Origin of the sequence: Acinetobacter sp. Q85-2 (assembly GCF_013420555.1) — a bacterium.
GTDB classification, from domain to species: Bacteria; Pseudomonadota; Gammaproteobacteria; order Pseudomonadales; family Moraxellaceae; genus Acinetobacter; species Acinetobacter indicus.
In genome coordinates this window covers 1-46,873 of sequence record NZ_VOXW01000023.1, presented here as the reverse complement: position 1 = coordinate 46,873, position 46,873 = coordinate 1, and the positions used below count along the sequence as shown (strand labels likewise).

Annotated in this window: 40 protein-coding genes; 15 read left to right on the top strand and 25 right to left on the bottom strand. The window is 46.8% G+C overall.

Annotation, left to right across the window (positions count from 1 at the left end; all coding sequences use genetic code 11):
- Window positions 1-158: 158 nt before the first annotated feature.
- Window positions 159-833: a monofunctional biosynthetic peptidoglycan transglycosylase gene (gene mtgA, locus FTT68_RS11955; protein ID WP_045796058.1), complete on the bottom strand. Its 675-nt coding sequence runs from the start codon at window positions 831-833 to the stop codon at window positions 159-161.
- A 78-nt stretch (window positions 834-911) separates the two neighbouring features.
- On the opposite strand from mtgA, the gene FTT68_RS11950 reads away from it, so the two are divergent.
- Entirely contained in the window at window positions 912-1,730 is an 819-nt protein-coding gene (locus FTT68_RS11950) for a rhomboid family intramembrane serine protease (protein ID WP_104513533.1), read from the top strand.
- Between the two features lie 34 nt (window positions 1,731-1,764).
- On the opposite strand, the gene FTT68_RS11945 is transcribed toward FTT68_RS11950, so the two are convergent.
- Both FTT68_RS11945 and FTT68_RS11940 read right to left on the bottom strand, forming a co-directional pair.
- The gene (locus tag FTT68_RS11945; RefSeq protein ID WP_180056468.1) at window positions 1,765-4,248 is read right to left on the bottom strand and encodes an ABC transporter permease; all 2,484 of its coding nucleotides are present in this window, start codon (window positions 4,246-4,248) and stop codon (window positions 1,765-1,767) included.
- Window position 4,249: 1 nt separating this feature from the next.
- A complete protein-coding gene (locus FTT68_RS11940) occupies window positions 4,250-4,975 on the bottom strand; it encodes an ABC transporter ATP-binding protein (RefSeq protein WP_180175386.1) in 726 nt (241 codons plus the stop codon).
- 32 nt (window positions 4,976-5,007) lie between these two features.
- On the opposite strand from FTT68_RS11940, the gene FTT68_RS11935 reads away from it, so the two are divergent.
- Complete coding sequence (locus FTT68_RS11935; RefSeq protein WP_016659292.1) at window positions 5,008-5,619, top strand: arylesterase; 612 nt, start codon at window positions 5,008-5,010, stop codon at window positions 5,617-5,619.
- A 96-nt stretch (window positions 5,620-5,715) separates the two neighbouring features.
- Here the strand turns inward: FTT68_RS11935 and FTT68_RS11930 are convergent, their stop codons facing one another.
- Window positions 5,716-6,330: a carbonic anhydrase gene (locus tag FTT68_RS11930; RefSeq protein WP_034598190.1), complete on the bottom strand. Its 615-nt coding sequence runs from the start codon at window positions 6,328-6,330 to the stop codon at window positions 5,716-5,718.
- Between the two features lie 309 nt (window positions 6,331-6,639).
- Between FTT68_RS11930 and FTT68_RS11925 the strand changes: the two genes are divergently transcribed.
- A complete protein-coding gene (locus FTT68_RS11925; protein ID WP_180056467.1) occupies window positions 6,640-7,662 on the top strand; it encodes an alpha/beta fold hydrolase in 1,023 nt (340 codons plus the stop codon).
- A gap of 14 nt (window positions 7,663-7,676) precedes the next feature.
- Complete coding sequence (locus FTT68_RS11920; protein ID WP_180056465.1) at window positions 7,677-8,681, top strand: hypothetical protein; 1,005 nt, start codon at window positions 7,677-7,679, stop codon at window positions 8,679-8,681.
- Between the two features lie 30 nt (window positions 8,682-8,711).
- Here the strand turns inward: FTT68_RS11920 and FTT68_RS11915 are convergent, their stop codons facing one another.
- The 3 genes from FTT68_RS11915 to nfuA all read right to left on the bottom strand — a co-directional run bounded on the left by FTT68_RS11915 (window position 8,712) and on the right by nfuA (window position 12,968).
- The gene (locus FTT68_RS11915; protein ID WP_180036483.1) at window positions 8,712-10,004 is read right to left on the bottom strand and encodes a class I SAM-dependent methyltransferase; all 1,293 of its coding nucleotides are present in this window, start codon (window positions 10,002-10,004) and stop codon (window positions 8,712-8,714) included.
- A 75-nt stretch (window positions 10,005-10,079) separates the two neighbouring features.
- Window positions 10,080-12,149 carry a TonB-dependent receptor domain-containing protein gene (locus FTT68_RS11910; RefSeq protein ID WP_180036484.1) on the bottom strand — a complete coding sequence of 690 codons (2,070 nt, stop codon included), beginning with the start codon at window positions 12,147-12,149 and terminating at the stop codon, window positions 10,080-10,082.
- Between the two features lie 180 nt (window positions 12,150-12,329).
- The gene (gene nfuA / locus FTT68_RS11905) at window positions 12,330-12,968 is read right to left on the bottom strand and encodes a Fe-S biogenesis protein NfuA (RefSeq protein ID WP_180056463.1); all 639 of its coding nucleotides are present in this window, start codon (window positions 12,966-12,968) and stop codon (window positions 12,330-12,332) included.
- Between the two features lie 159 nt (window positions 12,969-13,127).
- Here nfuA and FTT68_RS11900 point away from each other — a divergent pair, with 159 nt between their 5' ends.
- The 3 genes from FTT68_RS11900 to FTT68_RS11890 all read left to right on the top strand — a co-directional run bounded on the left by FTT68_RS11900 (window position 13,128) and on the right by FTT68_RS11890 (window position 15,739).
- A complete protein-coding gene (locus FTT68_RS11900; protein ID WP_005179422.1) occupies window positions 13,128-13,745 on the top strand; it encodes a rhomboid family intramembrane serine protease in 618 nt (205 codons plus the stop codon).
- A gap of 122 nt (window positions 13,746-13,867) precedes the next feature.
- Window positions 13,868-14,026, top strand: coding sequence for a hypothetical protein (locus tag FTT68_RS11895; protein WP_005179424.1), 159 nt, complete (start codon window positions 13,868-13,870; stop codon window positions 14,024-14,026).
- Between the two features lie 174 nt (window positions 14,027-14,200).
- Window positions 14,201-15,739, top strand: coding sequence for a hypothetical protein (locus tag FTT68_RS11890; RefSeq protein WP_180056461.1), 1,539 nt, complete (start codon window positions 14,201-14,203; stop codon window positions 15,737-15,739).
- A gap of 324 nt (window positions 15,740-16,063) precedes the next feature.
- Here FTT68_RS11890 and FTT68_RS11885 read toward each other — a convergent pair whose 3' ends face one another.
- On the bottom strand, window positions 16,064-17,683 hold the full coding sequence (locus FTT68_RS11885) for an inorganic phosphate transporter (protein WP_005179429.1): 1,620 nt from the start codon (window positions 17,681-17,683) through the stop codon (window positions 16,064-16,066).
- A gap of 481 nt (window positions 17,684-18,164) precedes the next feature.
- On the opposite strand from FTT68_RS11885, the gene metH reads away from it, so the two are divergent.
- A complete protein-coding gene (metH, locus tag FTT68_RS11880) occupies window positions 18,165-21,854 on the top strand; it encodes a methionine synthase (RefSeq protein ID WP_104487315.1) in 3,690 nt (1,229 codons plus the stop codon).
- A gap of 211 nt (window positions 21,855-22,065) precedes the next feature.
- Here metH and FTT68_RS11875 read toward each other — a convergent pair whose 3' ends face one another.
- Window positions 22,066-23,340, bottom strand: a complete 1,275-nt coding sequence (locus FTT68_RS11875; protein WP_180175385.1) for a glutaminase — start codon at window positions 23,338-23,340, stop codon at window positions 22,066-22,068.
- Between the two features lie 222 nt (window positions 23,341-23,562).
- Here FTT68_RS11875 and FTT68_RS11870 point away from each other — a divergent pair, with 222 nt between their 5' ends.
- Both FTT68_RS11870 and FTT68_RS11865 read left to right on the top strand, forming a co-directional pair.
- Window positions 23,563-24,708 (top strand): GGDEF domain-containing protein, encoded by a 1,146-nt coding sequence (locus tag FTT68_RS11870; RefSeq protein ID WP_180175384.1) that lies wholly within the window; start codon window positions 23,563-23,565, stop codon window positions 24,706-24,708.
- A gap of 127 nt (window positions 24,709-24,835) precedes the next feature.
- Window positions 24,836-26,122, top strand: coding sequence for an MFS transporter (locus tag FTT68_RS11865; RefSeq protein ID WP_104471176.1), 1,287 nt, complete (start codon window positions 24,836-24,838; stop codon window positions 26,120-26,122).
- A gap of 60 nt (window positions 26,123-26,182) precedes the next feature.
- Here the strand turns inward: FTT68_RS11865 and FTT68_RS11860 are convergent, their stop codons facing one another.
- Both FTT68_RS11860 and FTT68_RS11855 read right to left on the bottom strand, forming a co-directional pair.
- Window positions 26,183-26,680: a DUF2505 family protein gene (locus FTT68_RS11860; protein ID WP_180175383.1), complete on the bottom strand. Its 498-nt coding sequence runs from the start codon at window positions 26,678-26,680 to the stop codon at window positions 26,183-26,185.
- Window positions 26,681-26,786: 106 nt separating this feature from the next.
- Complete coding sequence (locus FTT68_RS11855) at window positions 26,787-27,083, bottom strand: hypothetical protein (protein ID WP_104473065.1); 297 nt, start codon at window positions 27,081-27,083, stop codon at window positions 26,787-26,789.
- 141 nt (window positions 27,084-27,224) lie between these two features.
- On the opposite strand from FTT68_RS11855, the gene FTT68_RS11850 reads away from it, so the two are divergent.
- Window positions 27,225-28,145, top strand: a complete 921-nt coding sequence (locus FTT68_RS11850; RefSeq protein ID WP_180175382.1) for an alpha/beta fold hydrolase — start codon at window positions 27,225-27,227, stop codon at window positions 28,143-28,145.
- Here the strand turns inward: FTT68_RS11850 and FTT68_RS11845 are convergent, their stop codons facing one another.
- Window positions 28,146-28,496 (bottom strand): hypothetical protein, encoded by a 351-nt coding sequence (locus tag FTT68_RS11845; protein WP_253586868.1) that lies wholly within the window; start codon window positions 28,494-28,496, stop codon window positions 28,146-28,148.
- Between the two features lie 417 nt (window positions 28,497-28,913).
- On the opposite strand from FTT68_RS11845, the gene FTT68_RS11840 reads away from it, so the two are divergent.
- A complete protein-coding gene (locus FTT68_RS11840) occupies window positions 28,914-29,360 on the top strand; it encodes a GNAT family N-acetyltransferase (protein WP_045796254.1) in 447 nt (148 codons plus the stop codon).
- 15 nt (window positions 29,361-29,375) lie between these two features.
- Here FTT68_RS11840 and FTT68_RS11835 read toward each other — a convergent pair whose 3' ends face one another.
- The 4 genes from FTT68_RS11835 to FTT68_RS11820 all read right to left on the bottom strand — a co-directional run bounded on the left by FTT68_RS11835 (window position 29,376) and on the right by FTT68_RS11820 (window position 33,442).
- Window positions 29,376-31,256 (bottom strand): diguanylate cyclase, encoded by a 1,881-nt coding sequence (locus FTT68_RS11835; RefSeq protein WP_180175381.1) that lies wholly within the window; start codon window positions 31,254-31,256, stop codon window positions 29,376-29,378.
- A 117-nt stretch (window positions 31,257-31,373) separates the two neighbouring features.
- Window positions 31,374-31,715, bottom strand: coding sequence for an FKBP-type peptidyl-prolyl cis-trans isomerase (locus FTT68_RS11830; protein ID WP_005179461.1), 342 nt, complete (start codon window positions 31,713-31,715; stop codon window positions 31,374-31,376).
- Between the two features lie 125 nt (window positions 31,716-31,840).
- Window positions 31,841-32,371: a YaeQ family protein gene (locus tag FTT68_RS11825; protein WP_016659315.1), complete on the bottom strand. Its 531-nt coding sequence runs from the start codon at window positions 32,369-32,371 to the stop codon at window positions 31,841-31,843.
- Between the two features lie 63 nt (window positions 32,372-32,434).
- The gene (locus FTT68_RS11820; protein ID WP_180175380.1) at window positions 32,435-33,442 is read right to left on the bottom strand and encodes a GTP-binding protein; all 1,008 of its coding nucleotides are present in this window, start codon (window positions 33,440-33,442) and stop codon (window positions 32,435-32,437) included.
- A 456-nt stretch (window positions 33,443-33,898) separates the two neighbouring features.
- On the opposite strand from FTT68_RS11820, the gene FTT68_RS11815 reads away from it, so the two are divergent.
- Together FTT68_RS11815 and FTT68_RS11810 are read left to right on the top strand one after the other, a co-directional pair.
- Entirely contained in the window at window positions 33,899-34,111 is a 213-nt protein-coding gene (locus tag FTT68_RS11815; RefSeq protein WP_005179468.1) for a hypothetical protein, read from the top strand.
- A 313-nt stretch (window positions 34,112-34,424) separates the two neighbouring features.
- Window positions 34,425-36,029, top strand: coding sequence for a bifunctional 3-(3-hydroxy-phenyl)propionate/3-hydroxycinnamic acid hydroxylase (locus FTT68_RS11810; RefSeq protein WP_168381871.1), 1,605 nt, complete (start codon window positions 34,425-34,427; stop codon window positions 36,027-36,029).
- Window positions 36,030-36,099: 70 nt separating this feature from the next.
- On the opposite strand, the gene FTT68_RS11805 is transcribed toward FTT68_RS11810, so the two are convergent.
- The 7 genes from FTT68_RS11805 to FTT68_RS11775 form a co-directional block, all read right to left on the bottom strand.
- A complete protein-coding gene (locus FTT68_RS11805; RefSeq protein ID WP_180175379.1) occupies window positions 36,100-36,717 on the bottom strand; it encodes a glutathione S-transferase family protein in 618 nt (205 codons plus the stop codon).
- Window positions 36,718-36,860: 143 nt separating this feature from the next.
- Entirely contained in the window at window positions 36,861-37,754 is an 894-nt protein-coding gene (locus FTT68_RS11800; RefSeq protein ID WP_075174579.1) for a LysR substrate-binding domain-containing protein, read from the bottom strand.
- An 11-nt stretch (window positions 37,755-37,765) separates the two neighbouring features.
- A complete protein-coding gene (locus tag FTT68_RS11795) occupies window positions 37,766-38,965 on the bottom strand; it encodes an MFS transporter (protein WP_168370091.1) in 1,200 nt (399 codons plus the stop codon).
- A gap of 4 nt (window positions 38,966-38,969) precedes the next feature.
- Window positions 38,970-39,551, bottom strand: a complete 582-nt coding sequence (locus FTT68_RS11790) for a TetR/AcrR family transcriptional regulator (RefSeq protein WP_160241108.1) — start codon at window positions 39,549-39,551, stop codon at window positions 38,970-38,972.
- A 153-nt stretch (window positions 39,552-39,704) separates the two neighbouring features.
- On the bottom strand, window positions 39,705-40,220 hold the full coding sequence (locus FTT68_RS11785; RefSeq protein WP_005179490.1) for an acyl-CoA thioesterase: 516 nt from the start codon (window positions 40,218-40,220) through the stop codon (window positions 39,705-39,707).
- Between the two features lie 286 nt (window positions 40,221-40,506).
- Window positions 40,507-40,686: a hypothetical protein gene (locus FTT68_RS11780; RefSeq protein WP_225876368.1), complete on the bottom strand. Its 180-nt coding sequence runs from the start codon at window positions 40,684-40,686 to the stop codon at window positions 40,507-40,509.
- Window positions 40,687-40,955: 269 nt separating this feature from the next.
- The gene (locus FTT68_RS11775) at window positions 40,956-41,987 is read right to left on the bottom strand and encodes a patatin-like phospholipase family protein (RefSeq protein ID WP_180046748.1); all 1,032 of its coding nucleotides are present in this window, start codon (window positions 41,985-41,987) and stop codon (window positions 40,956-40,958) included.
- A 129-nt stretch (window positions 41,988-42,116) separates the two neighbouring features.
- Here FTT68_RS11775 and chrA point away from each other — a divergent pair, with 129 nt between their 5' ends.
- Window positions 42,117-43,316, top strand: coding sequence for a chromate efflux transporter (chrA, locus tag FTT68_RS11770; RefSeq protein ID WP_180175378.1), 1,200 nt, complete (start codon window positions 42,117-42,119; stop codon window positions 43,314-43,316).
- 64 nt (window positions 43,317-43,380) lie between these two features.
- On the opposite strand, the gene FTT68_RS11765 is transcribed toward chrA, so the two are convergent.
- Window positions 43,381-44,856 (bottom strand): sodium:alanine symporter family protein, encoded by a 1,476-nt coding sequence (locus FTT68_RS11765; RefSeq protein WP_180175377.1) that lies wholly within the window; start codon window positions 44,854-44,856, stop codon window positions 43,381-43,383.
- Window positions 44,857-44,930: 74 nt separating this feature from the next.
- Window positions 44,931-46,169 (bottom strand): sodium/glutamate symporter, encoded by a 1,239-nt coding sequence (gltS, locus tag FTT68_RS11760; RefSeq protein ID WP_005179501.1) that lies wholly within the window; start codon window positions 46,167-46,169, stop codon window positions 44,931-44,933.
- Between the last annotated feature and the right edge of the window lie 704 nt (window positions 46,170-46,873).

The window sequence follows — 46,873 nt, the reverse complement described above, 5'->3', positions numbered from 1 at the left end:
AGTGATGGGAGAGCATGTTCAAGAGTGGATTCTAAATGTTCAGATAAAGACATAAAAAAATGAGCGTATTTACATACACTCATTTTTACTACATTTTTCTAATATTTGCTTAACTGACTGGCATTACACTGCTGTGGGCTTTTTTTCAATTTTACAACTCAAGGAATCTCGCTGTAACGCATGTATTTACGGATCATGCGTTTACGTGGTTCCAGACCACGGCCGGAACGGTTGTCCTGATAATATTTCGGATTCGGCAAAATCGCAGCCAGAAAAATCGCTTCTTCACGACTAAGGCTGCGTGAGGACTTGCCAAAATAATGCTGGGTCGCGGCTTCAATGCCGTAAATGTTGTCGCCAAACTCTACCGAGTTTAAATACACTTCCAGAATCCGCTGCTTGCTCCACATGCGTTCCATCATCCAAGTGGCAATCGCTTCCTGGCCTTTGCGTAAAAATGAACGCTGGTTAAATAAAAACAGGTTTTTCGCCAGTTGCTGTGAAATGGTTGAGCCACCAGCCACCACCTGTCCCTGATCTTTATTGCGTTCCAGCGCATGCTGAATACCTTCCCAGTCAAAGCCATGGTGCTGCATAAACTTGCCATCTTCGGCAGCCACCACGGCTTTTTTCAGATATTCACTGATCTGGTCATAGTCACGCCATTCATGCCGGATGGGCTGGGAAGTATCTGACCAGTAGTCCAGGCGCATCATCATGGTACTTTGTACCGGCTGGGTTCGCCACCAGGCCAGACTCGAGAAAATCCACAACTGGATCAATAAAAACAGACTGACAAGAATTAATAAGGTACGGACAATAAAAGCTTTCATGTCAGCTTGGGGCTCCTGAGGCGTGAATTTTTCGTGTTAAGCTTATAACGAAATAAATCATCATTGTATAAAAATAGCATGTCTGAATATTCACCGCCGCTGATTCACCGTAAACCCGAAACGCATTTATGGTGGCTGACGGCCCTGTTGATTGCCCTCAATATTGGTGTATTTGCCTGGCAAATCCTGACCGGTGTCGATGCCAGCCAGCCCAGCACCCGAGATGCGATTCTCTGGGGCGCCGACTATGCTCCCCTGACCTTTCTCGAACAGCCGCAGCGTCTGTTCAGCAGCATGTTTTTCCATTTTGGCATGATTCACCTGATGCTGAATATGTGGGCCCTGTATATTTTTGGCAGCGTGGCCGAACAGCTTTTTGGCCGGCCGTATTTTTTAGGCCTGTATGTACTGGCCGGACTGATGGGCAGCCTGCTCAGTGGCTATTTACAGATTCAGGATTCCTTACAGATTCTCGCGCATGGCCTGACCAGCCCGGATTTACTGCCAAGTGTGAGCGCTGGTGCATCCGGTGCGGTGATGGGTTTGGGTGCGTCCCTGACGGTTTTATCATTATTGCCACGCCTGCCGAAACAGCGTTTTCTGCTGGATAAGAAAACCCTGTTACTGGTGATGGGCCTGAACCTGTTTATGGGCTTTATGATTAGCGGAATTAACAATGCCGCACATATTGGCGGCATGGTGATGGGTGCAGCCTTGGCAGCACTTTGGTACATCGGCCAGAAGCTGCACAAGTCAGCGCTGTTTTCACTGCTGGCGCTGACCGGCGCCGCCATCATCAGCTGGCTGTTTTATCAGTACTGTCTGCAACAGGTACAGATGCTTGCCCCGCTGTGGCAGGAAATTCTACAGATGATGCGCCAGCAATTGCAGCTGTAACGCATACCCCACCATTTTAATGCAGAGATGAAACTTATTGATTCATCTCTCGCAGACTTTGCAAAGGCGGAATATCAGATAAATAACTAAGCCGATAACGGCCAATTAAAGCACACAATAAAGTCATTACAACCGGCAAGATTAGCCAGATTTCCCAGTGTGGCTGAATTGCCAGTTCCATCCGGTAACTGGCAATCGCACTAATCACCTCGGCAAACAGACAGGCCACCACTCCGGCAATTCCGCCAATCAGACCAATTTCCAGACTCATCATCCGTTTTAGTTTCTGCTTGGAACTACCAAAAGAACGCAGCAAGGCCACTTCACGTTTCCGCTCATCCATCAGCAGGTTTAAACAGGCAATCAGCACCAGAATCCCGGACACGGCCACCAACACTGCCAGAATGGTAATAATCTGTACCAACACATTCACAATCCGTTTAATCTCTTCCAGAATCAGACTGACATCAATAAATACGGTATTGGAAAACTGCTGGATCAGCTGCACCAGTGCCGGCCGGTCCTGCTCTGGCACATAGAAACTGCCCAGATAGCTGCCGGCATTTTCATCCATGGTCTGCGGTGAAAAAATAAAGAAGAAATTCGGGCTAAAGCTTTCCCATTCCACGCTGCGCAGATTGATGACTTTGGCCTGCAACAAGCCTTCCGGCAAACTAAAGGTCAGCGTATCGCCAATCTCAATGCCCAGCTCTTGCGCAGTATTGGCTTCAACCGAGACCTGCCCGACCTGACTAAACTGTTCCTGTCCGGCCACAATCAGGTTGTCGGCCGGAAAGCGTTCGGCCTGGGTCAGGTTTAATTCACGTCGGAGCGAATTATTGTGCTGGATTAGCGCTTCAGCAAAGGGCTGATCATTTTTGGCCACCAGCCGCCCGCGCACATTTGGGTACAGCGGCGTACTGTGCCAGCCCAGCTGTTCAAGTTGCGCCTGAAACTCCGGCATATCAAACGGTGGTAAACCATAAACAAACTGGTTCGGCGTGCCTTCCGGCAATTGCTGCTGCCAGCGATCCAGCAGATCGGTACGTAATACTGCCAGCACGGTAATCAGGCTAAGGCCCAGCGCCAGTGCGGTGATCTGAAACGCAGTCTGATACGGCGTGCGTACATAGGCCGAGATGCCGCTTTTTAAATTACGGATCAGTTTCAGGAAACTCCAGACTACGGCATAGAGTACGCTACACAGCAGGATGATGGCGCCCATGACCCATAGCGTTAGTACGATATTTTCAGTCAGCACCACACTAAACAGCATCAGGCTGAGTGTGCCGGTCAGCAGCATCCACAACATCGACTGAACCGATTTTTCCTGCTGGCGAATCACCCGGATTGGTGGGGTATTGAGCAGCTGCCACAGACTTGGCAAAATAAAGCCCAGCAGTACCACGGCACTGGTCAGCATGGCAATCGGGAGTGGCCCCAGCAGCATCTCGACAGCGGAAAACTGCAATTGCAAATGCGGAATCAGCTGTAACATCAATTGCAACAGCCCATAGCCTAGCGTAATGCCGACCGCACTACCGAGCAGCATCGCCAGTAACAGCACCACCGCCAACAAGGTCAGATAAGCGCCCAGAATCTGCTTCTTGGTCGCGCCAATGCAACGCATTAAAGCAATATGATCCTGATTCTGCTGTACATAGCGCTGGCTGGTTAGGGCAATGGCAATGCCGCACAGTAAAATGGTGAGAATATTGGCCAGCTGTAAAAAGGTATCCAGATTGGCAATTGGACGCATCAAGCGGGTATTGCCTTCACTGGCATTGCGCAGGCGCAGCCCATCCGGCTCACTGATATTCTGCCCGTCAATTTCCTGGGTCTTGGGCAAGCTTTCCTGATACTGTTTAAAATCCTGCTCGAACTGGCGAGTATGCTGGGGTGTACCGGCCATCAGCAAGCGGTAATTAATCCGACTGCCAACCTGAATGGCATTGGTACGCGCCACATCTTGCTGGGCAATGATCACCGTCGGTGAAAAACCGCTAAAACCCAGTTCCTGATTGGAATCATGCTCGATGCTGGCCGTGACCTGAAAGGCGCCATCGGCAATATTTAAGGTATCGCCCACCTGAATTTTTAGCAGCTCCATCGCGCGCTGGCTAACCCAGACCTCGCCCGGTTGAATGGCAGCAGCAGGCTGCGGCGCAACCCGCAGCTCTCCGCGTAACGGAAAGGCCTGATCAATGGCTTTGACATTCACCATCACAAATTCATCGCCGGTATGTGCCATCGAGCTAAATACCGTAACATGCGACTGCTTTAGCGCCAATTCATCGGCTGCCGCTTCCCAGCGCGGTGCAATCGGTTTATTGTCGGACAGCACCAGATCACCGGCCAGCATTTCTGCCGCCTGCAAAGCCACCGCATTTTGAATCTGCTCATTGCTGAATTTCAGCGCGGTTGTGGCACTAATTGCCAGAATTAGCGCAATCAGTAACAGATAAACACCGGTACTTTTAAAACTCTGGGTCAGTAAAGGACGAAATAACGGGTTCATCTCATCCTCCTGCCGGGTGTTCCAGCAATTGTCCCTGACTGAGTTCAAAATGGCGCTGACATTGCTGCGCCAGTTTCGGATCATGCGTCACCAGCACCAAGGTGGTCCCCAGTTCACGGTTCAGTTGAAATAACAGCTGTTCAATTTCTTTGGCGGTTTCGCCGTCTAAATTCCCGGTCGGTTCATCGGCACAAATGATTTTAGGCTCACTGATTAAAGCCCGGGCAATCGCCACCCGCTGCTGCTCACCACCCGACAGGACTTTTGGGGTCTGCTCTGCCTGCCGTTCCAGTCCGACTTTTTTCAGTAAATTACGCGCCTTGTGTTCGGCCTCGGCAAATTTAAAATTCGGTTGCAAGCGTAGCGGCAGCATGACATTTTCTAGTGCGGTTAAATGCGGCAATAACTGAAACGACTGGAATACAAAACCAATATATTTCAGCCGCACCAGCGCACGCTGTTCTTCATTCAGCTCCTGAATTGATTCACCACAGACCGTTAACTGCCCGGCACTGGCCTGATCCAAGGTCGCCAGAATCCCCAATAAGGTCGATTTGCCTGAACCGGAACGACCAGTAATCGCCACCTGTTCCCCCGCCCGGATCTCCAGATTTAAATTTTCAAAAATCGTCAGTGTTTTTTGTGCAAGTTGTATCTTTTGTGTCAATTGTTGGGCAGAAATAATGCTTTGTGGCATGATGGCGGTATCTGTAGTGAATTGAGTCATAGTATCCTTAAATGCACATTCGCAATTTCAAAATGAGTTGTTTTGCTTATTTCGCTGTGGCGGGGCTGGCCTTCATGCCCATGCTGGTGTCTGCCAAAACCATCATGATTCTGGGTGACAGCTTAAGTGCCGGTTACGGTTTGCAACCACAACAAGGCTGGGTCCATCTGTTACAAAAACGTTTAGAACAACAGTATCCGAAACAGCATAAAGTGGTCAATGCAAGTGTGAGTGGCGAAACCACCAGCGGCGCGCTGGCACGTTTGCCCAAATTACTGCAAACGCATAAGCCGCATGTGGTGGTAATTGAACTGGGCGGTAATGATGGCTTGCGTGGTCAGCCACCGCAGCTGATTCAAAATAATCTGGCGCGGCTGATTCAGCACAGTCAACAGGCCAAAGCCAAGGTGATTGTATTTGGCATGAAAATGCCACCCAATTATGGCAGCGCCTACAGCAAGGCGTTTGAAAATAACTACAAAGTGGTGAGCCAGCGTTATCAGGTCAAATTACTGCCCTTCTTCCTAGACGGTGTCGCCGGTAAAAATACCCTGATGCAAAAAGATCTGATCCATCCGACGGCTGCAGCCCAGCCCATTTTGCTGAAAAATGCCTATCCCTTGATTCAGGCAGCATTAAAATAAAGCCGATTCAACGCTGAGATGGTTTTCAAGATCCGGATTTCAGCCATAAAAAAAGCGAGACATCAATGCCCGCTTTTTGATTATTTTTAGAATCAATTAAAAATCAAAGAAAGTTACTTCACCGGTTTCTAATGAATATTCTGCACCTACGACTTTCAGCTGCCCCTGTTCAATCAGGTTTTCTAACACTGCTGAACCATGACGTAGCTGATTGACTGAGGCAAACACATTGGAACGAACCGCATGTTTCGACAGCTTGGCCAAATCATTTTTCAGTTCAGTCTGCATCAGCGTTTCTACGGACGGGCGAACACGGTTCACAATTGACATCAGATTGGCAGATGGTGGACAGTCCGGGCACATCAAGGTATCAATGGTGGCCTGAATCGCGCCACAGTGACTATGGCCCAAGACCACAACCACGGCGCAGTCATAACGCTCTGCCGCAAATTCAACACTGCCGACCTGAGATGGCGCAACAATATTCCCTGCCACACGAATCACAAACAGATCGCCGAGTCCCTGATCAAAAACCATTTCTGCAGGTACACGTGAATCAGAACAACCGAGCACAATCGCAAAAGGATTCTGGTCTTCGGCCATCTCTGCACGTTGATGGTGGGTTAGTTGTTTCGGATGATTGGTATTGCCCGAAACAAAACGTTGGTTTCCTTGTTTAAGACGTTCTAAAGCCTCTTGAGCTGTGAGCATTCTTGTTACCACCAGTTTTTGAATTTTCAGCATTTTAATCCTCTGCCGGGACAAAGTCACTTGCAAAAAAAATAGCTGATCAATTTTTATAAGATAAATTTTTTCAAATTTTCCTAAAGTAATTGCGATTTACATCACACTTCAAAAGCAGCACACCAACCCGATCAAAAAACAGCTAGGTGACATTTTCTGCAAAGCCCTTACAATAACCAGAAACAGCATTTTCAATTCGACTTAAGGCGAAAATTTACACAATTCAAACAAGCCAAGCCGACGCCTATTTAAAAAATATTCTTGGGGATATCGTCAATGAAGCAGGATTCTTCGCGATTTTTGTCTTGGCCACGACTGGCAGTCCTGGCACTGGCACTGTCTGCACCTCTGCTCAGCTCTGCCGCCAAACTCTCGCCTGAACAGCAAGTGGTGCAGCATTATTATCAGACTGAACGCCAGGCGGCGGGTCTGGTCTCGAAAAGCTTGAAAATTGGCAATATTACCTGGCGCTATAATGAAGGCGGCGATGTTAATCGGCCAACCATTTTGCTGTTACATGGCTTTGCCGGACACCGCGACAACTGGAACCGGGTGGCCAAATTTCTCACCCCGTCCTATCATGTGATTATCCCCGATTTACCCAATACCGGTGAAACCCAGAGTTCGGGCAATTTCGACCTGTCTGTACCAAGCATGAGCGCACAATTGCGTCAGCTGGTAGAAACCTTGAATATTGCCGACAAGCTGAATATTGCCGGACACTCATTGGGTGGCTCTGTGGCAACGGTCTATGCAGCCCAATATCCGTTTGATACCCAAAGCCTGTTCCTGCTGAACAGTGCCGGTATTTATAAACACTCCAATACGCCTTATACCAAAGATCCGCTGTTACTGAAAAATCTGGTGGTCACCGCGCCGGGCGATTTAGACCATATTGCGCATCAGCTGATGCAAAACCCGCCGAAAGTACCAGAGCAGTTTAAATCTGCTCAAGAAAAACTGTTAATTTCACGGGCCAGTCAATCCTTAAAATTTATTGATCAGATGGTGACCCTAAACCGGATTTACACCCCAGACAGCTTTGCCCGCCTCACCCGCAATATTGAAGCACCGACCCTGATTCTCTGGGGCAAGCACGATAAAATTATTAATGTTGAAGTCGCCAAAGAATTACAGGGTATGTTTAAACGCGCGGAAACCCCGGTCATTTTAAATAATGTCGGTCATGTGCCAATGCTGGAAGCCGAACAGCAGGTGGTACAACATTATTTACCCTTCCTGGCCAAAACACAGAACCTAAAAAACCCGCTAGCTGATAAACTGATTCCTTTAAACTAAGTTCCAGAGATTGTATGCAGCAAAACCCGATGCTTGAGCAGTTGATTGAAGCTCATCTTGACTTTTTAGCACATGAGTTTTCTCAGCCTGAAACCGTACAGCAGGAATTTCTGCATTTTTATCACTGGTTCCGCAAGCAGCATCTGAAAGATCTCTGGAGCTGCGAACAGCTGAATGCCCTGCTGCAAAAACAGATTCTAGACACGCCGGCCAGCGCCTTTCTGATTGAACAGATTGCAGAACACATCCGCTTTGCCCTAGTGCATCCGGTGAATGACAGCGCCAAAATTGCCGATGTCATTCCGGTACTGACCATTGATAAAATTGCCCAGTATGTGGCCAGCAAAAGTGGTCATCGTCAGCGTCTGATTAAAACCGTAGTAAGCAATCCGGCCTTTTCTGCAATGATCAGCCAGTTAATCCAGCACTCGATTCAGGATTATCTGGACAATTCACTGATTGCCAAAAGCGTGCCTGGCGTGTCGCGTTTTATGAAAATGGGCAAATCGGTACTGGAAACAGTGACCGATTCCAGTTTAGACAGTGCAGTCAGCGCCTATTTGCAAAAGAATATCTTAAAGCTTAGCCAGATGAGTGAATCGGTCCTGAACCAGCATTTTGATGATGACAAGCTCTATCATCTGCAGGCCAATATCTGGCACAAGATTAAAGACCTGCCTTTGTCGGTCTTAAAAAACTATATTGAAGTACAGGATCTGCCACAGACTGTGGCGCTGGGTCATGAAATCTGGGACTTTATGCGCCAGAGTGATTATTTAAAACAGCAGCTACATGATGGGGTACACGCCTGGTATGTCCGTAATCAGGAACGCACTTTTGACCTGTTATTGCGTGATCTGAATATCAATGAGTCGCTGATTCAGCATGAACTGAATGCCTTGCTGACACCGATTATTCAGCAGATGATTTCACAAGGTCATTTACGTGAACGTGCGCGTGTTTATTTAGAGAAATTTTATTACTCTGATACAGCACAGAAAATTTTAAATCCTGAATGATCTGTACTGTTGCGGCTTGCTCAAAATCTTTCAACTTGACAGTGAAATTGCCGTGGCACATTCAGGAATCACACGCCACGGCAAAGCTTGTTCGTGCATCCACATATTCATTTTTACTGCCATTTGTGGATGTTGCTGCGCCGCACATGGATGTACATAACCAGCCCAAACCATCACCATCAAAATCTCACTAAATTGTTGTGCAGAAATTTTTAACTTGCTGCGCTTCAAAAGCTGCTGTGTGCTCATGGCATGTTGCGATAAACTGGACAGCACTTGTTCAAATAACGGCACCAGGTCATGAAGCTGCCCCAACTTTTCATCCTGAGCTAATGACTGCCCTACAGGTGCTTGCGGTGTCAGGCAAAACAATTGCTGATCATAATAGGCACTACGCTGTGCTTGATTGAGTTTTTGCGCCTTTTTCACATACACATCTTGACGCTGCAAAGTATTACGTAAAATATCCTTACTGGTTTCTCGTAATGTGAGCACTGGCAACTGGTCTAACATACGTCTAACTTCAGGTGAAAATTCTAAAACGTCAATATTTTCAATGACACCTGCCCCAGCAATAAAGGCCAAACCTTGTTGTGCCATCAGGCGAATCATGTCCGCAGAATGTTGTGGCTGCCAATGCTGTGACAAAAAGTCATGGGCAATATAGCTGGGTTTATCTTGTGCCAATGCAGTTAAATCATCTGCCAGGCTTGGTACTTTTTCAAATAATCCACGTTGAGTTTGTGCCAAACGACGAGCAAAATGTACAGTCTGCGTTGCTTTGCTGGCAGAGTCTCCTGTCAAATGCTGTGACATCTCTAGCATCAACTTCTGTACTGAAGTGAAATGAGTCGCCCCCGGATGGCTCATATAACTACAATAAAAAATGCCATTGGGTTTGAGCAATTGGCTGACCAATTGAACAATTGCCTGCTGATGCTCCTGGGCGATCCATGACCATACACCATGCGTAACAATAAAATCAAAAGGTTCAAGTTGCTGAGTCAGTAGCTCAGAAAAGCTGGCATGAATCAACTCAATATTCGAGATATGTGTACGTTCAATACCTTCTTGGGCAACCAAGAGCTGTTGGGCATTAAAATCAACACCCACAAAATGACCTTGCGGATGTGCGGCGGCTGTTAAGTGCAAATGAATACCCATAGCACAGCCCAACTCTAAATAGCGAAAAGGTCGTTTTAGATCTGGCGCTTGTATACCCTGCTGCTGTACTACCATATTTAACCATGTCGGCATGGCTTGACGGTGTACAAAAGTTGGATATGGCACATCCACCACATATCCATCATGTAAGTTCATCATAGTCACTTATCTATTTAAATTGTATTCAAAACAACAAAAGCCCTATTTTATGGGCTTTTGCAGTCTAGCTAGCAATTAGAATTTTGTGGTGAAGCCTGCATAGTATACCGCAGGGTTACTGGTTCCATAATCAGCACCTGTATCCACTTTGACACCCGCAACGTTTTGTACGCCAGCACGGAATGTCAAATGATCATTAAACGTATAATTGGCACCTATATCTGCAGTGGTATATGCTTTGGCAAAAGTAGGCGTAGTGTCGCCAATTTGTAAGGATTGTTTCCCCAAATATTGTACTTTAGCGTGCAAGCTAAGCGAATCTGTTACGTCCCATAACAATGAACCATTTAACGTTAACTCAGGAGTTTCAAGTAGTGACTCACCTGTAGTTTTGTTCTCAGACTCAAGCATATAGGTCGCATTACCGTTAAAGCGTAAATAATCTGTTAATGGTAATTTAAAGGTTAACTCTAGACCACTTGTGCGTGCTTCACCTACGTTACGTTGCGTCGTATACCATACGCCACTTGGTGTTGAGCCTAAATAGCTATTTTGAATTAGATCTTCGATGTCACTTAAGAAGTAAGTTAATTCAACACCATAACCATCTTCTTCATAGCCCACTGCAAGTTCATAGTTCACACTGGTTTCTGGATCTAGATCTGGGTTGCCCAACATTTGGCAACCACCACCTGGATAGCCCAAAGGAATTAAAGAAGTACAACCCATTCCCATAGAACCCGTACTTGAGGTACCAGAACGTTCACGTAAATTTGGTGCACGGAAGCTACTTGATACACCACCTTTTACTGTCCATGCTTCTGACGGGTGATAAACAACATAGCCACGAGGAGAGAAATTACTACCATATTCTTCATCGTTATCTAAACGACCACCAAGGGTTAAAATAAAGTTGTCTTGCAAATGAATTTGATCTTCAGCAAATACCGACCATGAATAGTTATCTGGCTCTAAATCATTATTTGTTAATAGATTACCATTAACGTCTTCGCCTAAGTTACCCATATTGCTTGCGTTAGATACTTGCTCGTATTTGTACTGTGCGCCAACGGTTAAATCATTACGTTTACCAAAGATTTGACGTTCTTGGGTAGCTTTTAAATCCAGAACTGTTTCAAGTGCTTTAGTTTCAACTTTGTCATCATTTACAAATGATTGGTCATTGTTTTGGATTTCGTTATGGTACAAATCAATATTTGTAGTTAAGCCATTGGAAAATTGACCTTCATGACCAATTCCTAAGCCAAAACGCTCCATTTCATAACCGAATTGTTCGCCGGCAGTCTCTTCAGTTTCTGACTTATCATTACCCCAAGAGGCATCGAAATTTAGGGTTTGGTTATCTGATAATGCCCAAGTTAAACGGCCATTGACTGTATCAGCAGTAGAACCAGAGCCACCATCAGCCTCTTTGTCCGCAGCACGGTCAGTACGGTTCGCACCCAAACGGAAACCTAAGCTTTCTGTTAATGGACCCGCTAAAGTTGCGCCATAAGTTTTAGTATCACCACGTTGGCTTGTATCTGGCTTGCTGTAATTTACTGATACGCTGCCTGAGAGTTCATTCGGTACTTTTTTAGTAATGATGTTAATGACACCACCAACAGCTTCAGAACCGTAAAGCGTAGACATCGAACCACGCACAACTTCAATGCGTTCGATCATTTCTGGTGTAATCCAGTTTAAATCTTGATCGACTTTGTCTGGACGATGGCCCAACAAGGACTGGTTACCAATACGCTTACCATCTACCAAAATTAATGTATATTTGTCTGGCATACCACGGAAAGTGATTTTAGAGCCAGCACCTACGTTTGAATAACCACCTGTCACACCCGGTAAGTCACTTAAAACTTCGGCAATGCTATTAAATGGCTGGCGTTGAATATCTTCACTGGTTACCACACTAATAGATGCCGGTGCATCTTTCACGTTAACCTCTGTTCCACTGGCAGTGACCACAATCGTATTGAGTTTGACAGCATCAGATGTAGGAGCTTCAAGCGATGAAGTAGATTCTTGTTGTTCTTTAGCACTTGCAACTGATTGTACTTCAGCATGTGTTGAAACCATTGCTGAAAGTACTGCAAAAGCTAACGTCGATTTCAAAAACGGTGTGTTCATACTCTATTTACGCCCCAAAAGTAGATTTATGAAGAAATATTGATGGAATTGTGACGCATTGTATCAAATGTTACTCTAAATACAATTACTATTGATAATTATTATCATTATTAAATACAAATAAAAAAAAAAGACCTCAATATTTGAGGCCTTTTTTATAAGCTAAATTTTATTCGCTACTTACTTGAAGTATGCACCTTCAGCCTGACTATGGTCAGTCTGGTCAACCACACGTGCAAGTTCTGGAACGTGCTGTTTCAAAGTCGTTTCAACGCCTTGTTTCAAAGTCACGTCAATTGCTGAACAGCCCTGACAGCCGCCGCCAAATTTAAGTACAGCAGTCAAACCGTGTTCAGGATCTTCAACCACTTCAACCAGTGCACAGTTACCACCATGACCTGCCAGACCTGGATTAATTTCTGACTGAAGCACGTAAGTGATACGCTCTTCGATTGAGGCATCAGGACCTACACGTGGCACTTTAGAGTTAGGCGCACGGAAGGTCAGCTGGCCCCCAAAACGGTCTTTGTTGTAATCAATAACCGCATCCAGTAAGTATGGAATAGACGGGGTGTCGATATAGGCCGGAAAATCCGGATAATCCTGCTTATAATCTGTTGGTACGACTTCTTCTGGCGCACTATAAGCCATACAACACTCAGCACGCGGCGTTCCAGGATTCTCAACAAAAACGCGCACACCAATCCCCGGTGTATTTTGCTTTGCCAATAAATCTTTTAAATACTCTTGAGCATTTGGGGTGATCAATAAGTTTGGAATCTCTTCTGCAACTGCAGTGCTGTGGTTCTCAGTCGACATAACAATATTTCCTCATGCTGAAGTTGCCATTTTAACTGAAGATGCGGGGGAATTAAAAAAATTCAACTAAAATTGTCGGAATTATCCTATGAAAGTTCTGTTTCATTTGTTTTTTAATGGCATTATGATCAGGAAACCCAAAAAGAAGAACATCTGTTTATGTTAGATTTACCGTTTAATCATACTGTTACGCTGATTGTGATTACAGCGATTATCTCCTTTATTGCTTTTTCCAAAGAAAAAGTCATGAACCGGCTGATTTTCTGGCCACCGGCATTGGAACGTGGTCAATATGACCGCTTCATTACTCACGGTTTTGTCCATGCCGATGGTACCCACTTGCTGTTTAACATGATTACCCTGTTTTTCTTCGGCAGTATTATTGAAAGCTTTTACCGTCAATATCTGTATGATCTGGGCTTTGTACTGTTTTATTTAGGCGGTCTGATTGCCGCAATTTTACCGAGTTATCTGAAACACAAAAATGATCATCGCTGGGCCAGTCTAGGCGCTTCCGGTGCGGTGTCTGCAGTACTGTTTGCCTATATTCTGTTTGAACCGTGGAAACTGATTTTCGTGTTCTTTATTCCGGTTCCGGCAATTATTTTTGCGGTGCTGTATGTGGCCTATAGCATCTGGTCGGGTAAACGTGGCAATTCCAATATTAACCACAGCGCGCATTTGTGGGGAGCAGCCTATGGGGTGATTATCACCATCATGATTGAGCCGCGTTTAATTCCACATTTCCTGAATAAACTTAGTCAGCTTCCGTTCTAAATTTGAGCAATCTGAAGCGCCTGCGGTATATTTTGACAACGCATAACTACAAATTAACACAGTATGCCGCAGCGGTTGGCGTCTAAAATAACTCGAATAATAACGAAGATGGAAGATGAGAGATGAAAAAGTTATTTCTGATTGCCGGCTGTTTACTGAGCTTGAGTGCCTGTGCCGTCCATACCCCAGAAGGCCGTTTGGTGATTGATCCTGACTCACGTATTTATGGCCATCCAGGAGATTTCTGCCCACCAGGTCAGGCCAAAAAAGGCCGCTGCTAAGCCCATTTTTCCATTTAGTCTCCAGAATGGAGGCTTTTTACTGCGTCCTCATAAACTGCAATTTCATTGGATAATTCATACAATTTTGGTAGTTAATGCCACCCCATCTCACAATTTGGCATAGATAATGTATACATCTGTATATTAATTTGCTTTCAAGCTGCGAGTTTTTGCATGTCCACATTAGACGGCCTACAATTTCCACATTTCGAAAACCAGAAACCCAGTACTTCACGCACAGGACGTGCGATTATTGCCGAGGCACTGGCCGGTGTTGCACCGCAACTGTCCCAGCAAACCCTGTCTGAAAAGAACTGGCGCAAACAGTATCCCAAATATTTTAAGGCGCTGGTCGAATACGGCATTCAGACCTGCCAGAACCCGATTCAGATTGCTGAACAGGGTCTGAATAAAGCGCATAGCAGTTTCGAGTTTTATCGACATGGTCAAAAACATCTGCTGAAAGATGTGATGAGCCTCGATGCCCAGCCTTTGCACACAGTTAAAATCCAGGGCCAAAGCACGGCAGCACCAGAGTGGTATGTGCCGTATCAGGGACAAAAATTGCAAGGTCAGGCACTGCTTGAGCAAATCCAGCGCTGGGAAGATGGCGGGATTATCGAACACAGTCATGCTCAAGCCTTACGTGCAGCAGTGGCTCATCCAGAATGGTTTGATTTATCGGACCGTACCATGGTGCTGTTTGGTGCTGCTTCTGAAGCTGGCCCTCTGACCTGGCTATCGAAATGGAAAGCCAATATTGTCGCGGTCGATTTACCCAATGCCCGGGTCTGGAACAAAATTCTAGAAACCGTGCAACAGGGTAATGCCACCCTGTATGCACCAGCGACTGAAGCGGTAGATGAAAACAGCACGACTGAGCTATTAAAAGAGCAGCTTGGTGCCAATTTACTGACTCAAACTCCTGAAATTGCCCAGTGGCTAACCCAGTTTGAACAGCAGCTGGATTTGGCTGCAATTGCCTATTTAGATGGTGAAAAACACGTGCGTGTGGCCATGGCGATGGATGCGATTATGCAGGCTGTCAGCGCGCAAAAAGCCGAGACCAGCCTGATGTTTATGTGCACCCCAACCGATGTCTATGCAGTGCCTGCCGATGTGATTCAGGCCTCAAAAGACAAGTATCAGCAACGCTCGAAAGCCCAGCAACTGCTGACCCATGGGGTTTCAACGGTCACGGCGCAACATTTCTTCCAGAAAAACCTGCATGATCTGGTGCATTCAGACAATGGACAGGATTACGGGATTGCCGACTGTCTGGTGGTGGAACAAGGACCGAACTATGCGCTGGCCAAACGTATTCAGCAATGGCGCGCCACCCTCGCCCGTCATCAGGGACAACGCGTCAGCATTAATATTGCACCATCAACCACGACCTATTCGGTGACTAAAAATCCGTTATTAAAAGCGGCATTTAATGGTGCCAGCCTGTTTGATGTAGAAGCTTTTGCGCCAGAAACCACCAATGCGATTATGGCCGCGCTCTGGATTCATGACCTGCGTAATCCACAGTCCGTGGCCAATCCGGAAGTGACTCTGAACCATCCTTTAGAGTTGATGATGGAAGGGGCCAACCATGGCGGTTTATGGCGTGTCGCATATTTGGCCCGTACTGCCCTGCCTTTTGCAGCCTTATATGGTTTTGCTACCGAGAAGCTGCCTAAAGGCTTACTGGCCAAGTTAAAGAAATAAGAGATTTTAATCTCTCTTCGATCGTTCTCTTTCTCTTGTGTAGCGGTGCTACGTATCCAAAACGGAGAGGGAGATTTTTTTAGAGACCTGCTGTCTACCTGAAAGATAAAAGAGTGGATAGGTTCATTAAAGAAAGAGAAGCTTTGATATTACTTAGGCTATTTCCTTACCCCCCAGCCCTCACCCCTTGAGAGAATGCATTGTAGATTTGCTGTCTATCTAAAAAATAAAGGACGTCACGACTTAGCATTTGGATCATCTGTTTCATCTACAGATATAAAAAAACGCTGCCCAGGCAGCGTTTTTTATTGCGGATGAACCGGCTTAGAATACTTTCAGGAATAACCAGAACAGGCCACCCGATAAACAGATGGTTGCAGGCAAGGTGAAAATCCACGCCGATAGAATGGTTTTAACCATCTGGAAATTCAGGCCAGATTTATTCGCCACCATGGTCCCAGCCACCGCACTGTTCAAGACATGCGTGGTCGATACCGGCATACCAAAGCCATCTGCTGCGGCAATGGTCGACATCGCCACCAGCTCGGCTGACATGCCCTGACCATAAGTCATGTGCTGTTTACCAATCCGTTCACCCACGGTGACCACAATACGCTTCCAGCCGACCATGGTCCCTAAGCCCAGTGCCAGTGCCACCGCAACTTTAACCCAAGTTGGAATATATTGCAGGAAGGAATCGAGATGGTCACGGTAATCATCGACCACTTTTTCCTGTTCCTTGCTCATGGCAGGTAAAGCTTCAGCTTTATCCAGACGCTTGAATGACGTGGTGCTGAGGTACATATCATTACGCAATGCTGCCACTTCTGCTTCCGGAATATTTTTCAAGTCGCCGTATTGCCCCACACGCTCACCTAAATGATCAGTCAAACTGGCCAAAGCCGGTACCACTTCCGGGGTGATTTCCTTGGTCTGGATGTACTTGGTGATTACTTCACGGGCCTGAGCATCCGGAATATCGGTATGGTTGGCATAAATTGCAGACGCGGTTTGCGTCGACAATTGCTGGAAAGACTGAATATGCTGGTTGTCCAGTTCCTTATTCAAGGAATAAGCCAATGGCACAATCCCAATCAGGATCAGCATGATTAAGCCCATGCCTTTCTGACCGTCATTAGAACCGTGGGCAAAGCTCACCCCAGTACAGGTAAAGATCAGGATGGCACGGATTAATGGCGGTGGTGGTTTGTTGCCTTCAGGCGGCTGGAACAGTTCCAGCTGACGTTTGAAAATCTTTTTCACCAGCAGGAACAGTACGGCAGCAAAGGCAAAACCAATTAATGGCGAGAACAGTAAAGCCTTACCGACTTTCATCACCTGTTCCATATCCACGCCGGATGCACCAGCGCCCGCATTGAGGATGTAGTTCATAATTCCCACACCCAGAATGGAACCAATTAAGGTATGCGAACTTGAAGCCGGAATACCGAGGAACCAGGTGCCTAAGTTCCAGAGAATGGCCGCAATCAGCATGGCAAAGACCATGGCAAAACCTGCGCCTGAGCCAACATTCATGATCAGCTCGACCGGTAGTAAGGCAATAATACCGTAGGCTACGGCACCACTGGCGACCATCACCCCAAGGAAGTTACAGAAACCGGCCCACATTACCGCAACTGGTGCAGACAAGGCATTGGTATAAATGACCGTAGCCACCGCGTTGGCGGTGTCATGGAAACCGTTAACAAATTCAAAGCCCAGCGCAATAAATAAAGCGGTGGCCAGCAGAATCACCGAATACAGGCTAAGCGCCGGAACATGCGATAAATCTGCCGATAATTGAAAGCCAATATAAATAAGCGTTGAAATAATAAGCGTTAGAAACACCGGCATAAAGAATTTCGGTGTTGGCACATGAACATTGGTCGACTTTTTCGGAGCCGACTGGTGTGCTGAATCTACGGGAGTTTGATTAGAATTCATGCAAGCAGGAAAAGAGGATACAAAATCCCCTTATTGTTCAGTTAAATTGTGACAATTATATGACAAAAGCAGGTCAAATAAAGTAATTTTTCTACTTTATTTGCCACAATTTCCTGATAATTTTATAGACAAAAAATCAAAATATTTAAAATAAATCAAAAACTTATAAACCACCATCTCATCTTCATCCGGTTTTCTGTCACTGCTGTCATCTTTGATGACACTGAAATATTACAAGTACAGCAAAACCCGGCCCATTTTTAGACTCTCTCATACTGCCATAGCTATATGACAATTTTATGAATCCTTACAATGATTTATTTATAACGATGTGTATATTTTCAAAATAAGCCCATGAAAACGTATACTTTTTCAGCAAAGATGCCACAAAGTTCCGTTCCATCCCATCAATTGCAGAAAAAAGCAGTCGAACTCTGCTAAAATATTGCGCATTTCTGATTCATCAAAACAAGGGTTTTTTATGTCCACGCTTGCTACCCTGAAAGAACTTCTTGCCAAAAGAATTTTAATTATCGATGGTGCCATGGGTACCATGATCCAACGCCATAAATTGGAAGAAGCCGATTATCGTGGTGAGCGTTTTGCTGACTGGGCCTATGACCTGAAAGGCAACAATGACCTGCTGGTACTGACCCAGCCGCAGATTATTCAAGGTATTCATGAAGCCTACCTAGATGCCGGCGCTGACATTATTGAAACCAACAGCTTTAACGGCACGCGTGTTTCCATGGCGGATTACCACATGGAAACGCTGGTTCCGGAAATTAACCGTGAAGCTGCGCGTCTGGCCAAAGCTGCCTGTGAAAAATATTCAACACCGGAAAAACCACGTTTTGTGGCGGGTGTCTTGGGGCCAACGTCACGCACCTGTTCAATTTCACCAAACGTGAATGATCCGGCATTCCGTAATATCACTTTTGATGAACTCAAAGAAAACTATATTGAAGCCGCGCACGCCCTGATTGAAGGCGGTGCCGATATTCTGCTGATTGAAACTGTATTTGACACCCTGAACTGTAAAGCGGCAATTTTTGCGGTAAAAGAAGTCTTTAAACAGCTGGGCCGCGAATTACCGCTGATGATTTCCGGCACCATCACCGATGCCTCAGGCCGTACCTTAACCGGCCAGACTGCCGAAGCGTTCTGGAACTCGGTGCGTCATGGCGATTTACTCTCTATTGGTTTTAACTGTGCCTTAGGTGCAGATGCCATGCGTCCACACGTAAAAACCGTGTCCGATGTGGCTGATGTCTTTGTTTCTGCACACCCGAATGCCGGTTTACCAAATGCCTTTGGCGGTTATGATGAAACCCCGGAACAAACCGCTGCCTTCTTAAAAGAATTTGCCGAAAGCGGTCTAATTAACATTACCGGTGGTTGCTGTGGGACTACGCCGGATCATATCCGTGCCATTGCACAAGCCGTTGAAGGTATTGCACCGCGTCAACTGCCAGAAATTGAACCTGCCTGCCGTTTAAGTGGTTTAGAACCATTTAACATCACCAAAGATTCCTTGTTCGTGAACGTCGGTGAGCGGACCAACGTGACCGGTTCGAAAAAATTCCTGCGTCTGATTCGTGAAGAAAACTTTGCCGAAGCGCTGGATGTGGCCCGTCAACAGGTTGAAAGCGGTGCACAGGTCATCGACATCAACATGGATGAAGGCATGCTCGATTCACAGGGCGCGATGGTGCACTTCCTGAATCTGGTGGCCTCTGAGCCGGACATTTCCCGTGTGCCAATCATGATTGACTCATCTAAATGGGAAATTATTGAAGCCGGTCTGAAATGTGTACAAGGTAAAGCTGTCGTCAACTCGATTTCCCTGAAAGAAGGTTATGACGAGTTTGTCGAAAAAGCGCGTCTATGCCGTCAGTATGGTGCTGCCGTGATCGTAATGGCCTTTGATGAAAATGGTCAGGCAGATACTGCCGCACGTAAAAAAGAAATCTGTAAACGTTCTTATGATGTGCTGGTCAATGACGTGGGCTTCCCGGCTGAAGATATTATCTTTGACCCGAACGTGTTTGCGGTTGCAACCGGTATTGAAGAACACAACAACTATGCGGTGGATTTCATTGAAGCGACGGGCTGGATTAAACAGAATCTGCCACATGCCATGATTTCTGGCGGTATTTCTAACGTGTCGTTCTCTTTCCGTGGTAATGAGCCAGTGCGTGAAGCAATTCATGCCGTGTTCCTGTACTATGCGATTAAACAGGGCCTGACCATGGGTATTGTAAACGCTGGTCAGCTAGCCATTTATGATGATATTGACCCGGAACTGAAAGATGCGGTTGAGAACGTGATTCTGAACCAGAATCAGGGTACCAGCGGTCAGGATGCTACGGAAAAACTGCTGGAAGTCGCGGAAAAATATCGCGGTCAGTCGGGCGTTAAAAAAGAAGAAGAAAACCTGGAATGGCGTAACCAGCCGGTGGAAAAACGTCTGGAATATGCGCTGGTCAAAGGGATTACCACTTTTATTAATGAAGACACCGAAGAAGCCCGCTTAAAAGCCAAACGTCCGCTAGATGTGATTGAAGGTCCACTCATGGACGGTATGAACGTGGTCGGCGATCTGTTTGGTGCCGGTAAAATGTTCCTGCCGCAAGTGGTGAAATCGGCCCGTGTGATGAAACAGGCGGTGGCCTGGTTAAACCCGTACATCGAAGCAGAAAAAACTGTGGGTGAGTCCAAAGGTAAAGTGCTGATGGCCACGGTAAAAGGCGACGTCCACGATATTGGTAAAAACATTGTTGGTGTGGTCTTGGGCTGTAACGGCTATGACATTATTGACCTGGGCGTGATGGTACCGGCAGAGAAAATCCTGCAAACTGCGATTGATGAAAAAGTCGATATTATTGGCCTGTCGGGTCTGATCACCCCATCTTTGGATGAAATGGTCTTTGTGGCCAAAGAAATGCAGCGTAAAGGCTTCAATATTCCATTGATGATTGGCGGTGCGACCACCTCGAAAGCGCATACGGCTGTGAAAATTGATCCACAATATTCCAATGATGCGGTGATTTATGTGGCTGATGCTTCACGTGCTGTTGGTGTGGCAACCACCCTGCTGTCACAAGACATGAAACCAGCCTTTGTAGCAGACACTCGTGCTGAATATGCCAAAGTACGTGAGCGGATTGCCAACAAGCAGCCTAAAGCGGCGAAACTGTCTTATGCAGAATCAATTGAAAACGGCCTGAAAATTGACTTTAAAGCCAATACACCGGTAAAACCAAACTTTATTGGTACCCAGACCCTGACCAACTATCCGCTGGAAACACTGGTTGAATATTTTGACTGGACGCCATTCTTTATTTCATGGAGTCTGGCCGGTAAATTCCCAGCCATCCTGACCGATGAAGTGGTGGGTGAAGCAGCGACCGATTTATACAATCAGGCGCAGGCGATGCTAAAAGATATTATCGACAATAAACGCTTTGATGCGCGCGCGGTATTTGGCCTGTATCCGGCCAACCGTTCCGGTGCAGATTCAGTCGAAGTGTATGATGCAACAGGTACGCATGTCACGCATACTTTCCAGCACGTTCGTCAGCAGTCAGACAAAGTCACTGGCAAACCGAACCTGTCACTGGCCGATTTTGTCGCGCCAAAAGGTGAAGCGGAAGACTATTTAGGTGGCTTTACCGTGTCGATCTTTGGTGCAGAAGAAATGGCCAATGAGTACAAAGCCAAAGGCGATGACTACAATGCCATTCTGGTACAGTCTTTAGGTGACCGTTTTGCCGAAGCCTTTGCCGAGCATTTGCATGAACGTATCCGTAAAGAGTTCTGGGGCTATCAGGCCAATGAACAACTGTCAAATGAAGAGCTGATTAAAGAGAAGTATGTCGGGATTCGTCCTGCACCGGGCTACCCTGCTTGCCCAGAGCACTCTGAAAAAGCGCCTTTATTTGACTGGTTAGGCTCAACTGACAAGATTGGTACGCAACTGACCAGCAGCTTTGCGATGTGGCCACCTTCATCAGTCAGTGGTTTCTACTATGCCAACCCTGAAAGCCAGTACTTTAACGTGGGTAAAATCGCAGGCGACCAGCTTGAAGATTATGCGCAGCGTAAAGGTTGGACACTGGATGAAGCGAAACGTTGGTTAGCGCCGAATTTGGATGATTCGATTTCTTAAGAATCTCTCTAGTCCTCTTTATTAAAGGGGGAACTAAAAATCCCCCTAAATCCCCCTTTTTCAAAGGGGGACTTTGTCATGTGATTAAATGAATTACGAATCCAAAACCACCATCAAATTCGCGTAAAGTTCCCCCTCTGCCTCTCAGGAGAGGGTCAGGGAGAGGTATTTAAAACAAAGCGCCAGAAAAGTTGAAGGAGAGGCCCTTTCCTCATTCATACTGTTGCAAATAACGCTCTAGCTCTTCCTGAACCAGCACCGCTGCATGCTTCTGAATTTGCGTTTGACTTAACAGTCCTTCCGAATCAACCACCACCACACGATGTCCATCTTGCTGCAAACGCTCTACCCCTTCAAACAGCATCCGTGCACCCACATCATGAATTAAGGTGAGGTTGGTCAGATCGAGTACAATCGTCGTATCACCCGGTGGCTCTTCCTGTAAATTGCGCAGCAACATTTCTGACTCGGTAAACTGCAACACTCCGCGCAGTTCATAGACGCGAACATCATCATTTTTGCCAGCCCAATAACAGCTCTGAATAATGGTTTGTGCGGAAGGCGTCCCTTCCATCAGATGCAGGCCCATATCGGCAGATAAGCGCTCGAAAATATCAATCCCGCGGACACTGTTGCCATGTTCATCTACACGCGGTGAAAATACCGCAATACCGACCTGCCCCGGCAGCACACCAATAATCCCACCTGAAACGCCGCTTTTGGCCGGAATCCCCACCGTGGTGAGCCAGTCTCCGGCAGCATCATACATACCACAGCTCAGCATCACGCTTAACACCTGCCGCACCACGGCCCGATCCAGTAAACATTCGCCCGTTTTCGGATGTAGGCCGCCATTGGCCAAGACACTGGCAATGTGTGCCAAATCCTTAACCGTGACCTTAATTGCACACTGCTGGATATACCCATTCACAATCTCGACCGGGTCAGTGTCCAGTGCACCGACAGTACGCAACATATAGCCAATCGACAGGTTCCGGAATGCGGTCTTCATTTCGGAGGTATAGACCTGCTCATCAAAACTTAATTCCCGTCCGGCCAGTTCACTTAAAAAACGGCGCAGCTGCTCGGCCCGTGAAATGCCAGCCGTAGTTTGAATTAATGAATGGGTGGTAATCGCCCCCGAGTTGATCATCGGGTTTTTCGGAATATTCAGTTCTTTGTCTAAGGAAATCTGGTTAAAGGCTTCTCCGGAGGGTTCAACGCCTACTTTTTGCAAAACTTCTTCAATGCCCAACTGCTCCAGCACCAGTGCATAGGCAAAGGGTTTGGACATGGACTGGATGGTAAATTCATGACCATCATCACCGCTGGAATAAATCATGCCATCTGCGGTGGACAGGGCCAGCGCCAGCTTGTTAGGATCAGCCTGTGCCAGTTCCGGAATATAATCGGCCAGCTGCCCGCCCGCATTGCGCTGACATTGTGACAAAACATGCTTTAAATAATCTGGAACAGGCGTTTGCATAGGATGGGTCCTTTTTGGGCATTATCATTGTTGTAGATGGCAACTTTATTTTATACCGCAAGCCGGTGCATTTTGGCCCGGCAGTTACAGCATCGCTACACGCATCGCTTTTCTAAATCTTCTTGATTCAATTATGCGCTCAAGATTGTGCACTTTTTTAGATCACTGTCTGGGAGAAGCTGCTATGATGGCGCGATTTTTTGACTTACCTGCAATTTGTTCATGTTAGCCGAAAATTTCTCCCTCTACAGTGCGCTAATCCCGCTGTTTATGATGGCCTTTGGCAGCGTCATTCTGCTGCTGCGGCTGTTCCAGCCAATTCCCACCTATTTTCTGTGGTATGCCGCATCGACCTTGTGTACGGGTCTGGCCGTACTGATCATTACCGTGGTCTCCGCCCAAGTGTTGCCGACCTTTAGCTTTATTCCGTCCACGCTGCTGTTTATCAGCTGTGCGATGTTCACCCATGCCATTCATTTACGGCTGAATGTCACCACGCGCTGGGTATTTCTGCTGGTGCTAATTGCCATTGCCGAGTCAATTTATGTGTATTTTTCGGTGTTTGATGAGCAATATGCACAGCGGATGCTGGTGCTGACCATCACCATTACCCTGATTTTTTCGCATAATTTAAAGGCTTTATATCAGGTCAAGCTCAAGCAGAAACTGGATCGCCTGTTACGCCTGTCACTGTTGCTGTTAAGTGCGGTGATTGCGCTGCGCACCCTGTATCTGTTTGTGGTATTACAGCCGACCAACCAGATTTTAAGTAACAACTTGGTCGCTGCCGGCACCCAGCTGATTATTCTCTGCCTGAGCCTGCTGATGGCCGGGCTGCTGTTTCATAGTGCCTATCAGGATATTTTCCAGCAGCTGCAAAAAGAACGGAATCTTGATCCATTAACCGGCTTGCTGAATCGCCGGGCGCTGGAGGAACGGCTGAAACGCTTAAAACAGCACAGCCGTTCCAGACAGAATGCGATTATTCTGTGTGATCTGGACTTTTTTAAGCAGATTAATGATCAATATGGCCATAAGGTTGGCGATGTCGCGCTACAGCATGTCACCAAAATTATCAGCAAAGCGGTACGCAAATATGATGAAATCTGCCGGATGGGCGGTGAAGAATTTCTGATTTTACTGCAAGATACCCCGCTGGATATCGCAATTCAGGTGGCAGAACGGATTCGCAGCGGCATCGAAACCACACCACTGATTCAGAGTGGTCAGGTCATTTCAATGACCGGCAGTTTCGGCATCAGCTTTTTCCAGCACTTTGATGAGTTTTCTCAGGCCGCGCAGCAGGCCGATTTATTGCTATATCAGGCCAAAAATCTGGGCCGCAACCAGCTGCACTGGCAACAATAACAATCATCCACACGTGCAGACTTTTATAACTATTAGTTTATTTTTCCCAAATAAAGTTTGATTATTCATAGCTATAGCTCTTCTTTAAAATTACGGTTCCTGTTTTTAATCCTGTCAGAAGATACGCATGGATGCTACTCCCCGTTTAAGCCGCGAAGACAAACGCACACTTGGCCTGTCCTCACTCGGCGGTGCACTCGAATTTTATGACTTTGTCATTTATGTCTTTTACGCCAAAATTATTTCCGATCTGTTTTTCCCAAGTACCTTAAGTCCATTTTGGGCCATGCTGAATACCTACGGCATTTTTGCAGCCGGTTATTTCTTCCGTCCGCTCGGCGGTGTGGTGATGGCGCATTTTGGCGACCTGATTGGCCGTAAACGCCTGTTTAGCCTGTCGATTTTATTGATGGCCCTACCCACGCTATTTATTGGCATCATGCCGACCTTTGAAAGCATTGGTTATGCCGCGCCATTATTGTTACTGCTAATGCGCGTGGTACAAGGCATTGCCATTGGTGGTGAAATTCCTGCGGCCTGGACCTTTGTTTCCGAGCATGTGCCAGAAAAAAGAATTGGTTTTGCCAATGGACTGCTGACCGCCGGCTTATCCTTGGGGATTTTACTCGGTGCGTTAATGTCGCTGTTTATTTCACTGCAATTTACTGCAGCCGAAATTCAGGACTGGGCATGGCGTATTCCGTTTATTGTTGGTGGGATTTTTGGTCTGGTAGCGCTGTATTTACGCAGTTATTTACATGAAACCCCGGTATTTAAAGCCATGCAGGCACGCAAGGAACTGGCCAAGGAATTACCGGTGAAACAGGTGCTGGCGCAGCATCGTAGCGGTGTGGTGATGGGCATGTTCTTTACCTGGTTCCTGACCGCCTGTGTGGTGGTGCTGATTTTGGCCATGCCAAACCTGCTGGTCGGTGCATTTGGTTTTGACCGCGCCGATGCCTTTAAAATGCAAAGTGCCGCCATTGTTATGCAGATGATTGGCTGTATTGTGGCCGGGCTGCTGGCCGACCGTTTTGGCGCTGGCCGCGTTATTTTATTCGGCTCCCTGCTGGTCGCTGCAATTGCCTCGCTGTTCTATAACAGCCTGGGTCATGTTGAAGCATCAACAATCTTTATGCTGTATATGCTCTTGGGTCTGGCATCAGGGACAGTTGGCATGGTGTCATATAGCATGGTGAAAATGTTCCCGGCACAAATCCGTTTTTCCGGTATTTCATTTTCTTATAACGTGGCCTATGCCATTGCCGGTGGCATTACCTTACCGCTGGTGCAGTGGCTAAGCCTGTATAGCAATATTGGCGCGCTATATTATATCTGGGTGGTGTGTCTGGTGGCGTTTATGACCGCCTGGTTTTATCAGCAACGCTTTGAGCGTGCCCGCCCTTCGGTTTAATCCACCTCAAAACAAAAAAGCCCGGCTTCATCCGGGCTTTTATCCAAAGATGTTCAGATTTTAGCTTTTTAAATTCTTCTTGAGTTCATCTTCAACAATATTAATCTCTACTTCGCTAAAGCGGCGAATTTCACCTTCTGCATGTTTTTCCAGCATCCCGCCAATTAATGGCACTTTTACTTTTACTGTCCAGTTCAGCTGGATCTGAACCTGCTGATCATTACCCGTCACCGAACGTGCGCAGCGGGCCTCTAAGGGTAAGTTCGCACCTAAATCAATGGTCGAGGTCAATGCACTCAGATTGGTGACATCGGTGCGATTTAAACGAAAAGCATCTTTTAGCAGTTTTTTGGCGATGTCTGGAATATTCACATCCAGGTTATAGGCACGGCGCAAGGTGTAAATATCACCTTGGATCTGCGATTCCAGAATCTCCAGATTTTCCCCCGGAATGCGTTTGCATACATTTTCATGTAATGCAGTATTTGCAGCCAGCTGTTTGAATTCGCTCAATGAAACACCCTGAATGGTGGCATTGACAGTAAATTGATGCGCCATAGTTGATCCCTGATTTTGTCTTTTTCTTCGGTCTTGTTCTTGGTGGGGAACCTGCTGTTGCAGCCGGTTCATCGCCTGTTTATTTAAAAGAATTCTGCACGCGCTGTCATTGGCTGAATGTGGTCGGATTGTTCTGGTGTCTGCCATATTCAATCCGCAGCATCTCACCGGCATCAATCCGGACAAAACAGTCCAGATAATCAATCCGGGCATAAAACTGTTCAGCGCCATCATCCAGTCCGGCCACCGACCAGCGAATGCCGGCCGGAAACTGCTCAAGCCAGCCCGACTGATAAAAATCGGCGACTGAATCAAAATGCAGGCCCTCGGCAGCGGCCTGTTGCAGACGCTGTGCCACCTGTTCAAACCTGGCCTGTTGCTGCTGGCGAAAATCAATCAGCATGGCTTATCTCATCCTGCTTTTATTGCTGTTTATTTCTATCGTCTTTTATTTTAAACCGTCTGGCCGATGAACGCGCCAGTTTTGACTCTGCCCCTCCGCAACATTCAAACTAGAACCAGTCTAAAAATATACGAGTTCAGGATGAACACCACCACCTCTGCTATCCACACATCGCCGCTTGAAATCAGCAGCGTTACTTTCCCGGCCAGCGATGGTTATTTACTGACCGGTACCTGTTATACCCCGCCACAAGTTAAGGCGCAGCTGCTGGTGGCCTGTGCAACCGGCGTGCCGCAAGCCTTTTATCGCCGCTTTGCCGAGTACATGATTCAATATCAGTATCAGGTGCTGTGTTTTGATTATCGGGGTGTGGCCAAATCGGCACCGAAACGGCTGAAAGGCTTTCAGATGTCCTATCTGGATTGGGGCAAACTGGATCTGGCCGGTGCGATTGCTTATTTTAAACGTGAGCAGATGCCGCTATTTATGGTCGGTCATTCCTATGGCGGACAAGCACTCGGATTAGCACCAAATCATGCACAGGTCACGGCACTGTACTGTTTTGGTACCGGCGCCGGCTGGCATGGCTATATGCCACTGAAAGAAAAAATTAAAGTGCAATTTGTCTGGAACCTGATTTTCCCACCGATGGTGGCCCTGGCCGGTTATTTGCCGTGGAGCAAGCTGAACATGGGTGCAGACCTGCCGCTGGGCGTGTATCAGGAATGGCGTAAATGGTGTAAAAATCCGACTTACTTTTTTGGCGATCCGGCACAACAGGCGCTGTTTGAATGTTATGCACAGGTCAAAACCCCAATTTATGCCGCTTCTTCACTGGATGATGACTGGGCCTTACCCAATTCCCGGTATGCTTTTATGCAGCATTATTGCAATGCCTCAGTGAAAATGATCAACCTGATTCCGCAGCAGTTTGGCTTAAGCCAGATTGGACATATGGGCTATTTCCGCCAAGGCGCAGAAAAAATCTGGGATCAGGTAGCAGCCACGTTTGCCCCATATTTGCCATCCGATGCAAATACCGAAGCGAGCATTTCAAAGTAATCAGGACGGTAAAGACAGGCGCTGCTGGGTTTCACGGCCTTCCCGATCGACATGGGTGATAAAAATACCGTACTGGCTCACGTAGTATTCTAGCGACTGCTCATAAAAGGTCCAGTAAATGGTCCATTCGCCCAGATCGGTGTCTGCAATCCGGGTCTGGGTTTTGGCCGGCATTTTACGCAATACCTGTTCCTGCAGCATTGGGCCATCATCTTTATGCTGTACAGCTGGTGCGTCCTGCATAAAGATGTCCGCCACATCATCAAACAGCTGCTGTTCATAGGCAGCGACTTCTTCAATCACTTCTTCAACCGGTAGCGGGCACTTCTGGCTAATCGGGCCTTGCACCATATTGCACTAGGCGGCCTGATGTTTCTGAAAGGCACGGTTAATTCTGATTTTAATCATGACTTTCCATAGCGCATAAAAGGCCAGAAAAATCAGGAGGATTGCCAGTATTTTTGCCATAAGCCCGCTTACCTCAATGGTTCGGTTCTCATTTCCCAGCGTTTGTTCTCGTGTCTCTTATCTCAGCGCTGGATCATGCCTGATGATGATGGTAATTCCATGCGCTCCTAAAGATGACCTAATCGCATCTGCGCTGCCAAACTGCTGTCTTTTTATTCATTTTGACACAAAACAGTATCAATCCCCCAATAAAAAATTCTCACAACACCTAAAAAACTGCGTAAATCACAACAAGATTGTCATTTTGTTGAGGGTTTATTTACATTCAAATAGGTGCTTGTTTATGCCTTTACCAACACAATGATTAGATCCGCTCGAATTCAAGATGTCCCGAGCCTTATTCGCGTTTTGCACGACAGTATCCGATCCTGTAGCCTCGATCATCAACATCGTGAAATCAAGATTCAACGCCTGCTCGAAAATAAAAATCAGGAAAATCTGCTGTTACTGATGCACTATAACAACTGCTGGGTGTATGAGCTGCAGCATCAGGTGGTCGGTTTTATTCTGGCCAGCGATCAGGGTGAAGTTTTAATGAATTATGTCGCACCCGATGTCCAGCAGCGTGGCATTGGCAAACTGCTGCTCAATGAAGTGTTGCATTATTATCAGCAACGCCAGATGAAACGGATTGTGCTAGCCAGCACCCGTACTGCGCTGCCCTTTTATCAAAAATATGGCTTTCAGATTCAGCCGCAGGCAATTGAGCCTGTTTTACATATTCCTTTAGTCAAATATCTGGACTAAAGATTTTTCACTGGCTTAATGCCCGGCAATCCTGTACTGATCCCGGCCGGCTTCCTTGGCCAGATACAGCTGCTGATCGGCCGCTTTCATAAATTCCAGTACACTGGCATAGGGCTGCTTGCCAGTCATCCAGGCCACGCCCATACTGACCGTGACATAGTTTTTCGCATCCTGACGGGCAATGTGCTGTATCTGCTCGGCACGAACCGCCTGTAATACCTGCACCATCATCGGCTCTAATAAGGCAATCGGGACATTGTGCAGTATCAAGGCAAATTCTTCACCACCATAACGCGCTACATAGGCATTTTTAGGCAAGGCACGATTCAAGATCAGCACCAGCTGCTGCAAAACCAGATCTCCTTTTAAGTGGCCATAATGGTCGTTATATTTTTTAAAATAATCGACATCCAGCATCACAAACGCCAGGGTATGTTCAGGCTGCTGACAGGTCTGCTCAAAACGTAGCAAAATTTCATCATTCAAGGCACGGCGGTTATAGGCGCCAGTCAGCGCATCAATTTTTACCTGCAATTCCAGTTTGGCATTTAACTGGCTTAACTGGGCGGTACGTTCCTTGACTTTAACATCCAGCGAATTATTCAGGCTCAGCAAACGGTTATTCAGTTTTTCAATATAGGCAGTATCACGCGCATAGTTACGTGCCTGCTGCAGCATAATCAGCAAGGCATACAGACTGGTAGAAATAAACGATAAAGGAATTGATTCAATCAGGTTTAAGGCCAGCAGCAGATCATGAATAAAGCTGCCAAACAGCAGCAATACCGCACATACGGTTAATTTGGAATAGCTCAGTTTCTGCCGCAAAGTTTCGGCAAAACCGTAGATAAAATTGACCAGCACCAGCAGACTGAATAAAGAACTCCATAACGCCAGCTGTTCCAGCACCATCGGCGGTGCCCATAATGCAGCGACCAGATTAATGGCTATTAACAGCAGTGCAGCACAATATACCCAGCGATGTAAATAACGCTGGTTAAACAGGAACATATAGCTCAAGAAAAATAAAATGGCCAGAAAACTGAACAGATATTGCAGCCGCAGTCCCCAGATCCAGTTAATGTCGGTAAAGGCGGTATAGGCATACGGGGCTGCGAACAGGTTGTGCAGCGCCAGAAACACAATAAAAATGCCAAATACAAACATACTTTGTGCATTCGGCGACATCACCCCACGGAAAAAGGAAAAGACCAGGGTAAACAGTCCAATCCCGAGCACCCCGCCGCTGATCATGGCCACACTCATCATCAGGCGCTGGTATTGATAGTTTATGGTGCGGCTGAGTCCGATTTTTATTGAATGTTCCAGCCCGCCCCTGGAGTTCTGGAAACTGGAGGCCTGAATCGCCAGGGTAAAAGATTCACTGTCGGCAATAAAATAGGCAAGCCGATGACTATTGCCGTTTTCATGGCGGGCAGCATCAGGACCGGCTTCCCCCACACGTGCCAGCGGCTCACCATTTAAATACACCCGGTAGGCACCTTGCTGGCTAGGCATCCAGATCGCAATGCGGCGACCGACAAATTCTTTTGGCAGCTGAAAATGCCCAATAAATGTGCCATAGCCTTCCATTTGGCCGGTCAGTTGCTGAAAAGAAGCCGGTAGATGTACCCGTTCTGCAGTCAGTACTGCACTGGGCTGTTGAATAAACTGCTGATTGTAAAACAGCCATGAGCCATCCAAATTGGTACTGGAACGTTCACTAAACTGCAGGGTCGTAATCAGCTGCTGCTGATAATAGGAGTCTGGTGAGGAATCATAATGTGCTCGTGCCGAAGCAAGGCTGAGTGCACACAGACACAGCCAGGCCATCAACAGGAAAGAAATCCGAAAGTACGCGCGCTGTTCCAATAAAATGATAATCCCTGCAGACATTGGAAAGGAATGATTTTAATGTACTGTGTATTGAAGGGCTTTCAAGTTACTTTTTGCACTATTTTTGCACAAGCCGACCAGAGACATCCTGTTCTCTGGTCAGGGAATGTGGAAGGCTTATTCGTCGCGGGTTTTCACGTCAAATAATTCAATTTCAAAAATCAGGTTGGAATTGGCCGGAATAATATTGCCAATTTTACGCTCGCCATATGCCAGATGAGATGGCACGATCAGCTTGCGCTTACCACCAACTTTCATCCCGAGAATGCCCTGATCCCAACCTTTAATCACACGGCCGGTACCAATCACGGTTTCAAAATAGTTACCGCGGTCAATGGAAGAGTCGAACTTGGTACCATCTTCCAGCCAGCCGGTATAGTGAGTGGTAATTAAAGCGCCTTTGACCGCTTCTTTGCCCTCACCCACTTTTAAATCAATAATTTCTAATTCTTTTGACATGCGTCTGCTCTCTTCAACCAAATCAATTGTGCATGAGTATAAAAGGAATTGATGACAGCTGCATAATTTAGGCCGCTAAATTGCAGCCGTTTATTGACCTGACACCACAGCAGCAACCGGATGGGTTACTGCAACTGTTCCCACTCAATCACAGCCTGGGCCTGATCGCCAATTAAGGTCCATTCGCCATCCATCACATTTAACTGTAGCTGCATGGTACGTTCACACAGTTGCTGAATTGCTTCGGTGGTGGCGGTAGACAGTTTCCAGACCTGAACATTTTTCAGGGTTTTCAGCTTGCTGGAGCGTTTATACCAGTCATCGACATTGCTGCCATAGGCCACCACCGCCACCTGTTGGCAACGGGCGCTGGCTTTTTTGACCTTGTCTTCATCCGGGCAGCCGACTTCAATCCAGTTTATTAGCTGACCTGTGAGATCTTTTTGCCACAGCGCCGGCTCATCGGTTTCAAACAGGTCTTTGGTGAATTCCAGTGCCTCATCGGCATAGCGGGCAAATGCCAGAATACGCACCATCAGGCGCTCGATGGTTTCAGACGGATGCAAGGCCATGGTGAGCTGATAGTCACCATATTGATGCACATCCATATTGGCAATATTTAAATCTGCTTTATAAATTGTTGCTTTAAGCGCCATACACGTGATCCTCAAATTTGGCGCCTAGCATATCGGATTTTGCTGCCCCGTGCTGAACAGATTCTAGGCAGTATTGTCAATGCGACAGGCCAGCAGCTGTTCCTCAAACGCGCTCCAGTCCCGGGCGTTACGATAAATCAGCTCGATCCGGTTATCGGTATTTTCGGGCGATGACTGATAGTTAAATTGCTGCGGATTGAAATTAAAGGTTTTCCAGCCCTGATTGGTGTGAAAAATTGCTTTAATCCGCAACCAGTCCTGCTGCTCACAGAGCAGATCCAGTAGCGCATAAAAGTCAAATTGCCAGCGCCGGGAAAATTTCCAGCCGGCCACCGAATACCCCTGCGCCGTTTCCACATAATGATAGGGCAACTGTTTAATTTCCGGCAGCTCTGCCTGTGCCGGCAGTGTGCGTTGCAGCTGCAATAAAGGCTGGATTTTACGTTGGATGCCGACATGGGCCAGATCAATTTCAGCCAATGACAGCTGACCGTTTTCAGCAGCTAGCCAGCGCGGTGCATAGGCCTGATATTCCTGTTTTAATTTTTCCAGGCCCTGTTCATCTGCCGGCTGCATCTGATCCGCATGTGAAATCACAATAATCTGGGCGGCTTTTAACTGGTCGGTATACAGGTTTTGCTGGGTCCAGTCGGCATCGTGCAAACGTGAACCATCCACCACGGTGACCAAGGCGCGCATATCCAGATGGCTGTGCCAGTGCGGTTCGGTCAGCTGTTCCAGTAATTGCAGCGGATGGCCCAATCCGGTGGGTTCAATAAACAGCCGGTCGGGCTTGGCTTCATCTAGCAAGCGTGACAAGGCAATCTGCATTGATAACTGGCTGCTGCAACATAAACAGCCACCGAGCAGTTCCTTAATTTCAAAACCGTCACTTTGCGGCAAAATCTGCTGGTCGATGCCGATCTGGCCAAATTCGTTCATCAACACCGCCCAGACTTCCTGCTCCGGCTTTTGACGCAGCAACTGCTGTAACAGCATGGTTTTCCCGGCTCCCAGAAAACCGGAAATAATATGGGTTGGAACGGCGCGTGTCGGTGCAATCAGTTTCACAGGTCTACTCTTTGGCTGGGCAACGTTTGCATGCTATGCAAGATTGCCATGTGGTTCAAGCCAGCACTGCGGCTTTCTGGCTGAGATTTTTTCAGCTTGAGCCAGAAAATGTGCCTACCTTTGCTATCTTTTAGAAAAATTTAATTACATTTATCTGCCCGCAGTTTTTTCCTGTAACGCTGCAATATCGGTAGCAATGTAATTTTATTTATCTCGGCATGGGGATAGTTCGAGCTATCTCCTCTGTAAGTTCGCCGATTTTAGATGCAAAAAACGGTAAATTCTTACCCAATTGCTACATTTTCTTCATTCATGTAGAGCCAATGTTAAGCAGATTTTTTGCTTTGTTGCTTCGATTGCTCAATCTCCTACTGCGGCATAGCATGAAGCCTGTCCTCGATGCAGGTGATGTGCATACGAGGTCAACTCTAAAATGAATATTAAAGGATGCCCAAAATGAAATTAACTCAAATTTTACTTGCGACCACGTTTGCGGCTGCTACCGCAACCACTTTTGCTGCACCGGCAGCACCAGCCAATACTCAAACTGAAGACAAAGTGATTGTCAGCACCCAGGAACAACCAGCAGCAGCGGCCAATGCCGGTGCAGCAGATCAGCCTGCGTCTGAAGCTGCATCAAGCGATGACAAAGAAAAAACTGCACGTTAATAGTTACCATACTGTGCGTTGCTATTTTTGATGGCAGCACCGTATTAAATACCATTTTGTGAAGGTGAAACCGCTTTGATGCGGTTTCACTTTTTTATGGAAATGGTCTTTTTACTATAGAAATAAATGATCGTAACATCATCCTAAATGATTGTATTTTTATTATAAATATTCATCTAATCAACAAATTATAAAAATCATCTTATTTACTATCCTCTACAGTCGACCTCTGTTTCCACTATGGCATAACTTGTTGAATCCCGGCCTTTCACCGTTAATGGGCGTTAATCTGACGTGATGGATGGACCTCGCGATGAACACAACAAACTATACAACTGAAGTGGCAATTCTGGGTGCCGGTCCGGTCGGCTTAACCATCGCCAACTATTTAAGCAAACAAGGTATTCAGGTGATGGTGGTGGAACAGCTGGATCGCCTGATTGATTACCCACGCGCCATCGGGATTGATGATGAATCGTTGCGGACCATTCAATCTTTAGGTCTGGTCGATCAGGTCTTGCCGCATACCACGCCCAATCATGCCATGCGCTTTCTTACCCCAAAAGGCCGCTGCTTCGCCGATATTCAACCGCTGACCCGCGAATTTGGTTTCTCGCGCCGTAATGCCTTTATCCAGCCGCAGGTCGATCAGGTGCTGTTAAACGGCTTGACCCAATATGAACAGACCCAAGTGCTTTTTTCCCGGGAACTGACCGAGTTTCGTCAAGATGCAAGTGGCGTGACGCTCAAACTGCATACCCGTGAGGGTCAGCAGGAAGTGATTCAGGCACAATATCTGATTGCCTGCGATGGCGGCAATTCTCTGGTACGCCGTCGTCTGAATATTGCCTTTGATGGTAAAACAGCTCCGAACCAGTGGATTGTGATTGATATTGATAATGACCCACTGGCCACGCCGCATATTTATCTGTGCTGTGACCCGGTGCGTCCTTATGTGTCCGCCGCCCTGCCACATGGCATCCGCCGTTTCGAGTTTATGGTGATGCCGGGCGAAACCCAGGAAGAACTGAGCAAACCGGAAAATATCGCCAAGTTACTGTCTAAAGTACTGCCAACCACCGATGGCATCGAGGTCATTCGCCAGCGCGTCTATACCCACAATGCGCGTATTGCCGAAAAATTCCGTGTTGACCGGATTTTACTGGCCGGCGATGCAGCACATATTATGCCGGTGTGGCAGGGTCAGGGCTATAACAGCGGCATGCGTGATGCCTTTAACCTGGCCTGGAAAATGGCGCTGGTGATTCAGGGCAAAGCCGCTGCCGAGCTGCTCGATTCATACCAGATTGAACGTAAAGACCATGCCAAAGCCATGATTGATTTATCGGTGATGGCCGGGCATGTGCTGGCGCCGCCAAAACAATGGCACGGTATTGTCCGTGATGGCATTTCTTATGTGCTGAATTACATCAAGCCCATTAAACAGTATTTACTGGAAATGCGCTTTAAGCCGATGCCGAAATATCAGGATGGCGCCCTGTTACCACAAACCGATAAATACTCGCCGGTCGGTAAAATGTTTATTCAGCCGCAAGTACAACTGGCCTCAGGTGAAACGGTGCTGCTGGATGACGTACTGGGCAATGACTTTGCGATTATCGCTTGGGGCGTTGATCCAAAATGGGGACTGTCTGACAGCAGCATGCAGCAATGGCAGAAACTGGGGGTGAAATTTATTCAGGTGATTCCTGCGGTGCAGCTCAAACATCCACAGCCGAAACACTCTGCAGATGTCATCACCATTGGTGATCTGGGCACAGAAATTCGCAGCTGGTTTGGCAAAACCACAGGCTCGGTGGTAATTTTACGCCCTGACCGTTTCGTTGCGGCGCTGGCAATTCCGCAAACCCTGGAAAGTACCAGTCAGCAACTGTTCCAGAAACTGCATGCCCAATAAGATGAACCCTTCAAAAAACCACGCTCAGGCGTGGTTTTTTGCTATTAGCGCTCATGTTCATGCCGCTGTTTCAATGCTGATCCAGCTGCTGAAACCAGATCACCTGACTTAAGGATGGCCGCTGCGCCATCCATTGCAGATACGGCCGGAATTCTTCCAGATAAGGAATGGCCTTCAGAGCAATGGCATAGGCCAGCCAGTACGCCAGATACAAATCTGCGGCACTCATACGCTCACCGAGCAAATAGGGGTTGGCCTGCTGCAGTCCCTGTTTTAAAAACGCCATCAGATCTTCCGGCAATCCCATCCCTAAACCGCGTTTATGCTGTTCGAGCTGGGCCTGACTGATCTGGAAATTGCTCAAGTCAATCCATTCGGTTAATGGGCCATGACAGAAAAATAGCCATTTGAAATAGGCGCCGCGCTGCGGATCATCCAGGGCCGGGGCCAAACCTTCTTCAAAGAAATGATCAGCCAGATAGGCAAAAATTGCCGGGGTTTCACTAATAAAAACCGGACCATCGACCAGTAGCGGCACTTTACCCAAAGGATTCATGGCCCGATACTCTGGCTGTTGCAGATCTTCCCAACTGACCTGAATAATCTCGATCTGATCCTGAATCTGCAACTCCTGTAATAGCAGCATCAGGGTCTGACCACGTGATTGAGGATGCGTACACAGTTGCATGTGGAGTTCCTCGACAGCATCAATGCTTATATTTTAAGCTTGCTGTCCGGCGAGAAACGCTGTTGATTTGTGTCCATCTTTAACGGCTTCACCAGTTTTAAAAAACCGGCTGCGCCGATATGCAGTTAGGCGTAACACACGCTTTAGCCAAAATCCATATAAAACTGCGCTTTTAACACTTTTAAAATCAGCTCAATCGCTTCGCTGCGATGTTGTTTGCGATAGCTGGCATAGAGGCCAATCATCGGCAGTGGTTCCAATGTGTTTTTCACCACAATTTTATCGCCAAGTAGCGGAATCACATAAGCGGGCACCAGACTCCAGCCGACGCCCATCCCGACCAGATTAACGTTCATTAGGATATTGGTGGAATGCTGCACCACATGAATCTCCAGCCTGGACTGCTTTAAAAAGTCCTGAATAATTTTGTACAGCTGCGGTGAGGCGTGCTCATCACTAATCACAAAATCCTGCTGCTGAAAACTTTTGATGCTGATATGTTTTAAGCTGGCCGCCGGAGAATCCTTCGGCACAATCAGGGTCAGCGGTTCATCAAAAATCCGGATTGACTCAAACGCTCCCGATTCATCTGGATAGCGGGTAAAAGCAATATCAATTTCCGCCCGACTTAAGGCCTTAAACTGCTCGGCATCCGGCAGGCTATGAAAATGGATTTTTAAATCGGGAAACTGGGCGCGAATATTCGGCATGATATAAGGAAACACTTTCATTTCAGCCACCGGCACAAAGCCGATATTCAACTGTGCTTTTTGCGCCTGTGCCACTTGCCGCGCTTCCTGAATGGCTTTGTCGGCATAGTCCAGACACAAACGCGCCTGCTTTAAAAAGGCCTCTCCTTCTGGAGTCAGTTCCACTTTACGGTTGGAACGCAGCAATAACTGTACCCCAACCTCCTGTTCCAGATCTTTAATTTGCTGGCTTAAAGATGGCTGCACGGTATACATTCTGGCTGCGGCCCGGGTAAAGTTCAGCTCTTCTGCCACCGCAACAAAATAACGTAAATGTCTTAATTCCATGTTGAAGTCTCTTAGGGAGCCTGACGCAAGGTTGGTGTGACCATGGCTTTGTAAAGCAGCAAGGTCAACAGCACCAGCACGGCGCAGAGTAAATAGGTCAGCTGGAAGCCCATCCAGGCAATCAGGATGCCCATCAGCACGGAACCGAGTGCCAGCCCCAGATCAAACAGGGTAAAGAACGTTGAAATCGCATGACCCATGCGCTGTTTATTGACCGTTTGAATGGCCACGGTTTGCAGACACGGAAACAAGGTGCCGTAGCCAATACCAATAAACACCGCCGACAGCCATAAAATCCACGGATTAGATAAAAAGCTGACAATCACCAGTCCCATGGCAAAACACACAAAGGACGGATACATCACCGCACTTGGACCTTTACGATCATAACGCTTGCCGACCCACGGCCGCACCACAATCATGGACACAGCAAAGACCACAAAGAACAGACTGGTATAGGCCAGTAACTGCTTGGCTTCACTATAGGCAGTAATAAAACTGATCACGCTGGAATAGGCCAAGGCAGTCAGCATGGCCACCAGCCCTACCGGAATGACCCGGGTTTCGACAATATCATGCAGGCTCAGCCGGGGTTTCGTGGCAGATGGATCAGACAGATTAGCTGGTTTGACCCGATCATCCTGCAGTTTCAGGCTAAGGCAGAACAGAAAACCCATCGCCATAATCACCGCCAGCACGGCAAACAACACCCGAAAACTGGTGAACTGGATGGTGGTTAAGGCAATTAAAGGCCCAAAAACCACGCCCAAATTGGTCGACATCACAAAATAACCAATGCCCTCGCCTTTACGCGCTTCTGGAATAAAGTCACTGGCCACCGGCACCGCCACCGTGGTTAAAATACTGAACCAGATGCCATGTAAAAAACGCACCAGCAGCAGGCTCCACATGCTGTCAATCCAGATATAGCAAAAGGCAAACAGCACAAAGCACAGCTCAGAACCACGAAAAGACAGTTTCTTGCCCAGCTTTTCCACGATTAAACCGGAAAACGGCCGGATGGCAATCGAGGACACCAGAAACAGGGTCAGAGCCAAACCGGCTTCTTTGACCGTGCCGCCCAGATCATTCATGATATAAATTGGTAATACGGCTAGCAGGGCAAAATAATAAACAAACAGAAACAGGTTATTGAAAAGACACAGAATAAATGCACGATTCCATAATGCAGCAGAACTTTGAGCAGACATAGGCTTAGCGCTCCTGCGCATCAATAAGCGGCTGAAGCCGGACTGGTGCCAGCACCATCTCAATCAGCTGCTGAATATAGTCGGCATCGGGCATCCGGTTAAAGAAAATAATCTGGTAATGAATCGGTGCATATAGCGTGTCGAGCATCAGTTCAAACGGATACTGCGCCACAATTTCACCACGCTGAATCGCCAGCTGAATCAGCTTGCGCATCTGTTCACGCCGTGGCAGCAAATATTCACGAAAAAATGCTGCGGCAGTTTCACGCTGCTCGGCCATCACCACCAGTACCGCCCGCCCAACCTGATGGTTCAGCGCCTGACTCAGCTTAAACAATTGCTGGGTCAGGTTAAACTGCAAAGACTGGCTAAAGTCGAGTTCAAAAATCGAGGCGGTTTGCAGCTTAAAGGCATCGAACACCAGTTCGGATTTATGTTTCCACCAGCGGTAGATGGTCGATTTCCCCACACCGGCCCGCGTGGCAATATCCTCAATGGTCAGATGGCTATAGTCATACTCTGCCAGTGCCTCGACCACAGCATTTAAAATACATTGCTGCCGCCGTGATGATTTTTCAGTTTCCATACCTAGCCCAAAACGAAACGATACGTATCGTTTTATAATAAGCCAGTTGGTGCCGGCTGGCGAGTGATTCTTTTGTCGTCTGGTATGAAAAAATTTGGCAATAAAAAAAGACCTGAAATTTCAGGTCTTTCTTCAACACAGTGAAAGTCAGACTTAAATCGACTTCTTGTAAATACTGCAAGATGGATGAGTACCTTCCTGTAAACGTGCCACTTTACGCTGTTCTGCCGCTTCAAAACGGCAGCGTTTCCAGTCATTGTCCAGATTTAAGGCCGGCACCTGTTTGGGTTTGCCCTGCTCATCAACTGCCACCATAGTGAAATAGCAGCTATTGGTATGACGCACGGTGCGTTTTTGAATGTTCTGCGCTTCGACGCGAATGCCAATTTCCATGGAAGTACGGCCTACATGGTTCACACTGGCCAGGAAAGTCACCAACTCGCCGACATGAATTGGTTCCTTAAAGTTCACTTTATCTACCGAAAGTGTCACCACATAGCTGCCTGAATAACGGCTGGCACAGGCATAAGCCACCTGATCCAGTAATTTTAGAATTGTTCCCCCATGAACATTACCGGAAAAGTTTGCCATATCTGGCGTCATTAACACCGACATGGTTAATTCAGATTGATCTTCTAAGATGGGTTTAAGCTGATCTAATGGGGACATCTTGTTTTCGGCTCTTATAAAAGACAGGATATGTGAATATTATTATATCGTTTTTAACACAAATTAAATGTTCAATTCGGCAATAAAGTCATCATTATTATTTATGGTGATTGGGGTATTATTTAGAAAAATATATAGTGTTTTGCGCTATTACTTGAATTTTCAATTATTTATCCACATCCCGACACCACTTGAACAGGATTTCAGCAGGCGCGTCAGGAGGTGGATTTTTTCCATTCGGGCAGATGAGTTCAGCCCAAAATTGGACTTTTTACTGCCTGAGCTTTTAAGCCGGGTTGATATGACGCAACATTTCCGGCGACACGTGACCATAATTTAAAACATTTTGTACATCGAGCTGGGCTTCAATTTCATAGGAACCATCGGCATTAATTTTTTTAATGGTAAAAATAATTTGTTCCATGTTGGCCAGTTGTACAGATTGTCCAATGTGTAATTGCTTCATGCTCATGCCCTGCTCAGTTTTAGCTTCTAAGATAAATCGTTATATTCTGATGCGGCCAGTATAAGAGCTTTATTAACAACAGGTAAACTTAAATAGCTGAATTAAAATACACTTATATATAAACTTTAAATATTAATCACAACCTTTTGAGCATGAATCGAAATACCTTTATTGAATAACATCAGGCAATTAACGCCAAAAGCAAATTGCGATATGAGCATTCTTGCCATTTTTATTCGACTTAAGTTATAGAAAAAACCGGCAGCATTCTAGCGCCCCGAATGTATCTCAACAGTATTTTGTTGCAGGTTATAGGTTTGAATCCGGTGACCATCGGCATAGCCTTTATGCTGATAGACCTGCGAAATCTGCCCCAGCTTGCCATAGGCGGCGACCACACCGGCCTGCATGGTGGCTTCACGACCCTGCACATCAAAAATATGTGCTTTTTCGCGTAAATCTGGCTGAATCACAATATCGGCATGTTTCAGCTCTTCCTGAGCCAGATGCTTCTGCATGATATTAATATTCTGGTTAAACAGCCCCCAGACATGGGTGGTTTCGGTATACATCGGCTGGGCCAGAATATCGACCGCAATCACAATGTCCGCACCCAGTTCGCGGGCCACATTTACCGGCACCGGGCTGACCAGTCCACCATCGACATATTCGGCATCGGCAATTCGGGTCGGAATAAACATGCTTGGAATGGACACCGAAGCCCGTACCGCCTGTCCGGTATTGCCGGCATTAAACACCACTTTCTTGCCCTGTTTTAATTCGGTGGCCACCACATACATCGGAATTGGCAGCTGCTCTAACGGCAACTGGTTGACCTGCGTATTGACATAGTTCTCGACTTTTTTGCCATCGAAGAAGCCTTTCATATCCAGCTTGATGTCACGGACATCATTGGCCTTCATGTTCAGGGCAATCTGACGCAGCTCATGCGCGCTTTTGCCGCTGGCATAAATCGACCCGACAATACTGCCGGCACTGGTCCCGACGATAAAATCCGGACGGATGCCATTTTGCTCCAGCACTTCAATTACGCCAATATGGGCATAACCGCGCGCGCCGCCGCTGCCCAGCACCAAGGCAATGACCGGGTCCTGTCCGGTATATTGCGGCAACGTTTTAAAGTTCATGCGTGCGTTCTGCTGGCTGGCCTCTGCCATTGCCGGGGTTGCCATTAATTGGGAGGACACCCGCTGATGCTGTTCTGGCAGATGCTGACAGGCGCCTAAGGTCAGCATGACTGCCCCCATCACACTGATAAAGCCAAGATTTTTATTCAACATGAATTCCTCGATCTGAACTCGACAGGCCTGCTGTAGTCTAAGGAGATTTTCTGCAGTGCATTGTTTAAATTCGTTAAACTGTCATCTGCTCAGTTTAAACTTAAGTCGGGTTTTTTAAAATTCTAGCCAATGTCTTCCTTATCTTATTCACAGATTTTTCTGATTTTCTTTAAGCTGGGATGCTTATCTTTTGGGGGCCCAACCGCGCATCTGGTGTTTTTTCACCAGACTTTTGTACAGCGTTTGCACTGGCTCAAAGATGAAGACTATGCCCAGGTCGTCGCTTTAGCGCAACTGTTACCCGGCCCGACCAGCAGTCAGGTCGGACTGGCCATTGGCTATTTAAAACGTGGCTATTTAGGCTCGGTGGTGGCCTGGCTGGGCTTTACCTTGCCCTCGGCCTTACTGATGACGCTACTGGCCTTTATCGGTCAGCAGTTATTTCCATGGATCAGTTCGGCTTATTTTCATGCCATTCAACTGATTGTACTGGCGGTGGTGTTCTGGGCCTTCTGGCAAATGCTGCAAAGCTTTTGCAAAAGCTGGTGGCAATACCTGCTGATGCTTGTGTCTGCGCTCATGATCTGGTTCCTGCCACTGTCATATAACCAGATTCTGGTGATTGTGCTGGCTGGTCTGGCCGGCATGTGGATTGCCAAAGCACAACCTCAAAGCGGCAGTCATACCACGCCGAGTTTTCAGCTGGAACAGCGCAGTTTCGGCTCGACTACACTCTGGCTAATCTTGTTTATCTGTCCATTTCTGCTGCTCGGTGCGCTGAACTGGATCAATCCGAATCTGCTGGCTGAAGGCTTTTTAGGCTTTTATCAGTCTGCTGCACTGGTCTTTGGTGGTGGGCATATTATTTTACCGCTGCTGCATCAGGACTTTGTCAGTACCGGCATGATCTCAGCCCAGCAGTTTGATTTAGGCTATGCCTTTGCCCAGCTCATGCCGGGTCCTTTATTCAGCTTTGCCAGCTATGTCGGCTATTTTCTGGATTTAACTGCCTATCCTGTGCTGAACGCGATCATTGCCACCATCGCCATTTTCCTGCCCTCGTTCTTTCTGATTTTTGCTACCCTGCCGCATTGGTCCTGGCTGATGCATCAGGACAAAATCAAACATGCGGTGATTGGTATTAATGCCGCGGTGGTGGGTTTATTGCTCGCGCTCATTGTTGATATGGGACAGGATTATTTAACATCAGTGCTGGATCTGGCGTTTGTGATGTTTGTGATTGTTTTACTGAAAAGCAAACTGCCAGTGTGGGTCAGCCTGATAGGCAGCTTTGGCGTGTATATGGGTTTGCTGTCTTTGCTAAGCTAAAGCATCTAAAAGAATATTCTCTTGATAAAACAACAGCCTCATGATGAGGCTGTTGCTGTTTGTATTACCAAATATCGGAATTAACCCGGTCTTTAAATTTAGGATGATTGTCCAGTTTAAATTCCGGTTCTTTCACGCCACGCTTCAGCTGAGCTTTGAAGTCTTTTAGCAGCATCAACACAAATGGCGTCAGCAGTAAAATGGCAAACAGGTTGATGGTAGCCATCACGCCCATAAACAGATCGGCCATCGACCAGATCAGTGGTACGGTGGCAATCGCGCCGAAATACACCATAAACAGCACCAGCAGACGGAAAATCAGCATGATCTTGCGGTTGTTGTTAATGAACTGCACGTTACCTTCGGCATAGGCGTAGTTCCCAATAATCGACGAATAAGCAAACATAAACAGGATAATGGCCAGGAAGTCATCGCCCCAATGGCCAATCTGGCTTTCCAGCGCCATCTGGGTCAGGGTCACCCCTTCAAAACCGGCATTCTGATATAAACCGGAAGACAAAATGATGATTGCGGTACATGAACAGACAATAAAGGTGTCCACGAATACACCCAGCATCTGTACCAGTCCCTGATTCACCGGATGTTTCACATCCGACACAGCAGCCGCGTTTGGTACAGAACCCATCCCCGCTTCATTGGAGAACAGACCACGCTTGATGCCCATCATCATCGCCATCGACACCATTGCCCCAAAGAAACCACCGGCAGCGGCATCAAACTCAAAGGCTTTGCTGAAAATCAGGCGGAAAATATCCGGAATAATCGGCAGATTAATCACGGCGATATACAATGCCACCACCAGATACAGCAGCGCCATAATCGGGACAAATTTCTCCGCCACTTTGGCAATGCGTTTAATCCCGCCAAAAATAATCATAGCGGTCATGACAACCAGAACCAGGCCCAACCAGGACAGTTCAAAACTGAACGCACCCATTGGAACAGTCAGATTGGCCTGATTCCAGCCCCAAGCATGTGATGTGGCACTGATAATCGAGTTGGCTTGCACCGCGTTAAACACGAAACCGTAAGTTAAAATCAGGGCAACCGCAAATACTACACCCAGCCATTTCTGTTTCAGGCCTTGGGTAATGTAATAGGCCGGACCACCACGGAACTGTTGGTTGCTGGTATCACGCACCTTAAATAGCTGCGCCAGTGAAGATTCGACAAAGGCCGAACTCATGCCTAAAAATGCGGTAAACCACATCCAGAACACCGCACCCGGACCACCAATCGCAATCGCAATCGCAACACCGGCAACGTTACCAACCCCGACCCGACTGGCCAAACCTGTCACAAGGGCCTGAAATGGAGTAATCCCATAACTGTCTTCGCCTTTTTTACGGCTCGACTTCATGGCTTTAATACTGTGCCAGAACAGACGAATTTGTACAGCGCCGGTGATCAGGGTATAAAATACCCCGACAAAGACCAGAAAGATCACCAGAAAATCCCACAGCGGGGTATTTAGAAGCGTCACCCAGGACATTAGGGTTTCATTTAATTGTTCATTCATTTTTTCGCACCCTTTGCTGATTGAGTCATCCTAAAAAGAAAAGCCTTTTAACAAGGCTTTTCCACTCAAATTACTTAAACAAAAAACTTAAGAATGACTTGAATGACAGTCGCATTAATCAAGTCGACAAAGAAAGCACCACACAGCGGTACAATCAGGAAGGCTTTATGAGAAGCACCGTACATATTGGTAATGGCCTGCATGTTGGCAACCGCAGTAGGTGTTGCACCCATACCAAAACCACAGTGACCCGCAGCCAGTACAGCAGCATCGTAGTTTTTACCCATAACACGGAAGGTAATGAAGGCCGCATACAAGGCCATGGTGATGGTTTGCGCGCCTAGAATGACCATTAACGGGCCAGCCAGATCTGCCAGTTGCCATAATTTCAATGACAGCAATGCCATCGCCAAATATAAAGACAATGAAGCGTTACCAAATACGTCAATCGCACGGTCAAAAATAGTGACTTTGAAAATGCCTTCTAATACGTTACGCAGAATTACCCCGCCAGCCAAAGCCCAGACGAAAGTTGGCAATTCAAACAGCGTGCCTTTGGCATAACCGGTCATAAACTCGGCAAAGGCCAGACAGGCTGCAAATAAACCTAAAGTGGTAATGGCATTGTCTGCGGTAATTAAACGCACCTGATGCGGATATTCAAATGGCACAAACTCACCCGGTACCGGTTCAACTGGCGTATTGTCACGCTGTTCAATTTGTGCATCGGTACGTGGTGTAGCCAACTGATAACGGTTGATCAGCAGTTTGGCCAATGGCCCACCAATAATACCGCCAATAATCAGACCGAAGGTCGCACTGGCCATCCCTAGGGCCAAAGCACCCTGAATACCATGTTCAACCTCAAGGATTTCACCCCATGCACCCGCAGTCCCGTGACCACCGGTTAAGGTAATGGAACCGGCAATCATACCAATTAGCGGATCAATGCCCAATACTGTCGCCAGACTAATCCCGACAAAGTTTTGTACAATGATGAATAGTGAAATTGCGATCAGAAAGATCACCAGACCAATACCACCTTCACGCAGTTTGGCAAAGTTGGCACTTAAACCGATGGAGGCAAAGAAAATCAGCATAAAACTGGTTTGTAGCGCACTACTGGTGGTAATGCTGTAGCCCCAGAAATTGTGCACAATTAAAGACACTACCGCAGCGACCAAACCGCCCGCGACAGGTTCCGGGATGTTGTAACGTCTTAGAAAATCAATATTGTTAACTAAAAAACGTCCTAAAAGGAGAACGATTACAGCCGCAATTAAGGTGTAAAACGCATTAAAAGTAAATTCCATGGCAATATCCATTTAATATGGTCAATGCTTATTGTTTTCCGGTTCTGATTATTTAAACCTGATGATATAAGCACCTTTTATGATAAGGCTGCTCTGTTTAATTTAAATAAACGGGAAAACTCTGCAATATGAATAATGTAAATCAGAAAAAGTTCTGAGTTGGCGAAGAAGCATCTGAGCTGGAGCGCAAGACTCAGCTTCGCTCCTCAAATTCATATCAACCGGCACTGCCTGAAAAAGAAGGAGTGAAAAATAAAATACAGACACTTCAGTGGCAGGGTAATGTCAGGCTGAAATCTCTGAATAGGCTTACTATAGAAAGATAATCTCATATAGGCTCCTAAACATAGAAAATGCATTGCTTCATGTAGCCAACAAATACATCTTAATTCATAGAAAAAGCTGAACAATACAGCTTAAAAAATCGCACATTATGCATCTTTTTCTCTAAAAATCTTTATTTTTTTAACGCTATTCGCTATTAGTCTAACTTATTGCTTTTAACTATAAATTTAAGCAACTGAATTTAAAATTGTTTTTTTAAAATTGGTAAATAAAAAAAAAGAGGTGGCAAGCCACCATTGCTGTCCCACAATTTTTCACAAGAGGAAGCTCATTTGAGCTTCCTCTTGTTTTATGGGTATTTTATCGGGTGAAAATAAAGCTTTTAAAGTTCTTCTTTCAAACAAATTCACTTGAATTAT

Excerpts from the sequence above, each read along its gene's own strand:
- mtgA (WP_045796058.1), bottom strand. The coding sequence starts at position 833 with ATGAAAGCTTTTATTGTCCGTACCTTATTAATTCTTGTCAGTCTGTTT.
- FTT68_RS11950 (WP_104513533.1), top strand. The coding sequence starts at position 912 with ATGTCTGAATATTCACCGCCGCTGATTCACCGTAAACCCGAAACGCAT.
- FTT68_RS11945 (WP_180056468.1), bottom strand. The coding sequence starts at position 4,248 with ATGAACCCGTTATTTCGTCCTTTACTGACCCAGAGTTTTAAAAGTACC.
- FTT68_RS11940 (WP_180175386.1), bottom strand. The coding sequence starts at position 4,975 with ATGACTCAATTCACTACAGATACCGCCATCATGCCACAAAGCATTATT.
- FTT68_RS11935 (WP_016659292.1), top strand. The coding sequence starts at position 5,008 with ATGAGTTGTTTTGCTTATTTCGCTGTGGCGGGGCTGGCCTTCATGCCC.
- FTT68_RS11930 (WP_034598190.1), bottom strand. The coding sequence starts at position 6,330 with ATGCTCACAGCTCAAGAGGCTTTAGAACGTCTTAAACAAGGAAACCAA.
- FTT68_RS11925 (WP_180056467.1), top strand. The coding sequence starts at position 6,640 with ATGAAGCAGGATTCTTCGCGATTTTTGTCTTGGCCACGACTGGCAGTC.
- FTT68_RS11920 (WP_180056465.1), top strand. The coding sequence starts at position 7,677 with ATGCAGCAAAACCCGATGCTTGAGCAGTTGATTGAAGCTCATCTTGAC.
- FTT68_RS11915 (WP_180036483.1), bottom strand. The coding sequence starts at position 10,004 with ATGATGAACTTACATGATGGATATGTGGTGGATGTGCCATATCCAACT.
- FTT68_RS11910 (WP_180036484.1), bottom strand. The coding sequence starts at position 12,149 with ATGAACACACCGTTTTTGAAATCGACGTTAGCTTTTGCAGTACTTTCA.
- nfuA (WP_180056463.1), bottom strand. The coding sequence starts at position 12,968 with ATGTCGACTGAGAACCACAGCACTGCAGTTGCAGAAGAGATTCCAAAC.
- FTT68_RS11900 (WP_005179422.1), top strand. The coding sequence starts at position 13,128 with ATGTTAGATTTACCGTTTAATCATACTGTTACGCTGATTGTGATTACA.
- FTT68_RS11895 (WP_005179424.1), top strand. The coding sequence starts at position 13,868 with ATGAAAAAGTTATTTCTGATTGCCGGCTGTTTACTGAGCTTGAGTGCC.
- FTT68_RS11890 (WP_180056461.1), top strand. The coding sequence starts at position 14,201 with ATGTCCACATTAGACGGCCTACAATTTCCACATTTCGAAAACCAGAAA.
- FTT68_RS11885 (WP_005179429.1), bottom strand. The coding sequence starts at position 17,683 with ATGAATTCTAATCAAACTCCCGTAGATTCAGCACACCAGTCGGCTCCG.
- metH (WP_104487315.1), top strand. The coding sequence starts at position 18,165 with ATGTCCACGCTTGCTACCCTGAAAGAACTTCTTGCCAAAAGAATTTTA.
- FTT68_RS11875 (WP_180175385.1), bottom strand. The coding sequence starts at position 23,340 with ATGCAAACGCCTGTTCCAGATTATTTAAAGCATGTTTTGTCACAATGT.
- FTT68_RS11870 (WP_180175384.1), top strand. The coding sequence starts at position 23,563 with ATGTTAGCCGAAAATTTCTCCCTCTACAGTGCGCTAATCCCGCTGTTT.
- FTT68_RS11865 (WP_104471176.1), top strand. The coding sequence starts at position 24,836 with ATGGATGCTACTCCCCGTTTAAGCCGCGAAGACAAACGCACACTTGGC.
- FTT68_RS11860 (WP_180175383.1), bottom strand. The coding sequence starts at position 26,680 with ATGGCGCATCAATTTACTGTCAATGCCACCATTCAGGGTGTTTCATTG.
- FTT68_RS11855 (WP_104473065.1), bottom strand. The coding sequence starts at position 27,083 with ATGCTGATTGATTTTCGCCAGCAGCAACAGGCCAGGTTTGAACAGGTG.
- FTT68_RS11850 (WP_180175382.1), top strand. The coding sequence starts at position 27,225 with ATGAACACCACCACCTCTGCTATCCACACATCGCCGCTTGAAATCAGC.
- FTT68_RS11845 (WP_253586868.1), bottom strand. The coding sequence starts at position 28,496 with ATGGTGCAAGGCCCGATTAGCCAGAAGTGCCCGCTACCGGTTGAAGAA.
- FTT68_RS11840 (WP_045796254.1), top strand. The coding sequence starts at position 28,914 with ATGATTAGATCCGCTCGAATTCAAGATGTCCCGAGCCTTATTCGCGTT.
- FTT68_RS11835 (WP_180175381.1), bottom strand. The coding sequence starts at position 31,256 with ATGTCTGCAGGGATTATCATTTTATTGGAACAGCGCGCGTACTTTCGG.
- FTT68_RS11830 (WP_005179461.1), bottom strand. The coding sequence starts at position 31,715 with ATGTCAAAAGAATTAGAAATTATTGATTTAAAAGTGGGTGAGGGCAAA.
- FTT68_RS11825 (WP_016659315.1), bottom strand. The coding sequence starts at position 32,371 with ATGGCGCTTAAAGCAACAATTTATAAAGCAGATTTAAATATTGCCAAT.
- FTT68_RS11815 (WP_005179468.1), top strand. The coding sequence starts at position 33,899 with ATGAAATTAACTCAAATTTTACTTGCGACCACGTTTGCGGCTGCTACC.
- FTT68_RS11810 (WP_168381871.1), top strand. The coding sequence starts at position 34,425 with ATGAACACAACAAACTATACAACTGAAGTGGCAATTCTGGGTGCCGGT.
- FTT68_RS11805 (WP_180175379.1), bottom strand. The coding sequence starts at position 36,717 with ATGCAACTGTGTACGCATCCTCAATCACGTGGTCAGACCCTGATGCTG.
- FTT68_RS11800 (WP_075174579.1), bottom strand. The coding sequence starts at position 37,754 with ATGGAATTAAGACATTTACGTTATTTTGTTGCGGTGGCAGAAGAGCTG.
- FTT68_RS11795 (WP_168370091.1), bottom strand. The coding sequence starts at position 38,965 with ATGTCTGCTCAAAGTTCTGCTGCATTATGGAATCGTGCATTTATTCTG.
- FTT68_RS11790 (WP_160241108.1), bottom strand. The coding sequence starts at position 39,551 with ATGGAAACTGAAAAATCATCACGGCGGCAGCAATGTATTTTAAATGCT.
- FTT68_RS11785 (WP_005179490.1), bottom strand. The coding sequence starts at position 40,220 with ATGTCCCCATTAGATCAGCTTAAACCCATCTTAGAAGATCAATCTGAA.
- FTT68_RS11780 (WP_225876368.1), bottom strand. The coding sequence starts at position 40,686 with ATGAAGCAATTACACATTGGACAATCTGTACAACTGGCCAACATGGAA.
- FTT68_RS11775 (WP_180046748.1), bottom strand. The coding sequence starts at position 41,987 with ATGTTGAATAAAAATCTTGGCTTTATCAGTGTGATGGGGGCAGTCATG.
- chrA (WP_180175378.1), top strand. The coding sequence starts at position 42,117 with ATGTCTTCCTTATCTTATTCACAGATTTTTCTGATTTTCTTTAAGCTG.
- FTT68_RS11765 (WP_180175377.1), bottom strand. The coding sequence starts at position 44,856 with ATGAATGAACAATTAAATGAAACCCTAATGTCCTGGGTGACGCTTCTA.
- gltS (WP_005179501.1), bottom strand. The coding sequence starts at position 46,169 with ATGGAATTTACTTTTAATGCGTTTTACACCTTAATTGCGGCTGTAATC.